Source organism: Actinomadura sp. HBU206391 (assembly GCF_014323665.1).
In the GTDB taxonomy this organism is placed as follows: domain Bacteria; phylum Actinomycetota; class Actinomycetes; order Streptosporangiales; family Streptosporangiaceae; genus Actinomadura_C.
Window position 1 is genome coordinate 1 of record NZ_JABVEB010000003.1, and the last position, 57,671, is coordinate 57,671.

The 57,671-nt window shown below is 70.5% G+C and carries 49 protein-coding genes and 1 pseudogene (1 of these 50 running past the window's edge); 14 read left to right on the top strand and 36 right to left on the bottom strand.

Annotation, left to right across the window (positions count from 1 at the left end; genetic code table 11):
• Positions 1-362 precede the first annotated feature (362 nt).
• The 3 genes from HKK72_RS02850 (at position 363) to bla (ending at position 2,819) form a co-directional block, all read left to right on the top strand.
• Entirely contained in the window at positions 363-1,010 is a 648-nt protein-coding gene (locus tag HKK72_RS02850) for a hypothetical protein (RefSeq protein ID WP_187232634.1), read from the top strand.
• Positions 994-1,656, top strand: a complete 663-nt coding sequence (locus HKK72_RS02855; RefSeq protein ID WP_187232635.1) for a class F sortase — start codon at positions 994-996, stop codon at positions 1,654-1,656. The genes HKK72_RS02850 and HKK72_RS02855 overlap by 17 nt, the downstream gene beginning before the upstream one ends.
• Before the next feature lie 152 nt (positions 1,657-1,808).
• On the top strand, positions 1,809-2,819 hold the full coding sequence (gene bla, locus HKK72_RS02860; protein ID WP_187232636.1) for a class A beta-lactamase: 1,011 nt from the start codon (positions 1,809-1,811) through the stop codon (positions 2,817-2,819).
• A gap of 60 nt (positions 2,820-2,879) precedes the next feature.
• Here bla and HKK72_RS02865 read toward each other — a convergent pair whose 3' ends face one another.
• The 12 genes from HKK72_RS02865 to HKK72_RS02920 all read right to left on the bottom strand — a co-directional run bounded on the left by HKK72_RS02865 (position 2,880) and on the right by HKK72_RS02920 (position 16,631).
• On the bottom strand, positions 2,880-4,706 hold the full coding sequence (locus tag HKK72_RS02865) for an FtsX-like permease family protein (RefSeq protein ID WP_187232637.1): 1,827 nt from the start codon (positions 4,704-4,706) through the stop codon (positions 2,880-2,882).
• Between the two features lie 5 nt (positions 4,707-4,711).
• The gene (locus tag HKK72_RS02870) at positions 4,712-5,458 is read right to left on the bottom strand and encodes an ABC transporter ATP-binding protein (protein ID WP_315987040.1); all 747 of its coding nucleotides are present in this window, start codon (positions 5,456-5,458) and stop codon (positions 4,712-4,714) included.
• Positions 5,455-5,982 (bottom strand): PadR family transcriptional regulator, encoded by a 528-nt coding sequence (locus HKK72_RS02875; protein WP_187232638.1) that lies wholly within the window; start codon positions 5,980-5,982, stop codon positions 5,455-5,457. Before HKK72_RS02875 ends, HKK72_RS02870 begins: the two co-directional genes overlap by 4 nt.
• 213 nt (positions 5,983-6,195) lie before the next feature.
• Positions 6,196-6,879: a PH domain-containing protein gene (locus HKK72_RS02880; protein ID WP_187232639.1), complete on the bottom strand. Its 684-nt coding sequence runs from the start codon at positions 6,877-6,879 to the stop codon at positions 6,196-6,198.
• Positions 6,876-7,970 (bottom strand): adenosine deaminase, encoded by a 1,095-nt coding sequence (locus HKK72_RS02885; RefSeq protein WP_187232640.1) that lies wholly within the window; start codon positions 7,968-7,970, stop codon positions 6,876-6,878. The genes HKK72_RS02880 and HKK72_RS02885 overlap by 4 nt, the downstream gene beginning before the upstream one ends.
• A gap of 63 nt (positions 7,971-8,033) precedes the next feature.
• Positions 8,034-9,311, bottom strand: a complete 1,278-nt coding sequence (locus HKK72_RS02890; protein ID WP_187232641.1) for a thymidine phosphorylase — start codon at positions 9,309-9,311, stop codon at positions 8,034-8,036.
• On the bottom strand, positions 9,311-9,742 hold the full coding sequence (locus HKK72_RS02895; RefSeq protein ID WP_187232642.1) for a cytidine deaminase: 432 nt from the start codon (positions 9,740-9,742) through the stop codon (positions 9,311-9,313). The genes HKK72_RS02890 and HKK72_RS02895 overlap by 1 nt, the downstream gene beginning before the upstream one ends.
• 85 nt (positions 9,743-9,827) lie before the next feature.
• Positions 9,828-11,015: an ABC transporter permease gene (locus HKK72_RS02900; RefSeq protein WP_187232751.1), complete on the bottom strand. Its 1,188-nt coding sequence runs from the start codon at positions 11,013-11,015 to the stop codon at positions 9,828-9,830.
• An 80-nt stretch (positions 11,016-11,095) separates the two neighbouring features.
• On the bottom strand, positions 11,096-12,211 hold the full coding sequence (locus tag HKK72_RS02905; protein ID WP_187232643.1) for an ABC transporter permease: 1,116 nt from the start codon (positions 12,209-12,211) through the stop codon (positions 11,096-11,098).
• Entirely contained in the window at positions 12,208-13,749 is a 1,542-nt protein-coding gene (locus HKK72_RS02910; protein WP_187232644.1) for an ABC transporter ATP-binding protein, read from the bottom strand. Before HKK72_RS02910 ends, HKK72_RS02905 begins: the two co-directional genes overlap by 4 nt.
• Before the next feature lie 100 nt (positions 13,750-13,849).
• Complete coding sequence (locus HKK72_RS02915; RefSeq protein ID WP_315987041.1) at positions 13,850-14,902, bottom strand: BMP family ABC transporter substrate-binding protein; 1,053 nt, start codon at positions 14,900-14,902, stop codon at positions 13,850-13,852.
• A 655-nt stretch (positions 14,903-15,557) separates the two neighbouring features.
• A complete protein-coding gene (locus tag HKK72_RS02920) occupies positions 15,558-16,631 on the bottom strand; it encodes a hypothetical protein (RefSeq protein ID WP_187232645.1) in 1,074 nt (357 codons plus the stop codon).
• Between the two features lie 392 nt (positions 16,632-17,023).
• Here HKK72_RS02920 and HKK72_RS02925 point away from each other — a divergent pair.
• The 4 genes from HKK72_RS02925 to HKK72_RS02940 all read left to right on the top strand — a co-directional run bounded on the left by HKK72_RS02925 (position 17,024) and on the right by HKK72_RS02940 (position 20,342).
• A protein-coding gene (locus HKK72_RS02925; RefSeq protein WP_222720261.1) for an IS5 family transposase occupies positions 17,024-17,915 on the top strand; the annotation gives its coding sequence in 2 pieces (ribosomal slippage) (positions 17,024-17,365 and positions 17,367-17,915; 891 coding nt in all).
• A gap of 116 nt (positions 17,916-18,031) precedes the next feature.
• Complete coding sequence (locus HKK72_RS02930; RefSeq protein ID WP_222720262.1) at positions 18,032-18,772, top strand: SRPBCC domain-containing protein; 741 nt, start codon at positions 18,032-18,034, stop codon at positions 18,770-18,772.
• Positions 18,772-19,122, top strand: a complete 351-nt coding sequence (locus tag HKK72_RS02935) for a YciI family protein (RefSeq protein WP_187232646.1) — start codon at positions 18,772-18,774, stop codon at positions 19,120-19,122. The genes HKK72_RS02930 and HKK72_RS02935 overlap by 1 nt, the downstream gene beginning before the upstream one ends.
• 50 nt (positions 19,123-19,172) lie before the next feature.
• On the top strand, positions 19,173-20,342 hold the full coding sequence (locus tag HKK72_RS02940) for an RNA polymerase sigma factor (protein ID WP_187232647.1): 1,170 nt from the start codon (positions 19,173-19,175) through the stop codon (positions 20,340-20,342).
• On the opposite strand, the pseudogene HKK72_RS41985 reads toward HKK72_RS02940, so the two are convergent.
• From HKK72_RS41985 to HKK72_RS02960, 4 genes and pseudogenes are all read right to left on the bottom strand, one after another.
• A pseudogene (locus tag HKK72_RS41985) lies at positions 20,326-20,480 on the bottom strand (family 1 glycosylhydrolase). The gene HKK72_RS02940 and the pseudogene HKK72_RS41985 overlap by 17 nt on opposite strands.
• 206 nt (positions 20,481-20,686) lie before the next feature.
• Positions 20,687-21,952: an amidohydrolase gene (locus HKK72_RS02950; RefSeq protein WP_187232754.1), complete on the bottom strand. Its 1,266-nt coding sequence runs from the start codon at positions 21,950-21,952 to the stop codon at positions 20,687-20,689.
• 106 nt (positions 21,953-22,058) lie between these two features.
• The gene (locus HKK72_RS02955) at positions 22,059-23,225 is read right to left on the bottom strand and encodes a glutamate--cysteine ligase (RefSeq protein WP_187232648.1); all 1,167 of its coding nucleotides are present in this window, start codon (positions 23,223-23,225) and stop codon (positions 22,059-22,061) included.
• A 333-nt stretch (positions 23,226-23,558) separates the two neighbouring features.
• Complete coding sequence (locus tag HKK72_RS02960) at positions 23,559-25,163, bottom strand: methylmalonyl-CoA mutase (RefSeq protein ID WP_187232649.1); 1,605 nt, start codon at positions 25,161-25,163, stop codon at positions 23,559-23,561.
• Positions 25,164-25,337: 174 nt separating this feature from the next.
• Here HKK72_RS02960 and HKK72_RS02965 point away from each other — a divergent pair, with 174 nt between their 5' ends.
• A complete protein-coding gene (locus HKK72_RS02965) occupies positions 25,338-26,600 on the top strand; it encodes a D-alanyl-D-alanine carboxypeptidase family protein (RefSeq protein ID WP_187232650.1) in 1,263 nt (420 codons plus the stop codon).
• 48 nt (positions 26,601-26,648) lie between these two features.
• Here HKK72_RS02965 and HKK72_RS02970 read toward each other — a convergent pair whose 3' ends face one another.
• Positions 26,649-27,599, bottom strand: a complete 951-nt coding sequence (locus tag HKK72_RS02970; RefSeq protein ID WP_187232651.1) for a YihY/virulence factor BrkB family protein — start codon at positions 27,597-27,599, stop codon at positions 26,649-26,651.
• Between the two features lie 321 nt (positions 27,600-27,920).
• On the opposite strand from HKK72_RS02970, the gene HKK72_RS02975 reads away from it, so the two are divergent.
• Complete coding sequence (locus HKK72_RS02975; RefSeq protein ID WP_187232652.1) at positions 27,921-30,095, top strand: DUF6077 domain-containing protein; 2,175 nt, start codon at positions 27,921-27,923, stop codon at positions 30,093-30,095.
• Here HKK72_RS02975 and HKK72_RS02980 read toward each other — a convergent pair.
• From HKK72_RS02980 to HKK72_RS02990, 3 genes are read right to left on the bottom strand one after another with little or no spacing between them, the layout of a single operon-like run.
• On the bottom strand, positions 30,078-30,674 hold the full coding sequence (locus tag HKK72_RS02980) for a 2'-5' RNA ligase family protein (protein ID WP_315987043.1): 597 nt from the start codon (positions 30,672-30,674) through the stop codon (positions 30,078-30,080). The two genes, HKK72_RS02975 and HKK72_RS02980, sit on opposite strands and share 18 nt — an antisense overlap.
• Complete coding sequence (gene trpS, locus HKK72_RS02985) at positions 30,637-31,746, bottom strand: tryptophan--tRNA ligase (protein WP_315987044.1); 1,110 nt, start codon at positions 31,744-31,746, stop codon at positions 30,637-30,639. The genes HKK72_RS02980 and trpS overlap by 38 nt, the downstream gene beginning before the upstream one ends.
• A gap of 12 nt (positions 31,747-31,758) precedes the next feature.
• A complete protein-coding gene (locus HKK72_RS02990) occupies positions 31,759-32,718 on the bottom strand; it encodes a hemolysin family protein (RefSeq protein ID WP_315987045.1) in 960 nt (319 codons plus the stop codon).
• Positions 32,719-32,959: 241 nt separating this feature from the next.
• Here HKK72_RS02990 and galE point away from each other — a divergent pair, with 241 nt between their 5' ends.
• A complete protein-coding gene (gene galE, locus HKK72_RS02995; protein WP_187232653.1) occupies positions 32,960-33,922 on the top strand; it encodes a UDP-glucose 4-epimerase GalE in 963 nt (320 codons plus the stop codon).
• Entirely contained in the window at positions 33,919-35,076 is a 1,158-nt protein-coding gene (galK, locus tag HKK72_RS03000; protein ID WP_187232654.1) for a galactokinase, read from the top strand. The genes galE and galK overlap by 4 nt, the downstream gene beginning before the upstream one ends.
• 24 nt (positions 35,077-35,100) lie before the next feature.
• On the opposite strand, the gene HKK72_RS40545 is transcribed toward galK, so the two are convergent.
• The 6 genes from HKK72_RS40545 to HKK72_RS03030 all read right to left on the bottom strand — a co-directional run bounded on the left by HKK72_RS40545 (position 35,101) and on the right by HKK72_RS03030 (position 44,092).
• On the bottom strand, positions 35,101-37,830 hold the full coding sequence (locus tag HKK72_RS40545; RefSeq protein WP_261986494.1) for a hypothetical protein: 2,730 nt from the start codon (positions 37,828-37,830) through the stop codon (positions 35,101-35,103).
• Positions 37,831-37,885: 55 nt separating this feature from the next.
• The gene (locus HKK72_RS03010) at positions 37,886-39,751 is read right to left on the bottom strand and encodes an HSP90 family protein (RefSeq protein WP_187232655.1); all 1,866 of its coding nucleotides are present in this window, start codon (positions 39,749-39,751) and stop codon (positions 37,886-37,888) included.
• A 209-nt stretch (positions 39,752-39,960) separates the two neighbouring features.
• Entirely contained in the window at positions 39,961-40,941 is a 981-nt protein-coding gene (locus HKK72_RS03015) for a malate dehydrogenase (protein ID WP_187232656.1), read from the bottom strand.
• Between the two features lie 195 nt (positions 40,942-41,136).
• Positions 41,137-42,360 carry an NADP-dependent isocitrate dehydrogenase gene (locus HKK72_RS03020; protein ID WP_187232758.1) on the bottom strand — a complete coding sequence of 408 codons (1,224 nt, stop codon included), beginning with the start codon at positions 42,358-42,360 and terminating at the stop codon, positions 41,137-41,139.
• A 163-nt stretch (positions 42,361-42,523) separates the two neighbouring features.
• Entirely contained in the window at positions 42,524-42,841 is a 318-nt protein-coding gene (locus tag HKK72_RS03025; protein ID WP_187232657.1) for a DUF3017 domain-containing protein, read from the bottom strand.
• Between the two features lie 99 nt (positions 42,842-42,940).
• Positions 42,941-44,092: a citrate/2-methylcitrate synthase gene (locus HKK72_RS03030; protein WP_261986495.1), complete on the bottom strand. Its 1,152-nt coding sequence runs from the start codon at positions 44,090-44,092 to the stop codon at positions 42,941-42,943.
• A 173-nt stretch (positions 44,093-44,265) separates the two neighbouring features.
• Here HKK72_RS03030 and HKK72_RS03035 point away from each other — a divergent pair, with 173 nt between their 5' ends.
• A complete protein-coding gene (locus HKK72_RS03035) occupies positions 44,266-44,979 on the top strand; it encodes an FHA domain-containing protein (RefSeq protein ID WP_187232658.1) in 714 nt (237 codons plus the stop codon).
• A 45-nt stretch (positions 44,980-45,024) separates the two neighbouring features.
• On the opposite strand, the gene HKK72_RS03040 is transcribed toward HKK72_RS03035, so the two are convergent.
• From HKK72_RS03040 to purN, 5 genes are all read right to left on the bottom strand, one after another.
• Positions 45,025-45,876 (bottom strand): bifunctional methylenetetrahydrofolate dehydrogenase/methenyltetrahydrofolate cyclohydrolase, encoded by an 852-nt coding sequence (locus tag HKK72_RS03040; protein ID WP_187232659.1) that lies wholly within the window; start codon positions 45,874-45,876, stop codon positions 45,025-45,027.
• Between the two features lie 31 nt (positions 45,877-45,907).
• Positions 45,908-46,888: a hypothetical protein gene (locus HKK72_RS03045; protein ID WP_187232660.1), complete on the bottom strand. Its 981-nt coding sequence runs from the start codon at positions 46,886-46,888 to the stop codon at positions 45,908-45,910.
• Positions 46,889-46,942: 54 nt separating this feature from the next.
• Positions 46,943-47,104 (bottom strand): hypothetical protein, encoded by a 162-nt coding sequence (locus HKK72_RS03050; RefSeq protein WP_187232661.1) that lies wholly within the window; start codon positions 47,102-47,104, stop codon positions 46,943-46,945.
• A gap of 128 nt (positions 47,105-47,232) precedes the next feature.
• Positions 47,233-48,780, bottom strand: coding sequence for a bifunctional phosphoribosylaminoimidazolecarboxamide formyltransferase/IMP cyclohydrolase (purH, locus tag HKK72_RS03055; protein ID WP_315987047.1), 1,548 nt, complete (start codon positions 48,778-48,780; stop codon positions 47,233-47,235).
• A 4-nt stretch (positions 48,781-48,784) separates the two neighbouring features.
• Positions 48,785-49,447, bottom strand: a complete 663-nt coding sequence (purN, locus tag HKK72_RS03060) for a phosphoribosylglycinamide formyltransferase (RefSeq protein ID WP_187232663.1) — start codon at positions 49,445-49,447, stop codon at positions 48,785-48,787.
• Between the two features lie 118 nt (positions 49,448-49,565).
• On the opposite strand from purN, the gene HKK72_RS03065 reads away from it, so the two are divergent.
• The gene (locus HKK72_RS03065) at positions 49,566-50,096 is read left to right on the top strand and encodes a hypothetical protein (protein ID WP_187232664.1); all 531 of its coding nucleotides are present in this window, start codon (positions 49,566-49,568) and stop codon (positions 50,094-50,096) included.
• 91 nt (positions 50,097-50,187) lie between these two features.
• Here HKK72_RS03065 and HKK72_RS03070 read toward each other — a convergent pair whose 3' ends face one another.
• From HKK72_RS03070 to sucC, 3 genes are all read right to left on the bottom strand, one after another.
• On the bottom strand, positions 50,188-52,083 hold the full coding sequence (locus tag HKK72_RS03070; protein ID WP_315987048.1) for a DUF6350 family protein: 1,896 nt from the start codon (positions 52,081-52,083) through the stop codon (positions 50,188-50,190).
• A gap of 143 nt (positions 52,084-52,226) precedes the next feature.
• The gene (gene sucD / locus HKK72_RS03075; RefSeq protein ID WP_187232665.1) at positions 52,227-53,135 is read right to left on the bottom strand and encodes a succinate--CoA ligase subunit alpha; all 909 of its coding nucleotides are present in this window, start codon (positions 53,133-53,135) and stop codon (positions 52,227-52,229) included.
• 1 nt (position 53,136) lies between these two features.
• Positions 53,137-54,327 carry an ADP-forming succinate--CoA ligase subunit beta gene (gene sucC / locus HKK72_RS03080; protein ID WP_187232666.1) on the bottom strand — a complete coding sequence of 397 codons (1,191 nt, stop codon included), beginning with the start codon at positions 54,325-54,327 and terminating at the stop codon, positions 53,137-53,139.
• A 355-nt stretch (positions 54,328-54,682) separates the two neighbouring features.
• Here sucC and HKK72_RS03085 point away from each other — a divergent pair, with 355 nt between their 5' ends.
• A complete protein-coding gene (locus tag HKK72_RS03085) occupies positions 54,683-56,077 on the top strand; it encodes a glycoside hydrolase family 15 protein (RefSeq protein WP_315987049.1) in 1,395 nt (464 codons plus the stop codon).
• A 48-nt stretch (positions 56,078-56,125) separates the two neighbouring features.
• Here HKK72_RS03085 and HKK72_RS03090 read toward each other — a convergent pair whose 3' ends face one another.
• The gene (locus HKK72_RS03090) at positions 56,126-56,527 is read right to left on the bottom strand and encodes a cobalamin B12-binding domain-containing protein (protein ID WP_187232667.1); all 402 of its coding nucleotides are present in this window, start codon (positions 56,525-56,527) and stop codon (positions 56,126-56,128) included.
• A 93-nt stretch (positions 56,528-56,620) separates the two neighbouring features.
• Positions 56,621-57,671, bottom strand: partial view of a DNA helicase PcrA gene (pcrA, locus tag HKK72_RS03095; RefSeq protein ID WP_187232762.1) — the final stretch only. It continues 1,196 nt past the right edge of the window; 1,051 of the gene's 2,247 nt are visible here — the last part of the coding sequence; its start codon lies off the right edge, out of view — the gene reads right to left on this strand; its stop codon occupies positions 56,621-56,623.

The following is a 57,671-nucleotide window of genomic DNA, read 5'->3' on the forward strand; positions in this document are numbered from 1 at the left end:
ACCGCGGAAGAATCCGCCCGGTCCCCGGCCGAAACCGAGGCCGAGGCTGAGATCGGCGCTGCAGCCTCGGCTGGGACCGGGCTGAGGCCGGGCGGACGCTGTGCTGAGATCGGCGCTGCAGCCTTGGCTGGGACCGAGGCTGAGGTCGGCCTGACGCTGTGGCGAGTTCCCGTACGACGCCCGGCGAACCGGGATGATTCGCCTTTTCGATCATTGGCGCTTGATCATTTATTCGCGTTAATTTCGCCAACCGGCGTACGTCAACCGGGCCCGGCTTTCGCGCGTCTCAGTGACGTAAGGGATCGAAATCACCCCGCGAACCCCGCAAAACCGATCATGGCAGAGAAAGGATATTCATGCCCATGAAGCGGATTGCCGTGCCGTGTGTGGCCCTGGGGCTTGTGCTGTTCGGCAGCGCAGCACCTGCGTTCGCGACCGTGACGCAGACCCCGGACTCGACCCAGACCGACGAGCCGACCCCGACGCCGACTCCCACGCCGACGCCGACGCCGACCCCGACGCCCACCCCCACTCCGACCCCCACCGAGCCGGAGTTCGAGTTCGGCTTCGACAAGGTCACCCTCTCCACCAACAAGATCACCCCTGGCGGCAGCCTCACCATCAAGGTGATCTGCCCGACGAGCGTGACGGCCACGTCGAACGCGTTCGTCGCGGATCCGCGCTTCGCCTCGACGGGCGAGGACACCTTCACCGGCACGGGCAAGTTCAAGACGACCATCCCTCGGGTCGCGACGCTGAAGGTGTCCTGTGAGGGCTATGGCTACGTGACCTATACCAACAGTGCAGGGGGTGACACGGTGCGGCCGGGCGGTTCGACCGTGACGCTCCCGAGTGGCGCCCCGGACACCGGCGACGGCACCTACTCCCGCCCGGACGGCGGCGCTCTCGTGCCGCTGCTGGCCGGTGGCTCCGCCGTCGCCCTGGCCGGTGCCGCCGCCCTCGGCGTGCTGGCCCTGCGCCGCCGCGAGTCCCATGAAGAGCAGTCCTGAGTTGCGCCGCAACCGACAGGCCGCCGGCCGCCACGCCCTGGGCGTGGCGGCCGCCGCACTGCTCGCCGGCCTGGCGTCGGCCGCGTGCGGTGCCGACGGAGGAGAGCCGGTCAGGACTCCGGCCGCGGCCGGCAGCTCGTCAGGACCGGCGGCCGAGCGGCTGACCGGCGACCTGATGCACCGCTCGCCGCCGGTCTCCCTCCGGATCTCCAGGATCGGCGTCTCCGCTCCCGTTTCGAGGCTCGGGCTGCGCCCCGATGGCAAGGTCGAGGAGCCGCCACTCGACCGCCCAAACCTGGCCGGGTGGTACGAGAAGGGGCCGGCTCCGGGCGAGCTCGGACCGTCCGTCATCCTCGGGCACGTCGACGCGCACAGGAAGGCGGCCGTGTTCTACCGGCTCAAGGATCTGCGGCGCGGCGACCGCATCGAGGTGACCAGGAAAGACGGATCCGTCGCCACATTCTCGGTGCAGCGCCTGGAGAAGGTCGCTAAATCCCGATTCCCGACTGAGCGGGTTTATGGCGAGGACATCGACTATTCGAGTCTGCGCCTGGTCACCTGTGGAGGAAGCTTCAATTCACAGACCCGGCACTACACCGACAATGTGATCGCCTATTCCCGCCTCATCTCGGCCACGCCCGGGTGACCGGGCGGACGCCCCGGTAAAGGGGCGTCCAGTAGAGACGCGGCCGGTACGCCGGGGAGCCGGGTCGTCGGGCGCCGGATGCCGGATGCCGGCGAGTTCGGACGTCCCGCGCCCGTGCGGGCCACCCGTATGCTGAGCGCCACCTGTGCTTCATGAGCACGGTCACCGACGTGGCTCACATCACCCGCGTCTCGTTCGCCGAGGGATGCTTCTTGGTCTCATCTCAGTCATCCGGTCCTACCCGCCGCGCCCTGTTGACGGCGGGGGTGCTCCTGCCGTTGGCCGGATGCGGGGCCGGCGAACGTCCCGCTGCGCCGCCCTCGGCCTCGCGTGGTCGCCGCGCCGCGTCGCCCTCGGCGACGAGTGGTCGTCCCGCCGGGCCGCAGGACACCTCTCGGCTCAGAGCGCTTGAACGTGAATACGACGCACGTCTGGGTGTCCATGCTCTGGCCACCGGCACGGGCGCGACCCTCGCCTACCGCGCGGACCACCGTTTCGCTTTCTGTTCGACCTTCAAGACGCTCGCGGCGGCGGCGGTCCTGCACCGGAACCCGCTGAGCCACCTGGACAAGGTCGTCACCTTCACCGCGGCCGATGTCGACTCCATCTCGCCGATCACCAAGAACCATGTGGCGACCGGGATGACCATCCGGCAGCTCTGCGATGCCGCCGTCCGGTACAGCGACGGGACGGCCGGCAACCTGCTGATGCGCGACATCGGCGGACCGGCGCAGCTGACCGCATACCTGCGTGGCATAGGTGACGCCGTCAGCCGGATGGACCAGTTCGAACCCGAGCTGAACAGCGATCGTCCGGGAGATCCACGCGACACCACCACTCCCCGCGCCATCGCCGGCTCCTATCAGAGACTCGTGCTCGGCAACGCGCTGCCCGCGGCGAAACGGGCCCTGCTGAAGGATTGGCTCGAACGCAGCACCACGGGCGCGAAACGCATCCGGGCGGGACTTCCCAAGGGGTGGACGGTCGCCCACAAGACCGGAACCGGCAACTACGGGAGAGCCAACGACATCGCCGTCGTATGGCCGCCGAAGACCGCACCACTCGTCCTGGCGATCATGTCCGACCGCTCCGGGCATGACGCTCAGCCGAAAGAGGAGCTCATCGCCGAGGCCGCGGCGTACGTGGCCTCCACCCTCACCTGATACGCCGGCGGCAGACCGTCACTCGCTGCCCGCCACATCCACCACCAAGACCACGGTCTCTCAGAGAGTCTCGGTCACGGGACGGCGGCCGCCCAGGCGGGCGGGAACAGAGGTGAGCGCCGCCACCACGAGCACGGTTGCCAGCACCAGGGCGAGCAGCTGCCAGAGCGAGGGGAGCGTGGCCCTGTCGCTGTCGCCGCCAGTGATCGCGTTTATTGCGGCGAACAGTGCGAAGCCTCCCGGGAAGACGCCCAAGATGGCGCCGACGAGCGCGGGCAGCACCTGCGCGGCCGCCAGTGCCGCACTCACTTCACGAGGGGTTGCGCCGAGGGCGCGCGCCAGCGCCGACGAATGCCGGTTGTCGAGCACCGTCGCCCAGGTGATGACGGTGGCGTTGACCGCCGCCAGAGAGAGCAGTATGACCGTCCAGACGAGCAGCACGTGGCGCAGGACCTCCACCTGAGCATCGTCATATCCGCCGGTGAGTGGTTGGGTCGTGAGGAAGGCGTTGAGTACCAGTAGGACGTAGATCCCGCTGACCGTGATCGCGATACTGACCACACCCAGTACGACCCGTCGCGGCCGGCGGGCGGCGACCCGCAGGGCGAGAAGCAGCGGGACGGGCAGTCGCGCCGAGATCGCGATCAGCCAACCGATGCGGCGGGGTGGGCGTGGCGAGTCGGCCAGCGCGTTGACGGTGCTGGAGCGGGCAGCGCGCACGGCCGGAACGACGGTCGCGACCACCGCGACTCCGAGTGCCACGGCGGTCACCAAACCGACCGTGGACATGGTCATCGACGGCGTGCCCGCGCTGCCGACGAGGCCGGCACTGGACTCGGTGAGCAACGGAGCGGTCAGCGATCCGACCGCCAACCCGGCCGCGGCCGCGACGATGGCCACGAGGACATACTCCGCGAGCAGCACGGCAGCGACCAGGCTCGGTGTGCCGCCGACTGCTTTAAGGAGCCCGACGCGTCTGGTCTGATCGGCCATCCGGCCGCCGACCAGCACCGAGAGACCGGCCACGGCGAGCAGACCGAGCAGCCAGGCTCCGATCAGCAGAAGGATCTGGGAGTCTCTGGCCAGCTCGGTGGCGTCTTCGAGGATGTTCTCCCAGGGCTGCATAGGCGTAGCGCCGCCAGGTTCGCCGTGGTTCGCGTTGACGAACGCCTGGGCCTCATCCGGGGCGGCCAGCTTCAGGTTCATCACGTAGGCCAGGGAGTCTGGATCCGGGGTGAGGCTCCGCACATCCGACTGGGTGAGCCAGACCAGGCCGGGATTTCGCAACAACCCCGGCGGCAATCCGGCGGGCGGATCGTCGGGAATTGCGCCGCTCATGCAGGGGACAATGCAGGACGTCCCCGGATAGGGCGGCATGGCGGCGGTGACCGCAACGCCGACGACTTCGAACGACCGGCCGTCCAGGGTGACCGGATCACCGACGCGCACATCGAGCGCGTTGGCGAACGCGGCCTCGACCACCACACCGCCATCGCTGACCCAGCCGCCCTGCATCAGCTCGGGCCGATCGACCGACGCGGGCGCGGCGTCGCGCCCCACGGCCTGCACATCTGACGTTCGCCCGGATGCCTGAAGTTTCGCGGGGGTAACCGGGTACGGTCCGCTGTGGTCGATGACGCGGGGATCGTCGGCCAGTTTCTCGAGGCCGGAAAGCTTCGCGGGCCGGCCGACGCTGGCGACCACGTCGGGGCCGTTGGTCGCCGCCCGGGTGCTCTGGTACGGGTCGCCGGCCGCGTCGCGCAGGACGAGCCCGAGCGTCAACGTCGTGGTGGCCGCCATGATGGCGAGCAGCAGGAGCACGGCCTCGGTGCGGCGCCGCCGGAGGTCACGCACGGCGAGGCGGCCCACGAGCAGGATGCGGCCCATCCCCCTCAGTCCTCCAGCCCGGCAAGGGCGCCGAGCTGCCCGGTGGTGCCACCGGTCAACCTGGTCTCGTCCACGAACGCGCCGTCGCGCATCGAGATCATCCGGTCTGCGGTGGCCGCGATCCGCGCGTCGTGGGTGACGATGACCAGCGTCTGACCGGACTCGTGCAGGCCGTCGAGGAGCTGGAGGACATCCAGGGTGGCGGCGCTGTCCAGATTTCCGGTCGGTTCGTCGGCGAAAACGACCAGCGGTTCGTTGCTCAACGCCCGGGCGACCGCGACCCGCTGCCGCTGGCCACCGGACAGCGCGGAGGGCAGAAAACCCGCCCGGTCGGCGAGCCCGATCTGCTCCAGCAGGTCCACGGCTCGCCGCCTGGCGGCCCACGGCGAACGACCGGCCAGCAGCGCCGACAGCTCGACGTTCTCCACGGCGGTGAGTTCTTCCATCAGATGAAAGGACTGGAAGACGAAGCCGACATCGGTGCGTCGCATCCGGGCCAGGGCACTCTCACCTATGTCGTCGATGCGACGGCCGTTCAGCGACACCTCTCCACCCGAGGGCCGGTCCAGCCCCCCGAGCAGGTGCAGCAGCGTGGACTTCCCGCAGCCGCTGGGCCCCATCACCGCCACCGTCTCTCCCGCGCCGATGTCGAGATCTACCCCATCGACGGCGCGCGCCAGCCCTTCCCCCTTGCCGTACTCCTTTCGCAACCCGCGGGCGCGGAGCACGGGCGTATCGGCGGCGTTGCTCACGATCCACTCCTTCGATGGGTCCAGTTCTTCTCACATGCCTCGAGCCAGCGCAGGTCCGCCTGAAGCCGGAGCACGATGCCCTCCAGCAACAGCGCCGCGTCCGAGCGGTCCGGCTCGGCCATTGCGGCGCGCTGGGCGTCACGCAGCCGGCGCAGCAGCTCGCGGCGCTGGGTGTCGACGATGGTGAGCGGGTCGGCCAGCCCGGCCGCCGCGGCCGCGATCAGCTTGAGATGGAACTCCGCGAGGTCGGATCTCGGCCAACTCACCTCGGCGATCCATTCGGCGACTCGCTGTTGGCCTTTGGGGGTGAGCGCGTACACCTTGCGATCCGACCGGTCGGCGCCATCGGCAGACCTCTCGACCGCTAACAGGCCGGCCTTTTCCAGCCGGGTCAGCGTGACGTAGACCTGCCCGGCGTTCATCGCGCCACCGAGAGGGCCGAGCGCGTCGCGCAGCCGCGCGCGCAGTTGGTAGCCGTGCGAGGGCTCCTTGGCCAGCATCGCCAGCACCACTTCCTGCTGCATCGGGCCCTCCTATAACCGTTAGCCACTATGTCTAACGGTTATCCCTGCCGCTGGCAAGCCTGCGCGGAACCAATTGCAGGAACCGCCGCGGCCGGCGAAGCAGGCGCGGCACGACTGACCGGTATGCCCCAACCGGTCCACCGCAGAGGCACGGATGTCGTCACGGACACCATCGACGGCGACACAGCCGACACGCCGAGTGCCGTTGAAGTACTAGGTGAGGGAACCGACCAGGCCCAAGGCGACGAGAACGGCTCCGGGCACGGCGACGGCCACGATCGTGGGAATCGACCAGCTCACCGACGGCCGTGCCGCCGTCTCGCCGCGTCGGGCCTTTCCCGCGCGCTTACCGCCGCCGTGCGCGACGGCGAGCTCGGTCAGCTGCTCGGCCGCGAAGTCGGCGGGCGTGCGCCCCTCGAGGTGTTCGGCGAGCGCTGCCGGCACCGCCGGGTCAGGCCGACGGCTCTCCCGTGCCCGAGCCCGCGCCTGGGCACGGGGCGAGGTCTGCAGCACCCACGCCTTGGCCTGCCACGGCTCTCCGTCCACGACGCAGCGGAAGCGCAGGGCCCCGCCGACGTCGATCTGCTGGAGCGCCGGCCAGGGGATGCGTACGTCCTTCAGCGGGTTGCGCAGCCATACCCCGGCCTCGTCGGCAACAATGGCGGGGCGCAGCCCGAGCATGTAGGCAAGACCGCATCCGGTCAGCAGCACGGCCGCCGCGATCAGCGCGGCCAGGTCACGGCCGCGGACGGCGATGTCGATCAGATTGGCGGCGGCGAGCACCATCCACGCCCAGCCGGCCACCCGCGCACCCAGGGAGCGGAACACCTTCGGCTTCATGCCCGCCGCACGCTCGTCTCCCTGAGGGGCCTCGCCCGCCCGTTTCGTCGCACTCACCCGACCGGCCGATCTCCGCGCCACTTGAGCTGGGCGAAGCCGGGCTTGATGACGCCGTTGATGAGCTCGAGGCGCTCGTCGAAGCTGATGAAGGCCGACTTCATGGCGTTGACGGTGAACCACTGCAGGTCGTCCCAGCCGTAGTCGAAGGCCTCGGCGAGCTTGGCGAACTCCTCCGACAGGCTCGTGCCGCTCATCAGCCGGTTGTCGGTGTTGACGGTGACCCGGAAGTACAGGCGGCGCAGCAGGCCGATCGGGTGCTCGGCGATCGACTTCGCCGCGCCGGTCTGGATGTTGGACGTCGGGCACATCTCGAGCGGGATCCGCTTGTCGCGTACGTAGGCGGCCAGCCGGCCCAGCTGCGGCACCTCCGTCTCGCGCTCGGTGATGTCATCGACGATGCGCACGCCGTGCCCGAGGCGGTCGGCACCGCACCACTGGATCGCCTGCCAGATCGACGGCAGGCCGAACGCCTCACCGGCGTGGATGGTGAAATGGGCGTTCTCGCGCTGCAGGTACTCGAACGCGTCCAGATGCCGGGTAGGCGGATAACCGGCCTCGGCCCCGGCGATGTCGAAGCCCACCACGCCCGCGTCGCGGTAACGCACCGAGAGCTCGGCGATCTCACGACTGCGAGCCTGGTGGCGCATGGCGGTGAGCAGGGTACCGACCCGGATGCCGTGCCGCCGCCCGGCTTCGGCGAAACCGCGCAGGACGGCCTCGACGACCTGCTCCAGCGTGAGCCCGCCCTCGGTGTGCTGCTCCGGGGCGTAGCGCACCTCGGCGTAGACGATGCCGTCCTCGGCCAGATCCTCGGCGCACTCGTACGCCACCCGCTCTAGCGCCTCGGCCGACTGCATCACGCCGACGGTGTGCGTGAACGTCTCGAGATAACGTTCGAGCGACCCGGAGTCGGACGCCTCGGCGAACCAGGAGCGGAGGCCGTCGGCCTCGGTGGAGGGCAGCGCGTCGTATCCGGACTCGCGCGCGAGATCGACGATGGTGTCCGGCCGCAGCCCCCCGTCAAGGTGGTCGTGCAGCAGAACCTTCGGTGCGCGACGGATATCGTCTAGGGTCGGCTGAATCGTCACACTCGAACGTTACCCTCCTGGCGCGCGCCGCGGTGACCACGGCAGGACGGCCGAAGCGGCTGCTCAGCCGACGCGGTCGATGATGAGCGGGAGGAGCTCCGGAGCTCCGTCTTCACTGATCTCCACGGCACCGTCCAGGGCCTGCAGCGCGCGCTCGAACCGGCCCGCGTCGTCGGCGTGCAGGGTCAGCAGCGGCTGCCCGGCGGTGACCTGGTCGCCGGGCTTGGCGTGGCACACGACGCCGGCTCCGAACGAGACGGGGTCCTCCTTGCGGGCGCGCCCGGCGCCGAGCCGCCAGGCGGCCAGGCCGACGCTGTAGGCGTCGAGCCGGGTGAGCACCCCGGTGGCGGAGCTCGTGACCTCGTGGGTCTCAGCGGCGACGGGCAACTTCGCGTCCGGATCGCCGCCCTGCGCCGAGATCATGCGACGCCACACGTCCATGGCGGAGCCGTCGCGCAGCGCGTCGGCCGGGTCCTTGCCGCCGCCGAGGCCCGCCCCGGCGAGCATCTCGCGGGCCAGCGTCACGGTCAGCTCCACGACGTCCTCGGGGCCGCCGCCGCTGAGCACCTCGACCGACTCGGCCACCTCGATCGCGTTGCCCACGGCCCGGCCGAGCGGGCGGTCCATCGCGGTGAGCAGCGCGACCGTGCGCACCCCGTGGTCGCCGCCGATCGCCACCATGGTCTCGGCCAAGCGCCTGGCGTCGTCGGTGGTCTTCATAAAGGCCCCGGAGCCGACCTTGACGTCCAGCACCAGCGCCCCGGTGCCCTCGGCGATCTTCTTCGACATGATGGACGAGGCGATGAGCGGGATCGACTCCACCGTGCCGGTGACGTCGCGCAGCGCGTACAGCTTGCGGTCGGCGGGGGCCAGCCCGGTGCCCGCCGCGCAGACGACGGCGCCCGCGCTCCGCAGCACGCCGAGCATCTCCTCGACCGTCAGCGAGGCGCGCCAGCCCGGAATCGACTCCAGCTTGTCCAGCGTGCCGCCCGTGTGACCGAGCCCGCGGCCGGACAGCTGCGGAACCGCGGCGCCGCAGGCGGCCACCGCCGGCGCCAGCGGCAGCGTGATCTTGTCCCCCACGCCACCGGTCGAGTGCTTGTCGGTGGTCGGCCGGTCGAGACCCGACCAGTCCATCCGCTCGCCGGAGCGGATCATGGCCTCGGTCCAGGCCGTGACCTCGGCCCGGGTCATGCCGTTGAGCAGGATCGCCATCGCGAGCGCGGACATCTGCTCCTCGGCCACGACCCCGCGGGTGTAGGCGTCGACGACCCAGTCGATCTGCTCGGCCGACAGCCGCCCGCCGTCGCGCTTGGTGAGGATGACGTCGATGACGTCCATCAGCGGTCCTTCCACCGGTCGAGGTCGCCCGGGCCGAAGGCGTCCGGCAGCACCTCCGACATGGGCACGATGCCCCGGGCGGTCTCCACCAGCAGGTCAGGGCCCCCGTGCTCCCACAGCACCTGGCGGCACCGGCCGCACGGCATGACCGGCTCACCGTCGCCCTTGACCACCGACAGCGCGACGAGCCGCGGCAGGCCTCCGCCGGTGTCCGCGGCCGGCTTGCCCGCCCCGTGCAGGTCGGAGACGAGGCTGCACTCGGCGCACAGGCCGAGACCGTACGACGCGTTCTCCACGTTGCAGCCGGTCACGACGCGGCCGTCGTCCACCAGTGCCGCCGCCCCCACCGGATAACCGGAGTACGGCGCGTACGCCCGCCGCATCGCCGCCCGGGCGGCGGCCCGCAGCCCGGGCCAATCGATCTCGCTCATGAAACTCCCCCAGGGGGCCGGTGGCCCCTCGTCGATGGCGCTCAGCCGATGCCCATCAGTCAATCGGGCTCGTCGACGGGCCTGGTCAGTGGCCCTCGCCACGACGGTAGACCAGGCCGTCGGCGGCGGGCATGCGCAGCCGTTGCGAGGCCAGCGACAGCACCAGCAGCGTCGTGATGTGCGGGCTGTAGGTGACGATCTCCTTCGGCAACTCGTCGGTCGCGAGGTACCAGAAGAGCAGTGCCCCGCCCGACACCAGCGCGAAGAGCGCGTGGTAGACCCGGCGGCGGGCCGGCAGCAGCACCCAGACGGCATAGGCGAACAGGAGCACGGCCACGACCAGGAGCAGCGCGTGCACCGCGCCGGTCGCGCCGCGCTGCTGCAGCGCGTCGGTGTAGCCGAACAGCCCGGTGCCGAGGGCGAGCCCGCCGGGCCGCCAGTTACCGAAGATCATGGCTGCCAGGCCGATGAAACCGCGCCCGCCGGTCTGCCCCTCCTGGTACTGCGCCGAGCCGACCATCGCGAGGAAGACGCCGCCGATGCCGGCCAGACCGCCGGAGATGATCACCGCGACGTACTTCATGGTGTAGACCCGGACGCCGAGCGACTCCGCGGCGTACGGGTTCTCCCCGCAGGACCGGATGCGCAGGCCGAACGCGGTGCGCCACAGCAGGAACCAGGTCAGCGGGATCAGCGCGATCGCGATGACCGTGAGCGCGGACAGGTCCGTGGTGAGGCCGCGCACCAGCCCGGCGAGGTCGGAGACGAAGAACCAGTGATGCTGCTCGAGGTCGCCGAGCGGGCCGCCGATGCCCGGCACGCTGATCTTGGGGAACTGGGGCAGCGCTGGCGATTGGGTCGCGCCGCCGCCCCTCTCGTCCACGAAGAACAGCGTGGACAGGTAGCGGGCCGCGCCGGGCGCCAGGATGTTGATCGCCACGCCCGAGACGATGTGGTCGACGCCGAAGGTCACCGTGGCGACCGAGTGCAGCAGCCCTCCGAGCGCGCCCATGGTGATGCCCATGAGCAGGCCCATCCAGGGATTGCCGGAGAAGTACGCGCCGAAGGCCGCGCCCCACGTACCGAAGATCATCATGCCTTCGAGGCCGATGTTGACCACACCCGCGCGTTCGGCCCACAGCCCGCCGAGTGCGGCCATGCCGATCGGGATGCCCAGGGCGAGCGTGGTCCCGACCGAGGCGCTCGAGGTGATCTCGGTCTCACCGGTGATGACCCTCAGCAGCACCAGCGCGCAGAAGACACCGCCAAGCATGATCAGCAGCCGTACGGCCGGATTCCGCCGCGTCGAGCCGGGCGGGCTCCCCTTGACCGGCGTCGCCTCCTGGACGGTGGTCACGCCGCCACCTCCTTCGGACGGTCCGCCGCTCTGGCGGCCAGTTCGGCGGCGACCGCCTGTTGCTGCCACCGCAGGCCGAGCCGCCGGACGATCTCGTACACGACCACGACCGACAGCAGGACGGCCGCCTGCGTGATGGCCACGATCTCCTTGGGGATGTCGTTGAACTCGAGGATCTGCGAGGACTGGTCCAGAAACGCCCAGAGCAGGGCGGCGAACGCGATGCCGACCGGGTGGTTGCGGCCGAGCAGCGCGATGCCGATGCCGATGAAGCCGAGCCCGCCCGGGAAGTCGAGGCCGTAGGAGTAGGACGAGCCGAGCAGTTGCGGCATGCCGATCAGGCCGGCCGCCATGCCCGACATCACCATCGCGACCACGACCATGCGGCGGGCGTCGACCCCTCCGGCCACGGCCGCGCTCGACGACAGGCCGGTCGCCCGCAGGTCGAATCCGAAGCGGGTCCGGTTGATGATGACGTGGAAGGCCACGCCCACGGCGACGGCGAGCAGCACGAGGCCGTAGATCTGCAGGCTGGCGCCGGGGTAGTGGATCCCGGCGACCCGGCCGGAGGGGTCGATCGGCTCGGTGCCGATGTTGTTGCTGCCCGCCGTCTGGACGGCGAGCCGGTCCTCGTTCAGCAGGAACGCGACGATCCCGGTGGCGATGAAGTTCAGCATGATGGTCGAGATGACCTCGCTGACGCCCCGGGTCACCTTGAGCAGGCCGGCGATGCCGGCCCACATGCCGCCGACCGCCATGGCCACCAAGATGATCACGGTCTGGTGGATCACGGGCGGCAGCGCGAACGCACCGCCGATCGCCGCCGCCATCATGGCCCCGAGCCGGTACTGCCCGTCCACACCGATGTTGAACAGGTTCATCCGGAACCCGATCGCCACCGCGATGGCCGCCAGGTAGTACGTGGACGCCCGGTTCAGGGTGTTGACGACGCTGTCCGGCTCCAGACCGAAGTCGATCATCGCCTGGAAGACCGACGGCGGATTGAAGCCGCTGATGGACAGGACCACCGAGGTGATGAGCACGGAGAACACCAGCGCCACGACGGCGGCGACGACCGTCAGCGCCAGCGGGGAGGTGCGCAGTCTCTTCATCGGTCCCCCTCCGGTGACGCTCCGGTCATCGCCGAGCCGAGCTGCTCCGGGGTGACGGAGGCCGGGTCCGCCTCGGCGACGATCCGGCCCCGCAGGATCACCCGCAGGGTGTCGGACATGCCGATCAGTTCGTCCAGGTCGGCGGAGATCAGCAGCACCGCGAGGCCTTCCGCGCGCGCCCGCCGAAGATGCTCCCAGATCGCCGCCTGGGCCCCGACGTCGACCCCGCGGGTCGGGTGCGAGGCGATGAGCAGTTTCGGCTTCCCGGACATCTCCCGGCCCACGATGAGCTTCTGCTGGTTGCCGCCGGACAGCGAGGCGGCGATCACGTCGATCCCGGGCGTACGGACGTCGTAGTCCTCGACGATCCGCCGCGTGTCGGCGCGGGCGCCGGAGCGGTCGATCCAGAAGCCCTTGGCGTTGGGGCGTTCGGTCTGGTGGCCGAGGATGCGGTTCTCCCACAGCGCCGACTCGAGCAGCAGCCCGTGCCGGTGCCGGTCCTCGGGGATGAAGCCGATGCCGCTCTCGCGGCGCCGGCGGGTCGGCCAGGCGCCGATGTCCTGTCCGTCGAGGACGATGGAGCCGGAGTCGGGCGTGCGCATCCCCATGATCGCCTCGACCAGCTCGGCCTGGCCGTTGCCCTCGACCCCCGCGATGCCGAGGATCTCGCCATGGTGGATGGTCAGCGAGACGTCGTCGACCAGGGCCCGGCCCGATCCGTCCCGGACGGTCAGCGAGGCGAGCTCGAGCGCCGGCCGGTCGGTGACCGTCGACTCCCGCAGTTCCGGCACCGGTAGCTCACTGCCCACCATGAGCTGGGCGAGCCCGCGTGCGCTGACGGTCTGGGGGTCGATGCACTTGGCGACCGTCGTGCCGCGCCGGATGACGCTGATCTCGTCGGCGACCGACAGGACCTCGTCGAGTTTGTGCGAGATGAAGATGACCGTGAGTCCCTCGCGCTTCAGCTCACGCAGGTTGTCGAAGAGCTCCTCGACCTCCTGGGGAACGAGCACGGCGGTCGGTTCGTCGAGGATGAGGATCCGGGCACCGCGGTAGAGGACCTTCAGGATCTCGACCCGCTGCCGGTCGCCGACGCCGAGCTCCTCGACCAGCCGTCCCGGCTCGACCTGGAGGCCGTACTTCTTCGCCAGTTCGTCGATCCGGCGGCGTGCCTTGCCGCCGATGCCGTGCAGCTTCTCGGCGCCGAGGACGATGTTCTCGAGCACGGTGAGATTGTCGGCGAGCATGAAGTGCTGGTGCACCATGCCGATGCCACGGGCGATGGCGTCGGACGGCGAGCCGAACGCGACCTGCTCGCCCCCGACGCTGATCGCGCCCTCGTCCGGCCGCAGCATCCCGTAGAGGATCTTCATCAGGGTGGACTTGCCTGCGCCGTTCTCACCCACGATGGCGTGCACCGTGCCGGCCGAGACCCTGAGGTCGATGTCGTGGTTGGCGACGACCCCCGGGAAGCGCTTGGTGATGCCGCGCAACTCGAACGCGGGCGCGGCGACCACCGGCTCCTTTGTCGTGGACATCCCTGCTCTCCTAGGAAACGGGCCCGGGGAGGGGCCTGATGGTCCCTCCCCGGGCCCGGCCCGGCACGTTCAGACCAGGTTCACCGTCGTGACGTGACCGTCACTTGACGGGAACGGTGACCTTTCCGTCGATGATCTCCTGCTTGAGCTCGTCCAACTTGGCCTGCAGGTCCGTGATGGCCTCGGTGTTGGCCTTGGAGTAGTCGATGCCCTGGTTCTTCAGGTCGAAGGTGACCGGCCCGGACTTCACGGTGCCCTTGCTGGTGTCCTCGACGAAGTTGTAGACGGCGGTGTCGACCCGCTTGAGCATCGAGGTGATGATGTACGGCTTCTGGTCGGGCTCGGCAGTCTGGTACTGATCCGAGTCGACGCCGATCGCGAACTTCTTCTTGGCCGCGGCGGCCTGGAACAGGCCCACGCCGGAGAGGCCGGCGGCGTGGTAGACCACGTCGGCCCCGCCGTCGTACTCGCCCTCGGCGATGGTCTTGCCCTTGGCCGGGTCGGAGAAGCCGGAGAAGTCCGTGCCCCGCGAGATGTACTTGACGTCGATCTTGATGTCCGGCTTGACCTTCTTGGCCCCGGCCACGTAGCCCGCCTCGAACTTCTTGATCAGCGGAGTGTCCACGCCGCCGATGAAGCCGATCTTGCCGGTCTTGGACTTCTGCGCGGCGGCGGCGCCCACGAGGTAGGAGCCCTGCTCCTCCGCGAACAGCAGGCTCGTGACGTTGGGGGCCTTCACCGAGGCGTCGTCGACGATGGCGAACTTCGTGTTCGGGTACTTGGGGGCCACCTTGCCGAGCGCGCCGGCGTAGGCGAACCCGACGGCGACGACCGGGTTGTAGCCCGACTTGGCCAGCAGGTCGAGCCGCTGGATCTTGTCGTTGTCGGTCTCGCCCTTGGTGGCCTCGATGTCCTTGATCTCGAGGTTCAGGTTCTGCTTGACCCGGTCGAGACCCGCGAAGGCGGCGTCGTTGAACGACTTGTCACCACGCCCGCCGATGTCGTAGGCCAGCCCGACCTTGACGGTCTTCTTGGCTCCCTGGCCGCTGTCGTCGCCGCCTGTGGTGGCCTTCTTGCCACCACAGGCCCCGGCGCTCAGCGTGAGGGCGGCCCCCGTCAGCATGACGAGGGTCGTCTTGAGTCCACGGCGCACGGACGCGCTCCTTCCGTTCCCAGTCAAGGGATAAAGTGCCGGTTCAGCACGAAATCGATCGGACGTTACTCGCTAGGTCCGGGTGCGTCCAAACCGTCGTACATTTTCGCAACGAGTCCGTTACCAAAGGGTAACCGCATCGCCACTGGTCAGACGCCCCGCAGAGATCATTTCGGTCGGTGCTGACGGACGGTCAGGCAAGGTCCGGATACGTGCTCGGCGAGCCCCGCCGCAGCACGCCGGGCCGCCGGCCGCGCGATCTTCCCGCCGACGCCCTGCGATCCGGCGAATGCGGCCTCCCGAAACTGCGCACAGAAGCCTGTTATCACGCGCCGATTCGCAGGATCAAAAAAAGGTCGGCATCGAGGTGATTAAGTGACACCCGGCACCGTGATAAAGCTGTTATTTACGTTCGCCTTCGCAACACGCGCACTTTTTCGAGCCCGGTTCACGACGTCGGCGCGCCCGGGAGCTGGCCTCCGGGGCGGCGTGGCACCGGTACGTCGGCTGCGCGGGCCGGATCTCCAAGATCTCCCGTCGCGTGCTCTTCATCTCTGTTGACCCGACCGGGCAGGACGCCGTGGATGGTTCGCCGATGCCCGCCGGGAGCTCTCTTACCGCACCCGGTAGGGGGTGCCGCACCTACGGCACCCTGTCAAGGGTTGGGCGAGCAATCGTTTACGTAGCAGAGCTCTGGCCGGTTCTCCTCCACCCATCTCCGCTTATCGAGATCGGCATCGTAGGTGTTTTTCCATAGCTCGAGAATTCTCTTCCTTCCCGCCGCCGCACCGATCTTGTGCAGCTGAGCCGCATTCGGCCTGCCCTGCTTCAGTCTAACGCTTTTCGCGACAGCCGCATTGACCGCCTTATCATAGGCTCTCTCATAAAGAGAAAAAGAACTGCTACCATCGTCAAAATAGGACTTCACGGCATCCGATTCGCCCGACCGGAGATTCTTAGCTCCCTTGCGGAATTCAAGTCGCCTGGACTCCGCCATGGCCGCAAACTCGGTTTGGGATGCAACATATTGCTTAAAACTCATCCCCTTCGGACTTTCCTTCGGATTGTAAACCTCCACGCCGGTATGCTCGGCAACCCATTGATCATACATATGATACCGGTCAGCAGCGGGGGTTTTGGGATCTAGATTGATTGTCTTCCCAAACCTCCCTCGCCCCTTGGAGGGGTCCAGGTCGAAGCCCTTATAAGCCTTTTTCGCCGCCTCGATGCCCGCCTTGGATTCCGGGGCATATGTATTAGTAGTGCCCTCTCCGGACTTCCACGTCACCTTGTAACCTTTACTGCGAAGCCAATCATATTCTAGTTGCCCGATCGGACTCCTCGCCTTGAAGGCGGCCTCGTCCTCGCTCTGCGCTTTGTACGTGTCGCTGGAGTTGTCGTCTGGGACCGGAGGAAGCGAAACGGCATCCCCTGCCGAGAATCCCTGAGCGCCGGGCCGTCGTCGGCTCGACATCCCAGGCGCAGCGGGATCGCCATTGCCTGCGGGACGAGCCGCCTGGGCCTCGGCGGGCTGACAATTGCCTCCAGCGACGCCACAGACAGCCCTCTTGACACTTGAGGCGACGGCTTCTCCTGCGCCAGTGTGAATTACACCGGTGGTGACAGCGGCGATGAGACACACCACGCCGAGATACGACGCCGCCCCTTCACCCTTTTCACCGTCGTACTTCGAATTTCTTGCGCTTTGCGCACGAATGGCAAATTGCATGGCCGCACGATATTTCAGCTCGACTCGAAGCACATAGGGCCTAAAGACCCGAAACCGGGCCCAGGCTGGGCCGTACCGGGGCAAGAACAGACCTGGTCTCAGAAACCGGCCGACCTATTTTGCTCGGGAGTCCGCCCGAAACCGTCCCGCACTTTGCGGGCGGCCTGCTCGGAGGGGAAGTACCCGCGCCGACGGGTGGCCCGGCGGAACCGAAGTCGCGCTTGCGATCCCGTGGCACCTCGATCCCGACCGGCCCGACCGCGGTCAGCACCGTTTCGCACTCGTGCGATTGCGGTGTCACCCGAGCTTGCGATGCGGCCTGAGTACTAGGCAGCGTCCCGTGGATCTTGGCGGGTGTGGTCTGATAAATCACTTTTGTGGATGAGGAACGTTTGAAGCGGCATGATCTGACCGATGCGGAGTGGGAGCGGCTGGCGCCGTTGTTGCCTGCGAATCCGCGCCAGGGTGGCCGGTGGAGGGAACATCGGATGGTGATCAACGGGGTGTTCTTTCGCACCCGGGCGGGCATCTCCTGGCGGGATCTGCCGCCGATGTATGGCAACTGGAAGACCGTCTACAACCGGCATCGGCGCTGGTCATTGGATGGCACCTGGGCTCAGATCCTGGACGGGCTGCGGACTGGCTGTGACGAGGCCGAGGGCAAGGACTGGACGGTCAGCGCTGACTCGACCTTCAACCGTGCGCACCAGCACGCAGCCGGAGCCCGGCGGGCTCCGGCCGCTGACGACCCCACAGGGGGCGGGACCGAATGACAACAAATCCGGGCGGGAGGCGCTGGGGAGGTCCCGGGGCGGGTGGACGACCAAGATTCATCTGGTGGCCGACCGGCGGTGCCGTCCGATCGCCAGGTTGACCAGCCCTGGTCAGCACGGCGACTCCCCGAGGTTCATCCCGTTGATGGAGCAGATCCGCATCATCCGCCGCGGCCTGGGCCGGCCAAGGCGTACGCCCGGCGCCGCGATGGCCGACAAGGCCTACTCCTCGGCCGCGAACCGTGCCTACCTGCGCCGACGCGGCATCCAAGCTGTGATTCCCATCAAGGAAGACCAGAAGCAGCACCGGCGTAACCGCGGCTCGGCCGGAGGCCGGCCACCGTCCTTTGACGCCGAGCGCTATAAGGAACGCAACACCGTCGAACGCTGCATCAACAAGCTCAAGGCATTCCGGGCCGTGGCCACCCGCTACGACAAGAGAGAACGCATCTACCAGGGCACCATCGACGTCGCCTCGATCCGGATCTGGCTCCGCGACCCAGCCACGTGATCCACAGGAAGCTGCCTAGAAGACCTTTCTCGCCACTGTCGATTTCGGCCGGCCCCGCGTGTCGTCAATGATGAAGGGGCCGCCAGTAGCGGTCTGGGACAGCTAACGACGGAGGCATGATGGCCGAGCAGTTCGAGGTGCGGTGGGAGGGCGAGCTGCCCGCGAGCCCGCAGGAAGTCTGGGACGCGTTCACCGTCCACACCACCGGGTGGTACTGGAAGATCGAGTACGAGCCGCGGGTCGGCGGAGCCGAGCGGGGTCTAACGTCGATCGGGGGTACGGTGACCGTATGGGATCCGCCGCGGCATTTCACCACGCGTGCCCTGCGCGGCGATGACGACTTCAACCAACTCGATTACCGCCTCGAGCCGAGCGGGGCGGGCACGCACCTGCTCTTCGTGCACCGCGGCGTGATGGCCGAGGACTACGACCGGCAGCTGGACGCCTGCCGACAGCACACTGCGTTCTACTACCACTCACTCGGCGAGTACCTGCGCCATTTCTCCGGGCGCGATGCGGCCTACGTCGCCGCCACGGCGTCCGAGGCCTCCCTCCACGGTGGTTTCGCGGCGCTGCGCCGGGCCCTGGGTGTGGCCGAGGACGTAACCGTCGGTGACCAGGTGGTGTTGACGCCGTCGGACCTGGAGCCGATCGAGGGAACTGTCGATTACGCGACACACGCGTTCCTCGGCGTGCGCAGCGCCGACGCGCTGTACCGCTTCTACGGCCGCGACGCGTGGGGTTCACCGGTCGGCGTGGCGCACCACCTGTTCGCCGACCGCGCCGACGAGACGGCGAGCAAGCAGGCCTGGAGCGCATGGCTGGACGGCGTCTTCGCGACCGAGGCGGTGGTGTGATGGCCCAGTACGCAGTGCTGATCTTCGAACGTGAGACGCCCGGCGGCGTGGCCGACATCCCACCGGAGGTCATGGAGGCCCACGGGCGGCTGCCCGAGCGGATCGCCGAGCAGGGCGGCCGGATCATCGCCGGGATGGCGCTCGAACCGACCGAGACGGCGACCGCCATCCGGGACGACCTGGTGACGGACGGTCCGTTCATCGAAACCAAGGAGGCGCTGGCCGGAGTCTTCGTGATCGAGGCACGCGACCTCGACCACGCTCTGGCACTGGCCAGGCTGACGCCGATCGTGAACGGCGGCGTCGAGGTCAGGCCGCTGCTCGGCTTCGAGGTCATGGAGACGAGCTGAGCACCGTCGAAGAGGCGGTCGCCGACGCGCACCGTCGCGAGTGGGCGTACGTGCTCGCCGCGACGGTACGCGTGACGCACGATCTCGACGCCGCCGAGGAGGCCGTGCAGGACGCGTACGTCCAGGCGTTGCGGGCCTGGGCCCGGGACGGGGTGCCCGAGCGGCCCGGCGCGTGGCTGACGACGGTCGCGCGACGCGGCGCGCTCAACGCGATGCGCCGGCGGCAGACGCTCCAGGCCAAGCTGCCGCTGCTGTCGGAACCCGAGGACACGGAGATGCCCGAGCCCGAAACGATCACCGACGACCGCCTACGGCTCATCTTCACCTGCTGTCACCCGGCCCTGGCGCGGGAGGCGCAGATCGCGCTCACGCTACGGCTGGTGTGCGGCGTGGCGACGCCGGACGTCGCCCAGGCGTTCCTCGTCACCGAGCCGACGATGGCCGCCCGCATCACGCGCGCCAAGAAGAAGATCACCGTCGCGCGCATCCCATACGCCGTGCCGCCCGCGGAGGATCTGCCCGAGCGGGTCGACGCGGTGCTGACCGTCATCCACCTGCTCTACTCCACCGGGCACACCGCGCACTCGGGCGAGAACCTCGTCCGCGACGAGCTCACCGATCGCGCGCTCGACCTGGCGCGGATGCTGCGCCTGCTGCTGCCGGCCGACCGCGAGGCCGTCGGGCTGCTGGCGCTGCTGCTCGTCCACCACGCGCGCCGTGACACGCGCACCGACGCGCACGGCCGGCTGCTGCGCCTCGAGGAGCAGGATCGCTCCGCGTGGGACCGCGAGCTGATCGCCGAGGCCGACCGGCTCGTGGTCGCCGCGCTCACCGCGGGCCCGCCCGGGCGCTTCACGCTGCAGGCCGCGATCGCCGCCCTGCACGCGCAGGCCCCGAGCTACGCGGAGACCGACTGGCCGCAGATCCACACGCTATATGACGAGTTGTTGCGTATCTGGCCGTCGCCCGTCGTCGCGCTCAACCGCGCGGTCGCGGTGTCCATGGTCGCCGGGCCGGAGGCCGCGCTGGCCGAGATCGATGCGCTCGAACGCGACGGACGCCTGGCCGGCTACCGCTACCTGCCCGCGACAAAGGCGGACCTCCTGCACCGCCTCGGCCGCGACGCGGAGGCGGCCGAGGCGTACCAGGCGGCGCTGACGCTCAGCGGCAACGCCGCCGAGCAGGAGTTCCTAACCGAACGCCTCAGGTCGACCGGATGATCTCCGCGTAGCGGCGGCCGCTGGCCTTGACGGTGCGGGCCTGGGTGGCGAAGTCGACGTGGACGAGCCCGAAGCGCTGTCGTAGCCGTACGCCCACTCGAAGTTGTCAAGGAGCGACCAGGCGAAGTACCCGCGCACCGGCGCGCCCGCGCCGCGGGGCCCGCGCGCAGGCGCGTACGTGCGCCTCAAGGTGCTCGGCGCGCTCGTGATCCTCGATGGAACCGTCCGGCCGGACCTCGTCGGGGAACGCCGAGCCGCACTCGGTGACGTAGATCGCCGACGCTCTCTACTCGTTCGTCAGCCGGAGCAGCAACCGCTCCAGCCCAAGATCCACGGGACACTCCTTAGGCGAGAGCGACGCCCTCGACCGCCTCGTTGCCGGTCGGCCGGCGGCCCTCCCAAAGGGCGGTCAGCGCGGTGGCGGCCATCACGCGCACGCCCACCGCGATGCACCGCTCGTCGACGTCGAAGTCGCCCCGGTGCAGGTCGTACTCGACCGTCGAACCAGGCGCGCGCACCCCGAGGCGGCCGAGCGCACCCGGAATCGACTCGAGATACCAGCCGAAGTCCTCGCCGCCGAGGCTCTGCGGCGTCGGCACCACGCCTTCCTCACCGAGGACCTGACCGGCGGCGTCACGGAACATCTGCACGCTCGTCGCCTCGTTGACGGTGGGCGGCACGCCGCGGATGTACTCCAGTGACGCCTCGACGTCGTAGGCGGCCGCCACCGACTGCAGCAGGGCCTTCATCATCTCGGGCGCCCGGTGCCAGGCGTCGTCGTCCAGGCAGCGCACGGTGCCCTCGGCGATCCCGTCGTCGGGGATCGCGTTGGCGACCGACCCGGCGGAGACGCGGCCCCACACCAGGCTCAGGCTGGAACGCGGGTCGACCCGCCGCGACAGCGCCGACGGAAGCTCAGTGACGATCTTGGCGAGCGCGTAGACCAGGTCGGCGGTGAGATGCGGCCGGGCCGTGTGGCCGCCCGGGCCGGTCACCTTCACATAGACCTTGTCGCACGCCGCCGTGATCGGACCGACCCGCAGACCCAGCCTGCCGACCTCTACCCGGGGGTCGCAGTGCAGCGCGAAGACCCGGTCGACGCCCGCGATGCCGCCCGCGGCCATGACGTCGAGCGCACCGCCCGGCTTCTCCTCGGCCGGCTGGAAGATCAGCCGAACCCGGCCGGGAAGCAGGCCCGCGGCGGCCTGCTGGGCCAGGAAACGGCCGGCGCCGATGAGCATGGTCGTGTGCACGTCGTGGCCGCAGGCGTGCGCGACCCCGGGCACCGTTGAGCGGTAGGCGACATCCTTCTCGTCCATGAGCGGCAGCGCGTCGATGTCCGCGCGCAGGCCCACCATCGGGCCCTCGGCCGGGCCGACGTCGCACAGCACGCCGGTGCCCTTGGGCAGCACCGTCGGGCGCAGCCCGGCGGCGGTCAGCTGGTCGACGATCCGCTGGGTGGTGCGATGCTCGACGTAGCCGAGCTCGGGATGCGCGTGCAGATCGCGGCGGAAGGCGATCAACCCGTCCTCGTTCTGGGCGAGGAAGGCGTCGAGCTGCATCTGCAGCCGCCGCGCGTCCCCGCTGACACCGGCGTCGAAAGCGGGCATCACCCCGTGTCCCGACCGCGTCATGTGCGCCCCCTCTGGCATGGCGGCGCCGCATGACGCCGCCGCATCCGCTTCGTCCCCCTCGGCGGGCGGCTCCTCGGGGACCTCACATCCCGCCATGGGCCACCTCCCGCGGGGAGACGAACCTGTCCTCGTAGAACTCTTTGATGGCGGCGTCGACGACGTTCTCCAGGGATCCGCCCTCGGCGCGTATCGCGCGCTGCCGCTCGTACGGCGCCCCGTGGTCGAGGACCTCGCCGGCGACCTTCAGTTCCTCGGCGCAGCCCAGCCGGTCGGCCACGGGCTCCAGCTCACGGATCAGCTCGTAGAGATCGTCTCGGAGCGGCGTCGTGCTGCCGGTGTCATCGGTGATGACGGTGGCGTCGAGTCCATAACGGGTGGCCCGCCACTTGTTGTCGCGGACGACCCACGCGGCGGGACGAGGCAGAGTGTAGCCCCGGTCGAGCTGCTGGTCGAAGAGGGTGACCAGGCTCTGGCACAGTGCCGCCGCCATGCCGACCTCACGCAGGGTGGGAATGCCGTCGAACATCCGGATCTCGATCGTGCCGAAATCGGGGTGCGGGCGGATGTCCCACCACACCTCCTTGATGCTGCGGATGGTGCCGGCCCGCAGCAGAGTGTCCATGTACTCCTCGAACTCGGCCCAGTCGGCGAGCGAGTGCGGCGGCCCGGCGGTCGGCAGGGAGCCGAAGATGATCGCCCGGCTGGACGCCAACCCGGTGTCGTGGCCGTTCCAGAACGGGCTCGACGCGGTCAGCGCGAGGAAGTGCGGCAGGTACGCGGAGAGCGCGTTGACGATGGGAATGGCCTTGTCCACGTGGCGTACGCCCACGTGCACGTGCACCCCGAAGGTCTGGATGCGGCGGGCCAGCCACTGCATCTGCTCGACCAGCTCGGCATAGCGCTGGACCGGTGCCATCACCGCGTCGCGCCAGTCGCTGATCGGATGCGATCCCGTGCACGCCAACGCGGTGCCCCGCGCCTCGGCGACCGACCGAAGCTGCGCGACGGTCCCGGCGAGGTCCCTCTTGGCCTCACCGACCGTATGGCAGATATCGGTCACGATCTCCACCGTCGACTCCATCAGCTCGTGCCGGATCTTCGGGATGTCCCCGTCCTCGCTGAGGCCGGGCAGCGCGGCCAGCACCTCGCGCGCGTCCTGCCGAAGGTGCTTGGTCTCCGTGTCGATGAGCTGAAGCTCCCATTCGACACCCAGCGTCGCCCCACGCGACGCGTTGAAGTCAATGGCCACGGCCAACCTCCATCCACAATCTTTGCAGGTCGATGCGTGGCACGTGGGGCTATTGGACCAGCGCGTTCCCGATACCGACCCGCACAGGGCGCTCCAAGCCTGGTCAACAGAGGATCACTCACCTCGTGCCGCCACATACCGCATCGCGGATGCATGCCCGGAACAGCGCGGCCGACGCGTCTCGCCGACGGCCGAACACTGTCCGTAATCTACTCCCGGCGCGGCCCATCCGGTCCGCGACGCCGCGCGGACCGGGAGGCGGCGGCGTATCAGAGGTTTCGGCCATGCTCACCGGCCTCGCCGGGCCCTGCCGGCCCAGTGGGTACGGCCGGCTCAGTACACGTCTGCGGGGACATAGACGCCCCAGACGTCGCGCAGTGCGTTGCAGACCTCGCCGACGGTCGCCCGGGCCCTCAGCGCGTCCTTCAGCGGGTGCAGGAGGTTGGTGTCGCCCGGCGCCTCGCCGCCGTCCCCCTTCTCCGCGGCCCGGCGCAGCTCGTCCAGGTACCGCCGCACGTCCTCGCCCGACCGGGCGGCGCGCAGCTCGGCCAGCCGGGCGGCCTGCTCGCTCTCGATCGACGGGTCGACGCGCAGCGGCTCGTACGGCTCCCGGCCTTCGGTCCTGAACCGGTTGACGCCGACGATCGTCCGGTCCCCGGACTCGATCTCCTGCGCCACCTGGTAGGCCGACTTCTCGATCTCACCCTTCTGGAAGCCGTGCTCGATCGCGGCCACCGCACCGCCGAGATCCTCGACCCGGCCGATGAGCGCGCGGGCGGCCTCCTCGACCTGCGACGTCAGCGACTCGACGGCGTACGAACCGGCGAACGGGTCGACCGTCGCCGTCAGGTCCGACTCGTGCGCGATCACCTGCTGGGTGCGCACCGCCAGCCTGGCCGCCTTCTCCGAGGGCAGCGCGATCGCCTCGTCGAAGGAGTTGGTGTGCAGCGACTGCGTACCGCCGAGCACCGCGGCCAGCGCCTGGATGGCGACCCGCACCACGTTGACCTCGGGCTGCTGCGCCGTGAGCTGCACGCCGGCCGTCTGGGTGTGGAACCGCAGCATCTGCGACTTGGGGTTCTTCGCCCCGAACTCGTCCCGCATGATCGACGCCCAGATCCGCCGGGCCGCGCGGAACTTCGCGACCTCCTCCAGCAGCGTCGTGCGGGCCACGAAGAAGAACGAGAGCCGCGGTCCGAACGAGTCGACGTCCAGGCCCGAGGCGACCGCCGTGCGCACGTACTCCATGGCGTTGGCGAGGGTGAACGCGATCTCCTGTACGGGCGTCGCGCCCGCCTCGGCCATGTGGTAGCCCGAGATCGAGATGGTGTTCCAGCGCGGGATCTCGGTCTGGCAGTAGGAGAACATGTCGGAGATCAGCCGCAGCGACGGCTTGGGCGGGAAGATGTAGGTGCCCCGCGCGATGTACTCCTTGAGGATGTCGTTCTGCACGGTGCCCGTCAGCTCGGCGCCGGAGATGCCCTGCTCCTCGGCGACCAGCTGGTAGAGCAGCAGCAGGATCGAGGCGGGGGCGTTGATGGTCATCGAGGTCGAGACCTTGCCCAGCGGGATGCCGTCGAACAGCGTCCTCATGTCCTCGATCGAGTCGATCGCCACTCCGACCTTGCCGACCTCGCCGTGCGCCATCGCGGAGTCGGAGTCGTGCCCCATCTGCGTCGGCAGGTCGAAGGCCACCGACAGGCCCGTGGTGCCGGCCTCGATCAGCTGGTGGTAGCGCTGGTTGGACTCGGCGGCGGTCGCGAACCCGGCGTACTGCCGCATGGTCCACGGCCGCTGCGTGTACATCGTCGGGTAGACGCCGCGGGTGAACGGATAGGACCCCGGCTCCGCGAGCTCGGCCGATGGGTCGAACCCCTCCAGCGCCGATGGCCCGTATACCGGCTCGATGGGAAGGCCGGACTCCGATTCACGCGTCATAACCGCGATGGTACGGCCGTCGCCGCAGGAAGTGGACGGTGATGCCCCTCACGCGCACCGGATGGCTCTCAACACCCCCATGTCGAGAAATAATCCTTTTCGCTTCCCGCAGGGTCAAATTACGTGATCCGGTGTATCTCATTTCTGGACACTTCCTCTAGTCTTCGTGGAGCCATGGGAACCGTACGCCGGGCGACCGCCCTGATCACCGCGCCACTCGTCGTGGCCCTGACCACCGCCGGTCCTGTCATCGAACCCGCGGCCGGCGCGGCGCGCACCGGAGAGGTCGCAGGCGCCGTCGCCGGCGAGCCGATCGGCGGCTCCCGGCTCGGCGGACGCGGTGTGGTGTACGGCCGGGCGCAGGGTGTCAAGCCTCCGCCGAAGATCGAGGCCTCGTCCTACCTCATCGCCGACGGCGACACGGGCGAGGTGCTCGCGGCGAAGGACCCGCACGGTCGTTATCTGCCGGCGAGCACGCTGAAGACCCTCACCTCGGTGGCGCTGATCCCCAAGCTCGATCGGAACGCGCTGATCCGCCCGGCCCAGAGCGCGGTCGACGTGGAGGGCACCAAGGTCGGCATGACCACCAAGTGGCGCTACCCGGTGTCGGACCTGTTCAAGGCGCTGATGATGGTCTCGGGGAACGACGCGGCCCTGGTCCTCACCCAGGCCGGCGGCGGGATGCGGCGCACCCTGGCGACCATGAACGCCGAGGCCAAGCGCCTGCAGGCGAACGACACCCTCGCGGGCTCGCCCAACGGCCTCGACGTGGACCTGGGGCTGTCGGTCAAGACGCAGCACACCTCCGCGTACGACCTGACGCTCATCCTGCGTCAGGGGCTGCGGCTGCGCGACTTCCGCGAGTACGTGGGCACGATCGACGCCAAATGGCCCGGCCCGCCGTCCAAGAAGCAGCGCGCGCGAGGCCAGCGGGTCGGCGGCTACCCGATCTACACGCACAACCAGCTGCTGCGGCCGGGACGGGCCCACTACCGGGGGATGATCGGCGGTAAGAACGGCTACACCAACGCCGCCCAGCAGACCTTCGTCGGCGCGGCCCGCCGCAACGGCCACACCATCATCGTCGCGCTGATGCACTCCCCGGTCCTCTGGTCGTACGCCACCGAACTGCTCGACTGGGGGTTCGCGGCGCGGGGCAGGGTGCAGCCGGTGGGCACGCTCGTGAACCCGCTCGACACCGAGAAGAAACCGGAGCCGAAGCGCGACAACGGCACGCTCCCCGGCATCCCGCTGGACCGGGACAAGGCGAGCGGCTGGGGACTCACCGCGCTGGCGGCGGGCGGCGGCACCGTGATCGTGATCGGAGCGGCCCTCGTGCTCGTGCTGATGAGGCGCCGTCGCGCGGGCACGGCCGGAGGAGCCCCTCCGCCGCGGCCCGAGGACGCGCACGAGCCGGCCGATCCGCCGGCCAGATAACGACCTTCCGGCAGCGCCCGTCAGCGGGAGACCCCCGGATGGCGACCTTCAGCGCCCGGTGTCCTCCGCCTTGGGCGGCGGTGCCCGGTCGGCGCTGAGGACGACGCGGCGAGTGGCGGTCCAGGCCGCCGTGAACAGGGTGAAGCGCGAGACCACGTTCATCCAGACGAGCAGCCCGGCGACGACAGCGAACGAGGCGTAGACCGGGTTCCTCGTCGTGTGCCCGACCAGAAAGGTCGCGAGAAGCTTCAGGATCTCGAGGCCGACCGCGCCGAACAACGCCCCGCGGATGATCCGCCGCCACGGCGCGCGGGTGCCGGTCAGTCTGGAGAAGAGCACCAGGAAGATCAGTGCGTTGAAACAGATGGCCACCGCCACCGCGAGCAGCCGCAGCAGGACGCCCATTCCGAACATCCGGTCGAGCCCGAGGACGTGCAGCGCCCAGTTGGTGCCCGAGGTGGTGATCGTCGAGACGGCGACCGACACGATGAGCACCATGCCGAGGAAGACGAGGACCCCGACGTCCCCGAGCTTTCGCTTCAGGAAATTGCCGCCGCCGGTCGGATCGTGGCCCCAGATCTCACGCAGTGACTCGCGGAGCGCCTCGACCCAGGCGACTCCGATGATCAGCAGACCCACCAGGCCGATCACCCCGGCGGTCGCCTTGGCCTGGGCGATCTGTTCGACCGCGAGCCGGTCGGCGATGCCGGGCAGCACCGAGTTGATGGCGTCGACGAGATAACCGCGGGCCTGCTCGCTGATCCCGACGACGTAGCCGAGCAGGGCGTACGCCAGCGCGAGCAGCGGGAAGAACGACAGGAAGCCGAAATAGGTGATGGCCGCGGCCATCCGGTCACCGCGATGCTCTTGGTACCGCTCGTAGGCACGGGACAGGTGATCGAACCAGGGCGAACGCCGCCGTGCCCCGCGCAGCACCCGCACCGCTCGCTCGTGCTCGGACTCGACCCGGCGCCGCATGACCCCGACGACGCGCGACATGCACGGTCTCTACCCACGCGACCGACGACAATGCGGCAGGGCGACACGGCAACCGGCGGCCCCGCCGTCGCATTGCCGCGGACCCGGGTAAACCCCCGCCGCGGATGAGGCGTCTTGAAGACGTCGTCTCGCGAGCGTCCCGCCCGTCCCGCGCCGCCAACCGGTGGGGACCGGCGTTCCAGGCGATTCCCCATCGCTCAATCGGCACCGCCCACCGCGGTGCGCCGATACGACCGAGTGCGGAATCCGGTGACGTGACGCCCGAGCGGGGTCGCACCGGGTCATTGCCGTGCCCCGACCGACGCGAGGTGTGCCATCCCTGTGAAAACCGAGACCCCCGAGCGAGAACCCGTAGTCGGCATCGCTCATTCGCGCGACGGGTCCGGCCGTCTCACCGGCCTGGTGGAACGACTGGGCCGAGGTGGCGGACCCGCCCGCGCCACCGCGTTCCTCGACGGGGCCACGGACGCCGCCGTCGTGGCCTTCGCGGCCTGGACGGCGGTCTATCACGCCGGACTGCTGATCCGGCCGCCGACAGCGGTGCTGGTCGCGGCCTGGCTGGTGGTCATGGCGACGCTCGCGGCCGTACGGATGACGCGCGGGACGACAGACCGGGCGCGATCACCTCGCGGGACCGCCACGCCGCCCGCCCGGGCCACCGGCGTGGATCCGATCGCGGGCGGCCGGACGCGCACGTACGCGCGATGGGCGGGCCCGGTGCTCGGTGTCGCGGCCGGCGTGGCGGCGGGTCTGTACCGGTCGGGGGTGCCCTGGTGGATCACCTGCGTGCTCGGGGCCGCGGCGGTCGCGGTCACCCTGACGGCGCTGCGCGGCAGCCGGTACCGGCCGGATACGGCGCCGGTCGCCGACCGCGGCTCGCTGCCGGCGCTCGTCTCGGTCCTCGTCACGGCCGCCGGATTCGCCGGTGCCTCACTGTTCGTCGTCAACCCCGACGGTGACGACGCCTACTTCATGTCCCGGTCGGTGTGGACGGCCGAGCACGGCCGGATCCCGTTCCGCGACGTCATCTTCACCCCCGGGTCGGTCGGGACGGTCGGAGGCGAACCGCCCATCGCGTCCGTCGAGGTCTTCAACGGCGCGCTGGCCCGCCTGCTCGGCATCGCGGCGTCGTCGTTCACCTGGTACCTCTTCCTGCCGGTGGTGACCTTCCTGGCCGTCTGGGCCATGTGGCGGTTGATCCGGCTGTGGGCCCCCCGGCGCGCGGCGGCGTGTTTCGCGACCGCCGCCGTCTATCTGCTCTGGACGGGGGCGGGCACCGGATCCTTCGGATCGTTCCACCTGATCAGGATGTGGCAGGGCAAGGGCGTTCTCGTGTCCCTGGCGGTACCGCTGCTGTACGTCTACCTCACCCGCTGGGCGGAACACCGGTCCCGTCGTGATCTCTGGCTCGCCGTCGCCGTGGGGGCCGCCGCCACCGGGCTGGCCTCGGCCGCGACGTTCGTCGTGCCGCTCGTGACCGTCGCCGCCGTCGGCCCGCTGCTGCTGCGTGCCGGGCTGGACACCGGGCGGCAGCGGGTCGAAGGGCTGCGGACCGCCCTGGCCGCCTGCGCCGCCATGGCCTATCCGGTCGTGGGCGGGGTGATGGTCGCGTTGTTCAGCGACACGGTCGAGGTCGGCGGACGGTTGTCCCCCGCCCCGGTCAGCTACTCGATCGTGCTGCTGACCGGTGTGCTGGGCGTCATCGCCGGTTGCGCGCTGTGGACGGCACCGTGGATCAGCCGGCGCGGCGTGCCGGCACTGGTCACGGCGGGCGTGGCGGCGATCGCCACCGTCCTTTTCGTCCCTGGCGTGCTGGAGCTGATGGCGGATGCCACCGGTGCGGCGCCGGTGCTGTGGCGCACGATGTGGTCGGTGCCGGCCGCCGCGCTGATCGGGCTGCTCGCGGCCCTGCCGCTGCCCGGTGCCCTGCGCCGGCTCTCGCCGCTGCCGGCGGTGCTGTTGTGCGCCGCGTTCGTGATCTGCGGCACCCCGCTGTGGACGGCCGGGGGCAGGTCCGTCGTCGCCGAACTGCCCTCGTGGAAGGCCTCTCGCTCTTCGCTGATCACCGCCCGGGCGGTGGTGGCCGCCACCGGCGGAGCGTCCGGTGCCGTGCTGATGCCGGACCGGTACATGCGCAACGTGCCCCTCATAACCTCGCGGGTGCAGGCGGTCAACGCCAATCCGCACTATCTGATGAATCTTCCCGTCGGCAGGTCGTTCATCGCCGACCGGCGGTTGCTCACCGCTGTGGTCGGCCGGAGTACGAGGCCCGCGCCGGTTACGGACGTACGGGCGGCGCTCGACCGGGTCGGTGTGGTCATCGCCTGCGCCCAGGCCCACAACGACATCGGCCTGCGTGTCCTGCAGGACGCCGGATACGTACGTCCCGTCCACATCCACGGGCTGGTGTGCCTGTTCCCGCCCGCCCGGCCGTCCGAGCGGGCGGCGGACACGCCGGCGACCGGCGGCGGGCCGGCCTCAGCCGGATTCGGGTGAGCCGGATTCAGGTGAGCCCGGGCCGTCGGCTCCGAACGGGAAGTCCCGCTGGGGGCGCCAGACGCCGTCGGACCCGTGCTCGTACAGCGAGAAGCCCCACACCGGGAACCGCGCCTCGTAGTGGCCGAGTTCCTTGCCGGCACGGTCCAGCACCTCGTCGGCGAGATCGTGCGCCACCGTGACGTGCGGATGGTAGGGGAACCGCGGCGACCGCCACAGCGGGCCGCTGCGCACCTTGCGCTCCACCTGTGCGCACGAGCCGGCGCCCTCGGCGAGTGAGACGAACACCACCGGCGACACAGGGCGGAACGTCCCGGTGCCGTACAGCCGGATCGGGAAGGCGCGCTCAGTGACCGCCACCTCCCGCAGGTGGCGTTCGATCGAGCCGAGGGCGGCGGCGCTCACCGGGGTCGGCGGCAGGAGCGTGATGTGCGTCGGGATCGACCGGGCGAGCGGATCGCCGAAGGACTCCCGCCAGCGTTGCAGTTCGGTTCCGTACGGATCGGGGATCGGAATCGCCACTCCGATGGTCCGCAGCGGGTCAGGCGCGCCCACGTCCGACGAATCCCACCCGATCACGCACGGCCTCCATGGTCCGAGCGGCGACCTCGCCGGCCCGGGCGGCGCCCTGGGCCAGGATGCGGTCGAGTTGTTCCTCGTCGCCGAGCACCTTCTCCGTACGCTCCCGGATCGGGGTGAAGGTGTCGAGGACCAGTTGCGCCAGATCCTTCTTCAGCGACCCGTAGCCCGCACCGGCGTACTGCCGCTCGAGATCGTCGATCGACGAGCCCGAGAGCGCGGAGTAGACGCGCAGGAGGTTGGTGATCCCCGGCTTCTTCTCCTCGTCGTAGCTGATCTCGGTGCCGGTGTCGGTGACCGCGCGCATGATCTTCTTGCGCATGGAGCCCGGCTCTTCGAGCACGTCGACGATGCCCTGCGGCGATGACGACGACTTGCTCATCTTCGCCGTGGGCTCCTGCAGATCCGTGATCTTGGCGGTGGCCTTGGGGATGTAGGCCTCCGGCAGGGCGAAGGTCTCACCGAAGCGGTGGTTGAACCGCTGCGCGAGAGTGCGGGTCAGCTCGAGGTGCTGCCGCTGGTCCTCGCCGACCGGCACCTGGCAGCCGCCCACGCCCTCACCGGGCTCGGGGGTGTAGAGGAGGATGTCGGCGGCCTGCAGGATCGGGTAGGTGAACAGGCCGACGCTGGCGCCGCTCGCGCCCTGCTTGGCCGACTTGTCCTTGAACTGGGTCATGCGGCCCGCCTCGCCGAAGCCGGTCAGGCAGCCGAGGATCCAGGCCAGCTCGGAGTGTTCGCGCACGTGGCTCTGCACGAAGAGGGTGGACCGCTCGGGGTCGACGCCCATCCCCAGCAGCTGCGCGGCCGACAGCCGGGTGCGCCTGCGCAGCGCCTCGGGCTCGTAGTCGACGGTGATGGCATGCAGATCGACGACGCAGTAGAAGGCGTCGTGGGTGTCCTGCAGCGCGACCCACTGGCGCAGGGCGCCGAGGTAGTTGCCCAGGTGAAAGGAGTCACCGGTGGGCTGGATACCCGAGAGGACGCGACGGGTGGACCCCGGCGTCGGCCCCGTGGTCTGCCCTGTGGTTTGAGGAGCGTAGCCCTGGGGGCCGGACACTGCGGACATGTGCACGAACCGATTCTGTCAGGCCTCGCTTGAGGCGATGTCGTTTGCTGTCGCTGTCGCTTCACCTGTCCCGGCGCCGCCGGGATCGGCGGTGCCGGTGTTGCCGGTGTTGCCGCCGTCCAACGGCGTGACGCGCACGCGGGCCACCCGGCGGCCGTCCATCTCGACGACCCCCATCCGGTGCCGGTCGATCTCGACCGCCTCCCCCACCTGGGGCACGTGCCCGAGCACCGCCATGATGTGCCCTGCCACGGTCTCGTACGGCCCTTCGGGAAGCACTATGCCGGTCTCGGCGGCGAAGGCGTCCAGGTTGAGCAGGCCGTCGAGCTCGACCGCTCCACCGTGCAGCCGGCGCGCCTGCGCGTCCTCCACATCATATTCGTCGCGGATATCCCCGATGAGCTCCTCGAGGAGGTCCTCCAGGGTGATGATCCCCGCGGTTCCGCCGTACTCGTCCACGACGATCGCCAGGTGGTGGCCCTCCCGGCGCATCTCGGACAGGACGGCGAGCACCTGCTTGCCCATCGGCAGGTACTTCACCGGCCGCATGACCTCCGAGACGGGCACCGACCGGCCGACGAGATCGGGATCGAGCAGATCTCGCACGTGCACGAACCCGATGACCTCGTCGTGGGTGTCCCGGTAGACAGGGAACCGGGAGTGCGGGCTGTCGGCCGCTATCCGGGCGGCGGCGTTCAACGGGGTGGCCGCGTCCAGGAACTCCACCTCCGTACGCGGCACGAACACCTCGCGCAACTGCCGCGCGCCGGCCGCGAAGACCTCCTCGATGAGCCTGCGCTCGTCTCCGGTGATCCCCTGGTGCCCCGCGACGAGGGCCCGCACCTCCGCGGCGGTGATCCGGTCACGGAGATCGCCCAGGCCGCCGCCGAGCCGCCTCATGATCACCAAGGTGGCGCAGAAGGCACCGAGCAGCATCGAGCACAGCGCCGGCAGGCCGTACTTCACGAGATCGCTCACCCCGTGGCCTCCCGGCACCGGCACTCCGAACGGCCCGCCGATCCGGCGGGGGATCTACCGCTAGGGTCGTCGTCCATGGTCCAAGGCGGCTCGTCCAGGGCGTTCTGCCATGTGCGGCTGGTCAGGGCTTTCTCAGAGTTTTATCAGGGCTTTCGCACAGCGGCCGGGCGGCGTCCGGCCGCGCGACCTCGGAACATCAGCCTACCTGGATACGCTGAGTGAACCTGGATACGGAGGCGCAGTGAAGCTGCTCGTCACCGGCGGCGCCGGCTACATCGGAAGCGTCGTCAGCGATCAACTCTGCACGGCGGGGCACGAGGTGGTCGTACTCGACGACCTGTCGACCGGGCACCGCGACGCCGTGCCCGCCGGGGCCCGGCTGGTCGAGGGGACGCTGCGCGACCTGGCGTTCGAGGTCCTCGACGGCGCCGGCTTCGACGCCGTCCTGCACTTCGCGGCGAGGTCGCTGGTCGGGGAGTCGGTGGAGAGGCCGGGCCTCTACTGGGACAAGAACCTCGGCGAGTCGCTGGCGCTGCTGGACGCGATGCGGCGGGCCGGGGTCTCGCGCATCGTTTTCTCCTCCACCGCCGCCACCTACGGCGAGCCCGAGTCGGCGCCGATCCTGGAGACCGATCCCACCCGGCCCACCAACCCCTACGGCGCCTCGAAGCTGGCGATCGACACCGCGCTCACCGAGTACGCCCGGCTGCACGGGATCGGCGGGGTTAGCCTGCGCTACTTCAACGTGGCCGGAGCGCGCGGCCGGTTCGGTGAGCGCCACGCCACCGAGACGCACCTGATCCCGATCGTCCTGCAGGTCGCCACCGGGGCCCGCGACAAGGTGTTCATGCACGGCGACGACTATCCGACGCCGGACGGCACCTGCGTCCGCGACTACATCCACGTGGTCGACCTGGGGGTCGCCCACCTGCTGGCGCTGGAGTCCTGCCGGCCCGGGGTCCACAAGATCTTCAACCTCGGCAACGGCGCCGGGTTCTCGGTGCGCGAGGTCATCGAGGTCTGCCGCCAGGTGACCGGCCATCCGATCCCCGCAGAGGTGGGGCCACGCCGCGCCGGCGACCCGGCCGTGCTCGTCGCCTCCTCCGACCGGATCCGGTCCGAGCTCGGCTGGAAGCCCGAGCGCGATCTACGGGCCATGGTCGCCGACGCCTGGGCCTTCGCCCGGCACGGCCTGGCGTCATGAGCGATGCGATCGCGAATGCGAGCCGGGACCTCGACGCGACGTTCCAAGAGGCCTACCGGCGTCCCTCCGACGGCATCTGGCACGCCCCGGGCCGGGTCAACCTGATCGGCGAGCACACCGACTACAACGACGGCCTTGTCCTGCCGTTCGCCCTCGCACAAGGCGTCTCGGTCGCCGCGGCGGCCCGCGAAGACGAGGTGCTGGAACTGAGATCGCTCCAGGCGGCCGGCGAGGCGGCGAGCGTACCGCTCGACGGCCTCGCGCCCGGTGCGATCGGCGGTTGGGCCGGCTACGCCGCGGGGGTCGCCTGGGCACTGGGCGAGGCGGGCCACCGCGTGCGCGGCGCCTCCCTGCTGATCGACTCGGATCTGCCGCAGGGGGCGGGACTCTCGTCCTCGGCGGCGCTGGAATGCGCGGTCGCGCTGACCCTCTGCGAGCTGTCCGGCATCGACATCCCGCGGCCCGAGCTGGCCAGGATCGCCCAGCGCGCCGAGAACGACTTCGTCGGCATGCCCTGCGGGATCATGGACCAGTCGGCCGCGCTGCTGTGCACCGCCGATCATGCCCTTCTGCTGGACTGCCGCAGCGGGCTGTCCACGCAGGTTCCACTGGACCTCGCCGGCCTGACCCTGCTCGTGATCGACACCAGAGCACCCCACCAGCTCGTCGACGGGGCGTACGCCTCCCGCCGGGCGGAGTGCGAGCGGGCGGCCGACGCGCTGGGCGTCCCGGCGCTGCGAGATGTGACCGACCTCACCGAGGCTCTCGCCTCGCTGGACGACCCCGTGTGGCGCCGCCGGGTGCGGCACGTCGTGACCGAGAACCACCGGGTGGAGGCCACCGTCGGCCTGCTGCGCGCCGGTGCCGTGACCGAGGTCGGGGCGATGCTCACGGCTGCGCATCTCTCGCTGCGCGATCAGTTCGAGGTGTCGTGGCCGGAGGCGGACGTCGCGGTCGAGGCGGCCGTACGCGCCGGAGCCCGCGGCGGCCGGATGGTGGGCGGCGGCTTCGGCGGCTCGGCGATCGCCCTCGTACCGTCACCACTGGTCGGACGGGTGTGCGACGCCGCGCTGAACGCCTACGAGGCCCGCGGCTGGCGTCCTCCCGCGTTCCTGACCGCCGTGCCGTCCCCCGGGGCACGACGGCTGGCCTGACCGCGGAGCCTTCGCGGCCGGCGGTCACCCGGCGGCGGCCTCCAGCAGATCGGCGCGGAGCCGGCCTGCGGCCTCGGCGGCGTCCTTCCGGCCGAGTGCGGTGAACCCCGTGACGGCCTCCTCGACCCGGGCCAGCGCGTCCGCCCCCCGGTCGAGCGTGGCGAGAATCCGCGCCTCGTCGTAGCCGACCAGCGCCGTCTCCCACGTGACCGCGTCGGGTTCGTCGGCGGGCAGATCGGCGAGCGCCTGCCGGGCCGTCTCCATCACCCGCAGCGCGTCCTCGGGCTGCCGGCTCCACAGCAGGCACAGAGCGCCCTGTCGGCGCGCCCGCACGACGCCGAACGGCGCGCCCAGCGAGAGATGGAGCTCGGCGGCGGCGGCGAACCGCTCGGCCGCGATGCCGTCCTTGTCCAGCCCGCTGAGCAGCTCTCCCGCGCTCTCGTAGAACTCGGCCGCCGCCCCTGGCTCCTCGGCGCTCACGTCGTCGGCGAGCGCGCTGAAGGTCTCGGCGGCGGCCGCCGCCTCACCGAGCTCACGCTGGGCATTGGCCAGCATCCAGCGGGACCGCTTGGCGGCGCCGACGTCACCCAGCTCGGTCAGCATCGTGACCGCCTCCTCGGCCGCCTCGGCCGCCTCCAGGTGCCGGCCGGCCTGGTAGTAGCCGGCGCACAGGTCCTGGCGCGCGTAGGCGGCCTGCGGATAGGCGCCCCAGGCGGTGAAGCCGGCCACCGCCTCGATCAGGTCTTCGACCGCCTCGCCCACCCGGTCCCGCCCGACCTGGGTCAAGGAGAGCAGCCAGTTGCCCCGGGTCACGTGCGCGGCCGCACGCATGACGGGCGCGTCGGCGGGAGCGTTCACCACCGCCTCGGTGAGCGCCTCGCCCGCCGCGTCGCCGGTCTCGTGGCCCTCGGGGGCCTCCGCCAGCAACCGTCCGTGCAGGAGCGCCGCCTCGGCGAGGAGCACCGTCCGGCCCGTCGCACGGTAGCCGTCCCGGGCCCGCAGCGCGGCGGCCGCCGCCTCTTCCCACCTTCCGTCCAGCCCCGCGAGCACTCTGGCCCGCTCCAGGTCGACGGCGGCCGCGTCCACCGGGTCTGAGGCGGTGACCGCGTCCAGCGTGGACAGGGCGTCCGGCGATCGGCCGAGGTGGGCGTACGCGTCGGCCAGCCGCAGCCGCACCGCGACCCGGCGGCTGGTGCCGCCGTCCCCCCGGGCCGCCCACTCCGCGGCGGCCTCCAGCAGGGCGACGCCCTCGCCGGCCTGGTCCAACCGGCACAGCACCGCGCCCACCCGGCTCAGGGACGACTGGCGCCGCTCCTCGTCTCCGGCCTCCTCGTGCAGGAGGGCGGCACGCCGCCACGCCGCGACGGCCCCCTCGGGGTCGTCGCCCGAGATCAGCTCGAAGCCGAGGCCGTCGGCCCGGCGTCCAGAGAGTGCGCCGGGCAGATCGGCGACCGGGCCGGCGACCGAGTCGAAACGCCGCCACGCCGCGAGCGCCGCGCTCGTCTCCCCCCGGGCCCAGTGCTCCTCCGCCGCGTCGATCAGCTCGATCGGGTCGGCGTGGTCGGAGGGGTCGGAGGGATTGGCCGGGTCCGGTGTCGCGCCTGAGGCGGGTCCGGCCGCGGCGGCTCGAGCGGGCACGCGGGCGTGCGGCGTCAGCGGCAGGCGGTCGACGACCGGCTCGGCGTCCAGCACGGCCCGCGTGAGCTCGCTCTGGTGGCCGGTGCCGTTACGGGTGTCGAAGGCACCGGCGATCTCCATCGCGCGCGCCTCCAGCTCCGTGTGCAGCACCGCCACCGAGACCTCGGACGCGGCCCGCTCGCCGTGCGGCGGACGGCGCACGGTGACGTCTCCGTGCCCGGCGTCGCGCACCCTGCGCAGGACCAGCGCGGCACCCGCCGCGAACCGCATCGCGGCACCCGGGCTCGGCGCGCGGTCGAGCCAGCCGAGATGTCGTTCGATGATCTCCAGACCGCGGGCCTCGTTGCCGGTGCGCGCGCAGAACTCCAGGTGGTCGCCCAGCGACTCGAGGTCCCGCACGTTGGCGCGCATGATCCGGTAGGCCCGGCGGTGGGCGTCGCGTGCGCCGTCGAGCCGACCCGTCCGCAGGTAGACGGGCAGCAGGCCGGTGAGGATGTCCTGCGGCTGCTCGCTGCAGCGGAACTCCTCACGCAGCACCGGCTCGGCGATCGCGAGGGCGTCCTCGTCGCGTCCGCGCCACGACAGGTGGGCCAGCTTGGAGGTCGGGTCGCAGCCTTCGCAGTCCGACAGCACGTCCCGGGCGGCGCCGTTCCACTTGGCGTACCAGCGGTCCGCGGCCTCGGCGTCGCCCAGATGCCGGGCGACCGACTCCCGCCGCGCGTGGACGGCGTGCAGGCTGTGCCCGCCCATCCGGTAGCGCCGCTCCATGTCGTCGAGCACCGCGTACGTCCGCTCGAGCGGGACCTCGGGAAAGCCCGTGAGCGAGTTCACGACCGCCTTGAACTGCCACAGCAGGCGCAGCCCGGCGTTCTCCCCGTACCGCCCGGGATCGCGGTCGTGATCGGCCAGGCACCGGCTGAACGTGCCGAACGTCTTGATCGGCTCGCCGCCGTACTGGTAGGCGGAGCTCAGGTCCAACCGCACCTCGAAGGTCAGGACCTCGTCACCGGACGCCTGGGCGTGCCGTAGCGCGTCCTCGACGAGAACCGTCCTGGCCTCGCCGTACGGCAGCTCACGCGCGCGCTCGATCAGCCGGTACACGGCGTCTGTGGTCATCGGACCCGCTCCCTGTTCACGATCTCGTCCCGCGTGACGGCCCGGCGACGCGGGCTCACCGAGGTTCCCGGGAGTCTGGTTCCCGTGGGTCTGGTTCCCGTCGGTCCGGTGGCTGCGTCGCCCAGTCCAGCAGGCCGAGGAAGGACCGGTTGAGCACGGCGGTGTCGGTGGCGCGGAGCGGATGGTGGCCGAGGAGCAGCGCCTGCCCGTACAGGGCCTGCACGGCGAGCTCTATCAGGCCGTCCTCGCGCAGCGCGGTGACCCTCCGGGCCAGCGGATTGCGGTGGTTGAGCACCAGCTGGGGCCGGTCGGACTCCACCGCCTGCTCCAGCGCGCCGAGCACGTCCGACCACAGGTCGTCGGCGAGATCCTTGGCCTGCCGCAGCTCTTCCTGGTGCTGGGCGGCCCTGCTGGTCAGATAGAGCGCGGGCAGCGACGCCGGATCGAAGTCTCGCACGATGACCTCGCACCCGAGCCGGTCGACGGCCCGCCGGGCGGCGGCGAGGAACGGCCGCAGGCCCAGCTCGGCCTGCGGGTCGAGCGCGCCGAAGTGCGTGGTCAGCTCCGCGGGGTCGAGCCGGCGCAGATGCGCCTCCGGGTCGATGTCGCGCAGCCGCTCGATGATCTCGATGTCGTAGACGTAACCGCCGTTGACCAGCCCGACGCCCTGCGCACCCGAGACCGCGGAGAGCCTGCGGAACTCGTCCACCTCCGCGGTATAGCGTCCGTCGGGATGGCGCCTGCGGAACTCGGCGAGCGTCATCGGCCCCGCCGAGGTCTCGAACTCCAGCCACCGGTCGACGATGCGCAGCAGATCGTCGTCGTGCACCGCCATCGCCTTCACGCCCAGGCTGTGCAGCCCGAGGAAGGCGCGAAGTCGCGCCGGATCGGTCTCGGCGAGCCGCACGAGCCACTCGCGCAGGCGCTCACCGAGCGCCTGCCTGGTCGCGTCGAGCAGTTCGTCGTCGTACAACGCCTCACGGCCGGCCGTCGGCCGGAGTTCGCCGGCGTCGACGACGCAGCGCACGAAGAACGCCCACTCGGGCAGCAGGCCCTCGACCTTCTCGGCCAGCAGCATCCGGCGCAGATACACCCGATGCGCGCCGCGGCTGGTGGGCGCCACGGTCTGCGGCAGCACGAACGCCACGCCGGTGAGCCCCGCCTCGGGGACCTCCAGGTCGATCACGTCGAACGGCGTGAAGCCGTACAGCTCGCGGCAGTACGCCTCCATCGCGCTCCGCCTGCGGCCGGGATCGCGGTGCGGCACCAGCCAGGGCGGCCCGTCTCCGGTGATCTGCCGGCCGTCGACGGTCACGGGCACCGGGAGCAGCGAGCCGTACAGATCGGCGAGCTGTCCGGCCATCGCCGGGCTCACCCAGTCGGCGGCTCCGGGGCGCGGGCGAATCGTGACGGTCGTACCGGGCTCGTCGCGACCGGCGGGAGCCGCGGGTGCTGCGGGCCCGGCGGTCTCGACAGGTTCAGTGCCTTCTGCGGGTTCGGCCGATTCGACCCGGTAGCGGCCGTCGGCGAACCCGGTCCAGCGGACCGCCGCGCCGCCACGGGCCGACCGGGTCACGACCTCGATCTCGTCGGCGACCAGGAACGCCGACAGCAGCCCGATGCCGAACTGACCGAGGAAGTCATGGCGGGCGAAGCCGAGCTCGTCGCGTTTGGAGGAGCGGCCGATCGTGGCGAGCAGCCGGTGGACCTCGTCCTCGGTGAGACCGATGCCGTCGTCGTGGATCCGCAGTGCGCCGCCGGCGGTCTCGATGGTGATCCGCCCGGGGCCCTCGCCGCGGGCCGTGATGGCGTCGACGGCGTTCTGCAGCAGTTCGCGGAGATAGACCCGGGGACTCGAGTAGAGATGCCTGCTGAGGAGGTCGACCACGCCACGGAGGTCGACTTGAAAGGCCTGCTCCACCCTGATGGACCTCCTGGTCGGGCGACAACGCGAAGGAACACAGTATCGAGCATCGCCCGATCGGCCATCAGAATTCCGACATATGGGAAAGACCTCCGCCCTTCCGAAGGGCTCGGAAGGGCGGCGGCGGAGTCCCCGGTCTCGGGGCGATCCGAAGGCGCTCGAACGCGCCTGGGACGACTCGTGGTCGGCTCGGTGCCGGCTTGAAGTCAGATCAGGCCGAGCTTGCGGACGGCGTCGCGCTCCTCGGCCAGCTCGGCGACGGAGGCGTCGATGCGCTCGCGCGAGAAGGCGTCGATCTCCAGACCCTGCACGATCTCGTACCGGCCGTCCCGCGCGACCACGGGGAAGGAGGAGATGAGACCCTCGGGCACGCCGTAGGAACCGTCGGACACCACGGCGGCCGAGGTCCAGTCGCCTTCGGCGGTGCCGTGCACCCAAGTGTTGACATGGTCGATCGCCGCACTGGCCGCGGACGCCGCCGAGGAAGCCCCGCGGGCCTCGATGATGGCGGCGCCGCGCTTGGCGACGGTGGGGATGAAGGTGTCGCGCAGCCACGTCTCGTCGTTGACCGCGGCCGCGGCGTTCTCACCGTTCACCTCGGCGTGGAACAGATCAGGGTACTGGGTGGCGGAGTGGTTGCCCCAGATCGCCAGTCTCCGGATCGCCGACACCGGGACGCCGAGCTTCTTCGACAGCTGCGCGACGGCGCGGTTGTGGTCCAGCCGGGTCATCGCGGTGAACCGGTCGGCCGGCACGTCGGGGGCGTGCCGCTGCGCGATGAGCGCGTTGGTGTTGGCCGGGTTGCCGACCACGAGTACTCGCAGGTCCTCGGCCGCGCCGGCGTTGATGGCCTCGCCCTGCGGCTTGAAGATGCCGCCGTTGGCCTCCAGCAGGTCACCGCGCTCCATCCCCTTGGTGCGGGGGCGGGCTCCGACGAGAAGGGCGATGTTGGCCCCGTCGAACGCCTTCTTGGCGTCGTCGGTGATCTCGATGCTCTCCACCAGCGGGAAGGCGCAGTCGTCGAGCTCCATCGCGGTGCCCTCGGCGGCCTTGACCGCCTGCGGGATCTCCAGGAGGCGGAGGCTCACGGGCGTGTCCGCGCCGAGCAGCTGACCTGACGCGATGCGAAAGAGCAGTGCGTAGCCGATCTGGCCGGCCGCGCCGGTGACGGTGACATTGACGGTCATTGCGTTTCTCCTGCTGATCACTGGGGTGGCGAACCGCCGCGAATGGATCTCTCGTCGTCGAGATAGTCCACGCGCCAGGCTATCGCGCGCCGTTTCCGCCCGGGGCCTCAGGTGCCGGACGCGGAACAGGGCCGCTCCGGGGTCTCCGGAACGGCCCTGCCCTTGACGCTGAGCCCTAGCCAGGGCGCGAGAACCCTAGGCGGTTTCGTTGATCTTCTTCTGCAGGTTGACGTCCAGCGCGTTGAGGAACTCCTGCGTGGTGAGCCAGCCCTGGTCACTGCCGACCAGGAGCGCGAGGTCCTTGGTCATCTGACCGGCCTCGACGGTCTCGACACAGACCTGCTCGATCCGGTGGGCGAACTCGGTGACCGCCGGGGTGTTGTCGAGCTTGCCCCGGTGCGCGAGGCCGCGCGTCCAGGCGAAGATCGACGCGATCGGGTTGGTCGACGTCGGCTTGCCCTGCTGGTGCTGGCGGAAGTGCCGGGTCACCGTGCCGTGCGCCGCCTCGGCCTCGACCGTCCTGCCGTCGGGGGTCATGAGCACCGAGGTCATCAGGCCGAGCGAGCCGAAGCCCTGGGCCACGATGTCGGACTGCACGTCACCGTCGTAGTTCTTGGTCGCCCACACGAACCCGCCGTCCCACTTGAGGGCCTGCGCGACCATGTCGTCGATCAGCCGGTGCTCGTAGGTGATGCCGGAGGACTCGAAGTCGGCCTTGAACTCCGACTCGAAGATCTCCTCGAAGAGATCCTTGAACCGGCCGTCGTAGGCCTTGAGGATCGTGTTCTTCGTCGACATGTAGAGCGGGAAACGACGGTCCAGCGCGTAACGCATGGTCGCCCGGGCGAAGTCCCGGATCGAGTCGTCGTAGTTGTACATGCCCATCGCCACGCCGCCGCCGGGGAACTTGGCGACCTCGAACTCCATCGGCTCGGTGCCGTCGTCGGGGACGAACGAGATCGTCAGCGTTCCCGGCCCGGGAACGACGAAGTCGGTCGCACGGTACTGGTCGCCGTGGGCGTGCCGGCCGATGATGATCGGCTTGGTCCAGCCCGGCACCAGGCGCGGGATGTTCGAGACGACGATCGGCTCACGGAACACGACACCGCCGAGGATGTTGCGGATCGTTCCGTTCGGGGAGCGCCACATCTTCTTGAGGCCGAACTCCTCAACCCGGGCCTCGTCGGGGGTGATCGTGGCGCACTTCACACCGACGCCGTACTCCTTGATGGCGTTGGCGGCGTCGATCGTGACCTGGTCGTCCGTGGCGTCACGGTGCTCCATTCCCAGGTCGTAGTACTTCAGGTCCACATCGAGGTAGGGCAGGATCAACTGGTCCTTGATGAACTGCCAGATGATCCGCGTCATTTCGTCGCCGTCGAGTTCGACGACGGGGCCCGCTACTTTGATCTTGGGCATGCTGTTGCTGTCCCTTTCCTGCCCATGGGCGCGCTCGCTCGTCGGCTCGCTCCACACCGGCAAGCAGTCCTTCGTAAGGCTCAATGCGAGGTTATCCGAGCCTAAGAAAAGGTCTAGACCTGGGCCTGCCACAGCGCCCGGTGGCCCGGGCCGGATCCGTTGTTCACCTGGGCGGCGGCACGACGTATGCGGTCACCGCGATACCGATCGCGAAGACCACCAGGATCAGCACATCGGTCCACCGTTTGCGCGTCGCCAGCAGCCCCACCTGGCTCTCCGGCAGCACCAGCCGCGCCAGCGCGCCGAGGAGCACCGCGGCGGCGACCAGCACCGACCCGCGCTTGGGATGCCTCATCGCCACCAGCGCCAGCCCGGCGAAGGCCCCGGAGAGCACGAACAGATACGGCAACTGGCCGAGCCAGCGCGGCGCCCCGCCGCGGGCCCGGGGTCCCGTGCGCCGCTGCCGGCGGATCTGTGCCACTACCGCTCCGTCCTCACGCTCTCGGTCACCACGGTCGCCCTCACCACGGTCTCGCCCTCACTTCGTCGCCGGTCGCCGGACATGACAGATCATGGCGGATCATGCCCGGGTCCGCTCGCTGATGGGGAGCCACCTCATGTCACGGTCGCCAATGTATTCGCTGTCCGGGCGGATGAGCCGGTTGTCGGCATGCTGCTCGATGACGTGCGCCGTCCAGCCCGCCATCCGGCTGACCGAGAAGACGGCCGTGAACAGGTCCACGGGGATGCCGAGGTAGCGGTAGACGCTCGCCGCGTAGAAGTCGACGTTCGGGCGGAGGCCCTTCTCCGCGAAGACGATCTCTTCCATCCGCTGGGACATCCGGAACCAGGTGTCGTCCCCGGTGGTCTCGGCGAGCTCGGCCGACAGCCGCCGCAGATGCGACGCACGTGGGTCCTCGGACTTATAGACCCGGTGCCCGAAGCCCATGATTTTCTCGCCGGCGGCGAGCTTCTCCCGCACGGCGCCGTCCACGTCCGCCACCCCGCCGATGGCCTGGAACGTGCGCATGACCTGCTCGTTGGCGCCGCCGTGCAGTGGGCCCTTGAGCGTGCCGATGGCGGCGCAGATCGCGGAGTGCATGTCGGAGAGGGTGGCCGCGCACACGCGGGCCGCGAACGTCGAGGCGTTCATGGTGTGGTCGGCGTGCAGCACAAGGCACTCGTCGAGGATGTCGGCGGCGCGGGGTGCGGGCCGCCTCCCGGTGATCTGCAGCAGGAAGTTCCCGGCGATGCCGAGCGAGAGATCGGGGTCCGGGGCGGTGACACCGCGCCGGGCCGCATGGTAGCGGGCCACGAGCACCGGCTGCTGGGCCGTGAGCCGGGCGGCCTTGCGCAGATTGGCGCCCGGCTCGTTAGAGTCCTTGTCCGGATCCTCCGCGGAGGCCAGCGAGACATAGCTGCGCAGCGCCTCCATCGGTGCCTGGACCCGCGCGATCGCGTCGATGTTCCGCTCCACCAGCGGGGTCGGCACCCGGCCCGTGGCCAGCTCACCGGTCAGGCCGGCGAGCTCCCCGCGCGTGGGCAGCGTTCCGCGCTGGAGCAGGTGCACGCACTCGGCGAAGGTGATCTTGCCGGCGAGGTCGTGGATGTCGTAGCCGCGGTAGAACAGTCTGCCGACCTGTCCGTCGATGTCGCTCAGCGCCGTCGACGCGGCCACGACGTCGGCCAGGCCCTTGGCAGGTGCCAGGCCCTCGGAAGGTGTAGGGGCCATGCGCGTTCCCTCCCGCTGACCTTCCCGCTGACAACGAACAAGTCTAGTGGGATGCCGGCTCAACGCCCGAAATGCCCTGTGTCCTCGGGCCTACCCACCAGTAGGAGGGTGTGACCATGACTCCTCCGGGTAACCAGGCAGACAGGGGTCGCTAACTAGCTGGGAGGAGTGCCGTGGAGGGGCCGTTCATACGGATCGAGGACAGCGGCATGGTGGTTGCGTTGCGCCCCGACGTCACGACGGTCGGTCGTGGCCGTGGGGTCGACGTACGTCTCGACGACCCGAGTGTGTCCCGCTTTCACGCCGAGATCATTCGGCGCGGCCCGTACGTGTACGTCGTCGACATGGGACTGTCGCGCAACGGGACTCGGGTGAACGGACGCCCGATCGCCCGGCGCGTCCTTGAGGACGGCGACGTCGTGAGTTTCGGCACAGCGCGGTGCCGGATGGGTGGCATCCCACGTGAGGAGGTCGATCCCGACGTCGAGCTGCGGCGCGCCGTCGCGCCCGAGCTGACCCGGCGCGAGGTCGACGTGCTCACGTCGCTGTGCCGCCCTGCCCTGTCCGACGAGGCGTTCGTCGCCCCGGCGACGGCCCGTGAAATCGCCGGCGACCTCGTGGTCACCGAGGCGGCGGTGAAGCAGCATCTGCTCCGGCTCTATCAGAAGTTCCGCATCCCCGAAGGGGTCAACCGGCGTACCCGGCTGGCCAACGAAGTGATCGCGATGGGGCTCGTACGGCCGCTGCCGCCCGTGCACGTTCCCCAGCAGACCAGAGGTCCAGTGGACGGCCGCCCGACCGGCGAGGTGCGCCGGCCCGGGGCCCCGCCGGGCCACGGCGCGCCGGTCGCCCGGCCGGCGACCGAAGCCGGCCGCAGGGCCAGCTGACCGACCGAGGCTTCCGCCCGCTGACGGCCCGGTGAACAGGGGCCGTCAGAGGGCGGAGGCCTCGGCGCTCTCGACGACGTTCGCCAGCAGCATCGCGCGGGTCATCGGGCCGACCCCACCCGGCATGGGGGCGATCCACCCGGCGACCTCGTGGACCGCCGGAGCGACGTCTCCGACCAGCCCGGCGTCGGTCCGGGTGATCCCGACGTCCAGCACGGCGGCGCCCGGCTTGACCATGCCGGCCGTCAGCAATCCGGGAACGCCCGCGGCGGCCACCACGATGTCGGCGTTCCTGGTGTGCGCGGCCAGATCCTTGGTACCGGTGTGGCAGAGGGTCACGGTGGCGTTCTCGGACCTGCGGGTGAGCAACAGCCCGAGCGGCCGGCCGACCGTCACGCCCCGGCCGATGACCGTCACCTCGGCGCCGCGCAACGGCACGTCGTGGCGGCCGAGCAGTTCGACGATGCCGTGCGGCGTGCACGGCAGCGGCCCTTCCTTCATCAGGACCAGCCGGCCGAGATTGGTCGGGTGCAGCCCGTCGGCGTCCTTGTCCGGGTCCATCCGCTCGAGCACCGCCTGCTCGTCGATGCCCGTGGGAAGCGGCAACTGCACGATGTATCCGGTGCAGGCGGGGTCGGCGTTGAGTTCGTCGACCGCGGCCTCGACCTCTTCCTGAGTCGCGCTCTCGGGCAGGTCGCGTCGGATCGACTCGATGCCGACCTCGGCGCAGTCTCGGTGCTTACCGCGGACGTAGGCGTGGCTGCCCGGGTCGTCGCCGACCAGGATCGTGCCGAGGCCGGGCACGATGCCGCGCTCACGCAGCGCCGCCACCCGCCGCTTCAGGTCGGTTCGGATCGCCGCCGCGGTGGCCTTGCCGTCAAGGATCTGTGCAGTCACAGCGACATTCTCTCAGGTACGACCCGAGTGATCACAGCGGCAGTGCCCACCCGGGCCGGGACCGCTGGACCCATCTCAGGTCACCGCGCAGCAGGTGCTCGCGAGCGATCTCGAAGTCTCCGTTGGGCAGCATGCCGTCGAACCGGCGGCCGATGACGCGGTCGGGCAGGAAGGCGGCTACGGGCCCGCTCGGCCCGGGCGGCCCCGGCGGTGGAACCGGCACGGGCGCGGAGACCCGCCCAGGCACCGGAGGCGGCCCGGGCATCGGAGGGCCGGACACCGGAGGCGGGCCGGACACCGGAGGGCCGGGCATCGTGGGCGGCCCGCCCGGCCGGTGGAACGCCGAGTAGCGCACCGGGACGCCCCAGCCGGGCGGGGCCTCGTCGGTGCCCAGGATCACCCAGTGGTCGAGCCGCACGTGCGCCGACAGGTCGGGCACCGCCCCGGTATGGCAGTCGATCGCCGGAAGCGCCGAGACCTCGGGGCGCTGTGGCGTATACCACATGAGCAGCGGATTCGCCGCCCGCGCCGCACGGTTGTCGAAGCAGCACAGCGCGATGGCGTGGCCCGGGTACATGGCCGCGTAGAAGTCGAACAGCGGCCGGTTGGGCGCGATCCTCCGGTGCTCTGGGACGCTCTGGAGCGCCTCGGGGATCAGGGCCGCGTTCGTGGCCAGCACCACCGTGTAGATGTCGTGGTCGAAGATCTGCACAGGCGGGGGCCCGCCCGCCGGCGGCCCCCCGTAGCCGGGTCCGGCCGGCGCGGCGAGCGGCGGGTTCACGGCGTCGACCATGTCGCGCAGAACGCGCGGGCACTCACTCGTGTCGATGAAGTTGCGCCGCGTCATGCCGATCGCGGGCAGATGCAGCAGCATCGCGTTGGGGCCGGAGGCCAGGTTGGCCGCCGTGTTCTGGTAGCCCAGCACATGGACGAGGCCGTGCTCGGGATGCTCACGCCGCCCGTGGTAGAGGATCGTGCCGGAGAACCGGGCAGGCGCCGCCGCAACGCACATCGTGACCTCTCCTCGCCGCCCGCCCTTCGACGGCGAACGGCCCGCTCGGGTTCCTCAGTCGGCGTCCTGCCGCCAGGCGATCAGTCGGTCGGTCAACTGCCAGCCGGCGTAGCCGGCGAGGAGGGCGCCCAGCACGGCGAGCACCGGCCCCGCCAGCGGACCCACGCGCGATGTGGACGTCACCGTCCACAGGACAAAGCTCACCAGGATGTCCACGACTGCTCCTGAGGGGTCGGGGGCGTGCCGGCAGAGGTGGCGGATCGAGCACGCGATTCCCGCCGAGGCTACAACACCGGGCGGGCCGAGCACCCGTCATCGGGCGGGAGCTCGGGCCCGCCGGCCGGTCAGTGGAAGAAGTGCCGGGCTCCGGTGAAGTAAAGGGTGACCCCGGCCTTGTTCGCCGCCTCGATGACCTCGTCGTCGCGCACCGAACCGCCGGGCTCCACGATCGCCCGGACGCCCGCGTCCGTGAGCACCTCGAGGCCGTCGGGGAACGGGAAGAAGGCGTCGGAGGCGCCGACCGAGGCGGCCGCGCGGTCGCCCGCGCGCGATACGGCGAGCCGCGCGGAGTCGACCCGGTTGACCTGGCCCATTCCGACGCCGACGGTCGCCCCATCGGCCGCCAGCAGGATCGCGTTGGACTTCACCGAGCGGCAGGACTTCCAGGCGAACGCCAGATCGCGCAACGTGGCCTCGTCCGCGGCGGCGCCCGCCCTGAGCTCCCAGGTCGACGGGTCGTCGCCCGGGGCGTCGACCCGGTCGACGGTCTGGGTGAGCACGCCGCCGTCGATCCGCCGGAACTCGCCCGGGTCGCCGGGGCCATCGGGGCAGCGCAGCAGACGGATGTTCTTCTTGCGGGTGAGGATCTCGACGGCCTCGTCGGCGAAGCCGGGAGCGACGATGACCTCGGTGAAGATCTCCGCCACCTGACGGGCCATCTCGGCCGAGACCTCGCGGTTGGTGGCGATCACGCCGCCGAACGCCGAGAGCGGGTCGCAGGCGTGCGCCTTGCGGTGCGCCTCGGCGATGTCGCCGCCCACCGCGATGCCGCACGGGTTGGCGTGCTTGATGATCGCGACGCACGGTTCGGCGTGGTCGTAGGCCGACCGGCGGGCCGCGTCCGCGTCGACGTAGTTGTTGTAGGACATCTCCTTGCCGTGCAGCTGCTCCGCCGCCGCCAGGCCGCTGCCGCCGCCCGTGTAGAGCGCCGCCCGCTGGTGCGGGTTCTCGCCGTACCGCAGCACCGCCGCGCGCTCCCAGGTCGCCCCGAGGAAGTCCGGCCAGCCGGAGTCGTCCGCCGGGGCGTGGACGTTCGCGAACCATGAGGCCACCGCCACGTCGTACGCGGCGGTGTGCGCGAACGCCCGGGCGGCCAGCCGGCGGCGCTGATCGAGGGTGAAGCCGCCCGAGCGGACCGCGTCGAGCACCGCGCCGTACGACGCCGGATCGACGACGACCGCGACGGAGGCATGGTTCTTGGCGGCCGCCCGCACCATGGACGGGCCGCCGATGTCGATCTGCTCGACGCATTCGTCCGGTTCGGCGCCCGACGCTACGGTCGCGGTGAACGGGTAGAGGTTGACGACGGCCAGATCGAACGGCTCGACGTCGAGATCCTCCAGCTGCTGCAGGTGGTCGTCCTTGCGCCGGTCGGCGAGCAGGCCGGCGTGCACCTTGGGGTGCAGGGTCTTGACCCGGCCGTCCAGGCACTCGGGGAAGCCCGTGAGCTTCTCCACCCTCATCACCGGCACCCCGGCATCCGCGATGCGGGCGGCGGTCGATCCGGTGGAAACGATCTCGACACCGGCCTGGTGCAGGCCCTTGGCGAGCTCCTCGAGGCCGCTCTTGTCGTAGACGCTGATCAACGCGCGCCTGATCGGGGTCGTCCCCACCGGCTCATTCCTCTCGACGCGACTCACCTGTCGAGCTCCCCTCATCCGTACGGCAGGTCTGACACTTCATCGACACCCGTCTGTCGCGGGTGGTCCATCCGTCGCGGGCGAGCCGCCCGACGACGTCGATCAGGAGCCGGCGCTCCACCTGCTTGATCCGCTCGTGCAGGGAGGCCTCGTCGTCATGCCAGCGCACCGTGACGGGCTCCTGTGCGATCACAGGGCCGGTGTCCACTCCCTCGTCGATGAAGTGCACCGTGCAGCCCGTCACCTTCACGCCGTACGCCAGGGCGTCGCGTACGGCGTGCGCGCCGGGGAACGCCGGCAGCAGCGCCGGGTGGGTGTTCACTATCCGGCCGCCGAACCGGTCCAGGAATCCGGCGCCGAGGATCTTCATGAAGCCGGCCGAGACGATCAGGTCGGGCTCGTGCTCGCCGACCGCGTCGGTGAGGGACAGATCCCACTCCTCACGGGAGCGATGGTCGGGTATCCGGACGACGAACGTCGGCAATCCGGCCCGCTCGGCCCGCTCCAGTCCCGCGATTCCGTCGCGATCCGCGCCCACCGCGACGACCCTGGCCCCGTAGGCTGGATCTGCGCACGCGTCGAGAAGCGCCTGTAGGTTGGTCCCCGCGCCGGAGACGAGGACGACGAGCCGGGCGGACACCGTGACTCCCTGGTGGACGGTCGTTGTCTGCGGACGAACTCGCCCGTCGCCAGGCAGTTTATCGACATCGCTCGTGCGCGCAGGAACGTGATGGCGTGCTTGCCAAACTGGAGGAAACGTGAGTGAGGACCCGGCACGGCAGACGGGATCCCCCGCCCGTCAGGGAGCTGGGAACAGCACCGCGCCACCCGAGCATGATCACCCACAGCGGTCCGAGTTCGGTTCGGAACCCATGCCGCCGGGCGGGCCGAAATCCGCCGGGCCGGCCGACCGCGGCGGCTGGCGGGCACTGTGGCTCGGTGGCCTGGCCGCCCTGCTCACGGTGTTCTTCGCCCCCCTCGGTCTCGTGACCGCCATCGCGGCCATGGTCGTCGGCGTGCGCGCACGCCGGCGGGCGAGGCGGGGCGACGCGGCCGCGCCCGGTGCGATCGCCGGTATCACCCTCGGCGCGATCGGGCTCGTCCTGTCCGCGTTCTCCCTGACCCTGACGGTGATCCTCTGGCCGGAGATGAACGGTTACCAGCAGTGCATCGGCAAGGCGAACACCAACAGCGACAAGCAGACCTGCCGGCAGACCTGGTTCCCCAAGATCGAGGACAAGCTGAACCTGCCCGAAGGAAGCATGTCGAGGTACGGCGATCTGCTCTGAAACCGGCCTGAGAACCGGCTCTGGAACCCGCTCTGGAACCGGCTCTGGAACCGGCTCGGACCGGGCGCCGAACCGGCTCTGAGCCCGGCGCTCAGGCCTCGGGCGGCTGCTTCTTCAGCACGTAGATCGCACCGCTCCGGTTCTCGACCTCCCGCGGCGTCTCGGCATCGGGCTCCGTGTCATCGGTCTCGGGGCCGTCGGGCTCCGGATCTCGGGACCGTGAAGCGCCGGGAGGCTCCGGCTCCGTGAACTGCGGCTCTTCGCGGGGTTCGGGGACCACGGCGGGCTCGGCCGCACCGGGCTCGGGCCTGCGAGCCGACGGCGAGCGACCGGAGCCCGCGCTCCCGGGGTCGGGCCTGCGCGCCGCGGCCCTGCGAGTACCGAGCACGGGCTCGGGGTCGATGAACTGAACCGGGGGCTGGATCAGGACCGACGGCCGCCCCGGTCCCACCGTCACCGGCGCCCGATCGGGAGCGCCGCCCGAGCCGCCCGACTTCGTGTTCTTGCCCGACTTGGCAGCTTTGGTCGGCTTGGCAGCTTTGGTCGGCTTGGTGGCCTTGGCACGCTTGGCCGGTTTGGCGGGTCTACCCGGCTTACCCGGCTTACCCGGCTCACCGGGCTTCGCCGCCCTGACGGAGTCACCGGTCCGCTCCGGGTCGGCCTGCTCGCCGGTGCCGCCCGCCCGGCGGATCAGCGTCCAGTTCGTCACCCAGGCGGCGATCGCCGCGGACACTCCCACCTCGAGTGCCGCCAGCAGGCCCACCTGCCAGGCAGAGGGCCCCATCAGGGCGAGCCGGCCACCGCCGAGCGGCCCGCCGGACAGCGCCGCGAGCACGGCGGCGACGCAGGCGGTCAGCGCGCCGGACACAAAGCCCCACAGCGGCGCGGCCTCGTAGACCGGGCTGGGCATGGCCCTGATCGTCAGCACCCCGCCCACGGCGCCGGCCGCGAACGGCGCCGCCAGCGCCACCAGGGACAGAAGCGGCGCCGGGCCGGGCTCGGGCAGGGCCGCCAGCGGCGGGAAGATCGGTACGACATTGAGGAAGACGCCGGTCGGCGAGACGCTCGTGCCCGCGCCGACCGAGAAACCCGGGCCGATGGCATAGGCCATCGCCCAGATCACCGCGTTGGGCAGGAAGGCGAGTTCGACGAGCAGCAGCAGGAATCCCCCGACGATCCCGGGGGCGAGCGCGTCGTAGGACTCCCGGGCCTCCGGCAGGTGCATCGCCAGTGACGTCGCGGCGAGCACGGCCCCCGACGCGAGCAGCACCGTGGTGGCGCCGACCACCCCGACCACCAGTGACCGCGGCCGTTCCGGCAGCAGGCGCAGGAGCGCCCAGAGACCGGACCGCACCCGCTTGCCGCCGGCGGCGACCAGGGCCCGGGCGGCGCCGAGCCCGCCGGCGAAGGCGGCGAGCAGGAATCCGGCGAGCAGCGCCTGCCACGCGGACGGCCGGACGACCGACGAGCGCGCCGTGAGCGCGAGCAGGCCCGCGAGGATCGCGTAGGGGCCGGCCAGTGCCAGGGCGACCTGCATGACGCCGATGCGCTGGCGGCCACGGACCTCGGTGACCCGGATGATCCAGGCGCCGCTGCGGTAGAGCAGCGCGCCCGGCAGCACGGTGAGCCCGAGCGGCAGAAGCCCGACGCGCCCGTCCTTCAGCGAGAATCCCGCGTGGTGGGCGACCAGCCAGAAGTTCACCGCGGTACGGAAGACGCCGGGCAGTCCGGGACCGAGCGCGGTGCGGGGGGCGGCTATCCAGCCGACGAGGGTGACGGTGGTGAGCACGGCGAGCCCGATCCCGACGCACCAGGCCGCGGCGACGATGCCGGTCACGGCCAGCGGCCGGGCGGCCCCCGCCCGCTCACCGGCGCCCGCCCCATCGGCCCGCTCGGCGGCATCCGCCGCGCCGGCCCGCTCGGCGGCCTTCACCGCTTCAGCGCGCTCGCCGGCGGCGCTCACGTCTCCCGGGGTCAGATCGCTCACGTCCCCAATGCTGGCAGCCGCCCGCTCTCCACCGGGTCCGCGCGCCCGGCGTGTCGCCGTTTGCCATGATTACCTCCCGTGATCTTGCGGTTGTTCCCCGCCGGGCGGACCGCCGGGCGAACAACCGCAAGATCATGAGAGGGTCAGCGGCTCCGCATGATCTCGCGCATGAGACGTGCGGTCTCACTCGGCGTCTTGCCGACCCGGACGCCGACCTTTTCCAGGGCTTCTTTCTTGGCCTGGGCGGTGCCGGAGGAGCCGGAGACGATGGCGCCGGCGTGGCCCATGGTCTTGCCTTCGGGGGCGGTGAATCCGGCGACGTAGCCGACGACGGGCTTGGTCACGTGCTGTTCGATGTAGGCGGCGGCGCGTTCTTCGGCGTCGCCGCCGATCTCGCCGATCATCACGATGGCCTCGGTGTCGGGGTCGTCCTGGAAGGCCTTGAGCGCGTCGATGTGGGTGGTGCCGATGACGGGGTCGCCGCCGATGCCGACGCAGGTGGAGAAGCCGATGTCGCGCAGCTCGTACATCATCTGGTAGGTCAGCGTGCCCGACTTCGACACCAGCCCGATCCGCCCCGGCGTGGTGATGTCGGCCGGGATGATGCCCGCGTTCGAGGCGCCCGGCGAGGCGATGCCGGGACAGTTCGGGCCGATGATCCGCGTCTTGGGGGCGCCGTCCGCGGTGACCTTGCCCTCGGACAGTGCGTAGTCCCAGAACCAGGTGGTGTCGTGCACCGGGACGCCCTCGGTGATCACGACGCACAGCCCGATCTCGGCGTCGATCGCCTCGACGACCGCGTCCTTGGTGAACTTCGGCGGCACGAACACCACCGACACGTCCGCGCCGGTCTCGGCCATCGCCTCGGCCACCGTGCCGAACACCGGCAGGGACCTGCCGTCGAAGTCGACGCTCTGCCCGGCCTTACGGGCGTTGACGCCGCCGACGACGTTCGTGCCGGCCCGGAGCATGCGCCCGGTGTGCTTGGACCCCTCGGACCCGGTCATCCCCTGAACGATGACCTTGCTGCTCTCGGTCAGCCAGATCGCCATGTCACACACCTGCCGCTGCGAGTTCGGCGGCGCGCTTCGCCGCATCGTCCATCGTGTCGACCTGCTCGACACCCGGGAGCGCCGCGTCGGAGAGAATCTTGCGTCCGAGCTCGGCGTTGTTGCCGTCCAGCCGCACCACCAGCGGCCGGTCCACTCGCTCGCCGCGGTCGGCGAGCAACTGGTAGGCCGAGACGATGCCGTTGGCGACGGCGTCGCATGAGGTGATGCCACCGAACACGTTGACGAACACGCTCTTGACCGAAGGGTCCGACAGCACGATCTCCAGCCCGTTGGCCATCACCTCCGCCGACGCACCGCCACCGATGTCCAGGAAGTTCGCCGGCCGCTGCCCACCGAACGGCTCACCCGCATAGGCCACCACGTCCAGCGTCGACATCACCAGACCCGCACCATTACCGATGATCCCCACGGTGCCGTCGAGCTTGACGTAGTTCAGGTCCTTGGCCTTCGCCCGCGCCTCCAGCGGATCCGCCGACGCCTCATCCTCCAGCGCCGCGTGCTCCTCCTGACGGAACTCGGCGTTGCCGTCCAGGGTCACCTTGCCGTCGAGCGCCTTCACCTGCCCGTCCGCCGTCAGGATCAGCGGGTTCACCTCGACCAGGGTGGCGTCCTCGTCGACGAAGACGGCCCAGAGCCGCTCGATCAGCTCGGCGGCGCCCTCCAGCGCCTCCTCCGGCAGCCGGCCCTCCTGCGCGATCTCGCGCGCCCTGGCCCGGTCGACCCCGGCCAGCGCCGACACCGGCACCTTGGCCACCGCGTCCGGGTCGGTCGCCGCGACCTCCTCGATCTCCATCCCGCCCTCGACCGAGCAGATGGACAAAAACGTACGGTTGGCACGATCGAGCAGGAACGAGAAGTAGTACTCCTGCGCGATCGCGCTGGCCTCCTCCACCAACACCTTGTGGACCGTATGGCCCTTGATGTCCATACCGAGGATCTGACCCGCCCTCTCCTCGGCATCAGCAGGAGAATCAGCCAGCTTCACACCACCGGCCTTACCCCTCCCACCCGTCTTCACCTGAGCCTTCACCACAACACGCGAGACACCGGCAGCCGCGAACTCATCCGCGATCGCCCTGGCCTCCTGAGGGGTACGAGCCACCTTGCCGGCCGGCACCGGTACCCCGTACTGGGCGAAGAGCTCCTTCGCCTGATGTTCGAACAGATCCACGAGGGTTCGTCCTTAACGGATCGACAGCCTGCAGCATGCCGGACAGCCCCCTGCCGTAGCGCATGTGGGGTAACACCGCGTACGAGCGGCACGGGTAGTTCGACACGCCCTTCCGGACACTCCAGTGTCCACGCGTACAAGCGCTCACAGGCGCGCTGTGCGCGCGGCCACTCAGCGGTCCGCTCCGACCAGGCAGCTTAGTTGGCCACGCGGTGTGATCGCTCCGCCGGGTCCGGTCTCGCGTCACCGATAGGTACAGTAAAGGCACATCAGGGTAAATCTCTGTTGAACATCGCGCGTCCGAGCAGGTCCGAAGGCGGAATGTCCTACCTGGCATCATCGGGAGGAAGCACTGGTGACAAGCGCTCCGACGCGACAGATACGGCGCGTAGCCGCGCTTCTCGTCATCGCCGCACTGGCCGCCACATGTGGAGCGACCATTCCCGACCGGACACCGCCCGAGTGGAGCAGCCCGGGGCTCGTCGGCGGCGGCGGCTGGCCGTACGCGAGCGAACCGCTGGCTCCCTTGGACGCCGACGGCGCCACGTACCTGCCGGACAGTTCGGTGGTGCTGCTCGGCGACGGCCGGGCCCGGCTCGTCCCGTTCGGCGCCAAGGGCTCGGTCACCGTCCCCCGCGACGACCCCCGCGTCGACTCGGCCGTACGGGCGGACCGGTCGTGGCTGCACGCCGGTCACGTCCCGGGAAGCCTGCCGGCCCATCGCAACATGGCCGCCCGCGCGCTGCTGGATCTGCGGCTGCTGACCGGCCCGAGCGGGGCCTCGGTGGCCTCGTGGTACGGCGCGTGGCGGTTCGTGTGGCCGCGCGACTCGGCCTTCGCCGCCGCCGCGCTGACGGCCACGGGACACGCGCTCGAGGCGCGCAGGATCCTGAAGTTCCTCGCCCGGGTACAGGACGAGGAAGGCATGTGGGCGGCGCGTTACAAGCCCGACGGCGGTGCCGTGACCGACGGCCGGCGGGTCCAGTTCGACTCGCTCGGCTGGGTGCTGTGGGCCTCGTGGCTGGTGTTCGTGAAGGATCCGGCCGCCACGGCCAGGATGCCGGAACTGTGGCCGATGGTGCGCCGGGCGGCCGATCGGCTGTCGTCCTCACTAGGAGCCGACGGTCTGCCTCCGCCCTCCTCGGACTACTGGGAGCGCAGCCCGCGATCGGAGGAGGATCCGCGGCGGCCCACGCTGGGCGTGGTCTCGGCCATGTTCACCGGTCTGCGCGGCGCCACCGCGATCGCACGGGCACGCGGCGCCGCCGAGGAGGCCCACCGGTGGCAGACGGCCACGGGCCGGCTGTCGGCCGCGATCTCACGGCAGTTCGCGCCGTACGGCTATCCGCGCTCCCCGGTCGAGGGCGGGGCGATGGACGCGGCTGTGACCTTCCTCGCGCCGCCCTTCGCGGCGTACGACCCGGGCGTCTACACGGCGGTGCGGACGGCCGCCGCCAAGCTGCGGCTGCCGGGCGGCGGGGTGCTGCCGGGCGAACGGTGGGCGGGCAACCGCACGGTCGCGTGGACTCCCGAGACCGCCATGTTCGCGCTCGCCGCGGCGGCGTCCGGCTACCGCGACGAGGCCACCGGCTGGCTGGACTGGCTGGCGGGGCACCGCACCTCGCTGGGCGTCCTGCCGGAGAAGGTGGACCAGTACGGCCTGCCGGCCGCGGTCGCCCCTCTGGGCTGGACGGCCTCTCTCGTCGTGCTCGCTCTCGAGGCTCAGAACGGCCGCCTGCCCATCCCGTGACGGGCGGGCCCTCCCGCGGCGATGCGCGAGACCACGGCGGCGCGGGCGTCAGGCGTCTACCGGAACCTTGGCCCGCACCCACTCGACGATCTCCTGAGTGGTAGCGCCGGGGGTGAAGATCTTGGCGACCCCGAGGCGCTCGAGCTCGGGAATGTCGTCGTCGGGGATGATGCCGCCGCCGAAGACGACGATGTCGGCCGCGTCACGCTCCTCCAGCAGCTTCACGAGCTTGGCGAACAGCGTCATGTGCGCACCCGACAGGATCGACAGCCCGATCGCGGCGGCGTCCTCCTGCAGAGCCGCCTCGACGATCTGCTCCGGCGTCTGGTGCAGCCCGGTGTAGATGACCTCCATGCCCGCGTCTCGCAGAGCCCGGGCGACGACCTTGGCCCCGCGATCGTGGCCATCGAGACCCGGTTTGGCGATCACCACGCGGATCGGAGCACTCATGGGCTGCCTCCACAGTTCGTACGGCTTACCAGCGCAGGGTAACCGGAGTCACGCGAGGACCACGAAGGTGGGGCCGGGGCCGCGAACGGGTCGTCAGAGCTTCTCCAGCGGGGCGTAGGCGATGACGAGGGTCTTGACGCCGTAGTCGCCGCCGAAGTCGACGCTGGCCTTCTCCTTCTCCCTCTCGCCGTAGACGGTGAGCACCGTGCCCAGCCCGAAGGAGTCGTGGGTGACCTTGTCGCCCGGCGCGAGCGCGAGCGGCGGCCGCCCGCCGGGCGACCGTCCGCCCCTGCGTGCGGCGGCCGTCGTCAGCGCGGAACCCGAGATGCCCGGCGCCGCCCGCTCCCAGTTGATCAACGAGTCGGGCACCTCGGTGAGGAACCGGGACGGCGGGTTGACCTGCGGCGCCCCCCACGAGCTGCGCATCGCCGCGCGGCTGACATACAGCCGCTGCCGGGCCCGGGTGATGCCGACGTAGGCGAGCCGCCGCTCCTCCTCGAGTTCCTTGGGGTTGCTCATCGCGCGCAGGTGCGGGAACACCCCGTCCTCCATCCCGGTGAGGAAGACGACGGGGAACTCCAGGCCCTTGGCGGTGTGCAGGGTCATCAGGGTGACGACGCCCTGCTCTGTCTCGGGGGCGCGCTCGCCGGGCGGCACGGGAGCCGGCGGCCCACCGGGGATGGAGTCGGCGTCGGCGACCAGCGCGACCTGCTCCAGGAAGTCCACCAGCCGCCCCTCGGCCGACTCGCCGTCCAGGCGCTCCTCGAACTCCCGGGCGACCGCCTCGAGCTCACGGAGGTTCTCGACGCGGGTCTCGTCCTGCGGATCCCGGGACGCCTCCAGTTCGGCGAGATAGCCGGTCTTGATCAGCACGGCCTCGACCAGCTCGGCCGGAGTGCTGGACGGCACCGCCGCCCGCAGATCGTCGAGCAGCGCCACGAACTCGCGTACGGCGTTGATCGACCGCGTCGCGAGGGCGGGCACGTCCTCGGGCAGGCGCAGCGCCTGCCAGAAGCTGATCCGCTCACGGGAGGCGTAGGCCTCCACACACGCCTCGGCCCGGTCGCCGATGCCCCGCTTGGGCACGTTGAGTACGCGCCGCAGGCTGACCGTGTCCTCGGGGTTGGCGAGCACCCGCAGGTAG

Excerpts from the sequence above, each read along its gene's own strand:
- HKK72_RS02850 (WP_187232634.1), top strand. The coding sequence starts at position 363 with ATGAAGCGGATTGCCGTGCCGTGTGTGGCCCTGGGGCTTGTGCTGTTC.
- HKK72_RS02855 (WP_187232635.1), top strand. The coding sequence starts at position 994 with ATGAAGAGCAGTCCTGAGTTGCGCCGCAACCGACAGGCCGCCGGCCGC.
- bla (WP_187232636.1), top strand. The coding sequence starts at position 1,809 with ATGAGCACGGTCACCGACGTGGCTCACATCACCCGCGTCTCGTTCGCC.
- HKK72_RS02865 (WP_187232637.1), bottom strand. The coding sequence starts at position 4,706 with ATGGGCCGCATCCTGCTCGTGGGCCGCCTCGCCGTGCGTGACCTCCGG.
- HKK72_RS02875 (WP_187232638.1), bottom strand. The coding sequence starts at position 5,982 with ATGCAGCAGGAAGTGGTGCTGGCGATGCTGGCCAAGGAGCCCTCGCAC.
- HKK72_RS02890 (WP_187232641.1), bottom strand. The coding sequence starts at position 9,311 with ATGGACGTCATCGACGTCATCCTCACCAAGCGCGACGGCGGGCGGCTG.
- HKK72_RS02895 (WP_187232642.1), bottom strand. The coding sequence starts at position 9,742 with ATGAGCGAGATCGATTGGCCCGGGCTGCGGGCCGCCGCCCGGGCGGCG.
- HKK72_RS02900 (WP_187232751.1), bottom strand. The coding sequence starts at position 11,015 with ATGCTTGGCGGTGTCTTCTGCGCGCTGGTGCTGCTGAGGGTCATCACC.
- HKK72_RS02905 (WP_187232643.1), bottom strand. The coding sequence starts at position 12,211 with ATGAAGAGACTGCGCACCTCCCCGCTGGCGCTGACGGTCGTCGCCGCC.
- HKK72_RS02910 (WP_187232644.1), bottom strand. The coding sequence starts at position 13,749 with ATGTCCACGACAAAGGAGCCGGTGGTCGCCGCGCCCGCGTTCGAGTTG.
- HKK72_RS02920 (WP_187232645.1), bottom strand. The coding sequence starts at position 16,631 with ATGCAATTTGCCATTCGTGCGCAAAGCGCAAGAAATTCGAAGTACGAC.
- HKK72_RS02930 (WP_222720262.1), top strand. The coding sequence starts at position 18,032 with ATGATGGCCGAGCAGTTCGAGGTGCGGTGGGAGGGCGAGCTGCCCGCG.
- HKK72_RS02935 (WP_187232646.1), top strand. The coding sequence starts at position 18,772 with ATGGCCCAGTACGCAGTGCTGATCTTCGAACGTGAGACGCCCGGCGGC.
- HKK72_RS02950 (WP_187232754.1), bottom strand. The coding sequence starts at position 21,952 with ATGCCCGCTTTCGACGCCGGTGTCAGCGGGGACGCGCGGCGGCTGCAG.
- HKK72_RS02960 (WP_187232649.1), bottom strand. The coding sequence starts at position 25,163 with ATGACGCGTGAATCGGAGTCCGGCCTTCCCATCGAGCCGGTATACGGG.
- HKK72_RS02965 (WP_187232650.1), top strand. The coding sequence starts at position 25,338 with ATGGGAACCGTACGCCGGGCGACCGCCCTGATCACCGCGCCACTCGTC.
- HKK72_RS02970 (WP_187232651.1), bottom strand. The coding sequence starts at position 27,599 with ATGTCGCGCGTCGTCGGGGTCATGCGGCGCCGGGTCGAGTCCGAGCAC.
- galK (WP_187232654.1), top strand. The coding sequence starts at position 33,919 with ATGAGCGATGCGATCGCGAATGCGAGCCGGGACCTCGACGCGACGTTC.
- HKK72_RS40545 (WP_261986494.1), bottom strand. The coding sequence starts at position 37,830 with ATGACCACAGACGCCGTGTACCGGCTGATCGAGCGCGCGCGTGAGCTG.
- HKK72_RS03015 (WP_187232656.1), bottom strand. The coding sequence starts at position 40,941 with ATGACCGTCAATGTCACCGTCACCGGCGCGGCCGGCCAGATCGGCTAC.
- HKK72_RS03020 (WP_187232758.1), bottom strand. The coding sequence starts at position 42,360 with ATGCCCAAGATCAAAGTAGCGGGCCCCGTCGTCGAACTCGACGGCGAC.
- HKK72_RS03030 (WP_261986495.1), bottom strand. The coding sequence starts at position 44,092 with ATGGCCCCTACACCTTCCGAGGGCCTGGCACCTGCCAAGGGCCTGGCC.
- HKK72_RS03045 (WP_187232660.1), bottom strand. The coding sequence starts at position 46,888 with ATGTGCGTTGCGGCGGCGCCTGCCCGGTTCTCCGGCACGATCCTCTAC.
- sucD (WP_187232665.1), bottom strand. The coding sequence starts at position 53,135 with ATGGCGATCTGGCTGACCGAGAGCAGCAAGGTCATCGTTCAGGGGATG.
- HKK72_RS03090 (WP_187232667.1), bottom strand. The coding sequence starts at position 56,527 with ATGAGTGCTCCGATCCGCGTGGTGATCGCCAAACCGGGTCTCGATGGC.